The organism is Agromyces tardus, assembly GCF_003710805.1.
GTDB classification, from domain to species: domain Bacteria; phylum Actinomycetota; class Actinomycetes; order Actinomycetales; family Microbacteriaceae; genus Agromyces; species Agromyces tardus.
Genome location: NZ_RHHB01000002.1, coordinates 115,344 through 170,674 on the forward strand (window position 1 = coordinate 115,344; position 55,331 = coordinate 170,674).

The 55,331-nt window shown below is 72.3% G+C and carries 54 protein-coding genes (1 of these 54 only partly in view); 28 read left to right on the forward strand and 26 right to left on the reverse strand.

The window, feature by feature from the left end; translation table 11 throughout:
* Both EDM22_RS02480 and EDM22_RS02485 read right to left on the reverse strand, forming a co-directional pair.
* Positions 1 to 763 carry the 5' portion of an isocitrate lyase/PEP mutase family protein gene (locus tag EDM22_RS02480; protein ID WP_122935471.1) on the reverse strand. It extends 11 nt beyond the left edge of the window, so 763 of the gene's 774 nt are visible here — the first part of the coding sequence; the start codon lies at positions 761 to 763; the stop codon falls past the left edge of the window.
* A 29-nt stretch (positions 764 to 792) separates the two neighbouring features.
* Positions 793 to 2,004: a cysteine desulfurase-like protein gene (locus tag EDM22_RS02485; RefSeq protein ID WP_122935472.1), complete on the reverse strand. Its 1,212-nt coding sequence runs from the start codon at positions 2,002 to 2,004 to the stop codon at positions 793 to 795.
* A gap of 57 nt (positions 2,005 to 2,061) precedes the next feature.
* Here EDM22_RS02485 and EDM22_RS02490 point away from each other — a divergent pair, with 57 nt between their 5' ends.
* Together EDM22_RS02490 and EDM22_RS02495 are read left to right on the forward strand one after the other, a co-directional pair.
* Positions 2,062 to 3,108, forward strand: coding sequence for an LssY C-terminal domain-containing protein (locus EDM22_RS02490; protein ID WP_122935473.1), 1,047 nt, complete (start codon positions 2,062 to 2,064; stop codon positions 3,106 to 3,108).
* Positions 3,105 to 3,656 (forward strand): hypothetical protein, encoded by a 552-nt coding sequence (locus tag EDM22_RS02495; protein WP_122935474.1) that lies wholly within the window; start codon positions 3,105 to 3,107, stop codon positions 3,654 to 3,656. The genes EDM22_RS02490 and EDM22_RS02495 overlap by 4 nt, the downstream gene beginning before the upstream one ends.
* A 232-nt stretch (positions 3,657 to 3,888) precedes the next feature.
* Here the strand turns inward: EDM22_RS02495 and EDM22_RS02500 are convergent, their stop codons facing one another.
* Both EDM22_RS02500 and EDM22_RS02505 read right to left on the reverse strand, forming a co-directional pair.
* Positions 3,889 to 4,875 (reverse strand): SIS domain-containing protein, encoded by a 987-nt coding sequence (locus EDM22_RS02500; protein ID WP_122935475.1) that lies wholly within the window; start codon positions 4,873 to 4,875, stop codon positions 3,889 to 3,891.
* Positions 4,839 to 6,017 (reverse strand): hypothetical protein, encoded by a 1,179-nt coding sequence (locus EDM22_RS02505; protein WP_122935476.1) that lies wholly within the window; start codon positions 6,015 to 6,017, stop codon positions 4,839 to 4,841. The genes EDM22_RS02500 and EDM22_RS02505 overlap by 37 nt, the downstream gene beginning before the upstream one ends.
* A gap of 119 nt (positions 6,018 to 6,136) precedes the next feature.
* Between EDM22_RS02505 and EDM22_RS02510 the strand changes: the two genes are divergently transcribed.
* From EDM22_RS02510 to EDM22_RS02525, 4 genes are read left to right on the forward strand one after another with little or no spacing between them, the layout of a single operon-like run.
* A complete protein-coding gene (locus EDM22_RS02510; RefSeq protein WP_170963982.1) occupies positions 6,137 to 7,237 on the forward strand; it encodes a polyamine ABC transporter substrate-binding protein in 1,101 nt (366 codons plus the stop codon).
* Between the two features lie 4 nt (positions 7,238 to 7,241).
* The gene (locus EDM22_RS02515; protein ID WP_212591873.1) at positions 7,242 to 8,105 is read left to right on the forward strand and encodes an ABC transporter permease; all 864 of its coding nucleotides are present in this window, start codon (positions 7,242 to 7,244) and stop codon (positions 8,103 to 8,105) included.
* Entirely contained in the window at positions 8,098 to 8,949 is an 852-nt protein-coding gene (locus tag EDM22_RS02520) for an ABC transporter permease (RefSeq protein ID WP_212591874.1), read from the forward strand. Before EDM22_RS02515 ends, EDM22_RS02520 begins: the two co-directional genes overlap by 8 nt.
* Entirely contained in the window at positions 8,946 to 10,061 is a 1,116-nt protein-coding gene (locus tag EDM22_RS02525) for an ABC transporter ATP-binding protein (RefSeq protein WP_122935477.1), read from the forward strand. The genes EDM22_RS02520 and EDM22_RS02525 overlap by 4 nt, the downstream gene beginning before the upstream one ends.
* Here the strand turns inward: EDM22_RS02525 and EDM22_RS02530 are convergent.
* Positions 10,043 to 10,651 carry a TetR/AcrR family transcriptional regulator gene (locus EDM22_RS02530; protein WP_122935478.1) on the reverse strand — a complete coding sequence of 203 codons (609 nt, stop codon included), beginning with the start codon at positions 10,649 to 10,651 and terminating at the stop codon, positions 10,043 to 10,045. The two genes, EDM22_RS02525 and EDM22_RS02530, sit on opposite strands and share 19 nt — an antisense overlap.
* A 134-nt stretch (positions 10,652 to 10,785) precedes the next feature.
* Between EDM22_RS02530 and EDM22_RS02535 the strand changes: the two genes are divergently transcribed.
* The 3 genes from EDM22_RS02535 to EDM22_RS02545 all read left to right on the forward strand — a co-directional run bounded on the left by EDM22_RS02535 (position 10,786) and on the right by EDM22_RS02545 (position 15,026).
* A complete protein-coding gene (locus EDM22_RS02535) occupies positions 10,786 to 12,099 on the forward strand; it encodes a glycosyltransferase (protein ID WP_122935479.1) in 1,314 nt (437 codons plus the stop codon).
* Positions 12,096 to 13,508 carry an NAD(P)/FAD-dependent oxidoreductase gene (locus EDM22_RS02540; protein WP_245989134.1) on the forward strand — a complete coding sequence of 471 codons (1,413 nt, stop codon included), beginning with the start codon at positions 12,096 to 12,098 and terminating at the stop codon, positions 13,506 to 13,508. Before EDM22_RS02535 ends, EDM22_RS02540 begins: the two co-directional genes overlap by 4 nt.
* Positions 13,509 to 13,571: 63 nt before the next feature.
* Complete coding sequence (locus EDM22_RS02545; protein WP_122935480.1) at positions 13,572 to 15,026, forward strand: aminobutyraldehyde dehydrogenase; 1,455 nt, start codon at positions 13,572 to 13,574, stop codon at positions 15,024 to 15,026.
* Positions 15,027 to 15,222: 196 nt separating this feature from the next.
* Here EDM22_RS02545 and EDM22_RS02550 read toward each other — a convergent pair whose 3' ends face one another.
* Complete coding sequence (locus EDM22_RS02550; protein WP_122935481.1) at positions 15,223 to 16,338, reverse strand: DNA glycosylase AlkZ-like family protein; 1,116 nt, start codon at positions 16,336 to 16,338, stop codon at positions 15,223 to 15,225.
* A gap of 134 nt (positions 16,339 to 16,472) precedes the next feature.
* The gene (gene trhO / locus EDM22_RS02555) at positions 16,473 to 17,426 is read right to left on the reverse strand and encodes an oxygen-dependent tRNA uridine(34) hydroxylase TrhO (protein ID WP_122935482.1); all 954 of its coding nucleotides are present in this window, start codon (positions 17,424 to 17,426) and stop codon (positions 16,473 to 16,475) included.
* A 145-nt stretch (positions 17,427 to 17,571) separates the two neighbouring features.
* On the opposite strand from trhO, the gene EDM22_RS02560 reads away from it, so the two are divergent.
* Positions 17,572 to 18,108 carry a YbhB/YbcL family Raf kinase inhibitor-like protein gene (locus EDM22_RS02560; protein WP_122935483.1) on the forward strand — a complete coding sequence of 179 codons (537 nt, stop codon included), beginning with the start codon at positions 17,572 to 17,574 and terminating at the stop codon, positions 18,106 to 18,108.
* Positions 18,109 to 18,197: 89 nt separating this feature from the next.
* On the opposite strand, the gene EDM22_RS02565 is transcribed toward EDM22_RS02560, so the two are convergent.
* The gene (locus EDM22_RS02565) at positions 18,198 to 18,671 is read right to left on the reverse strand and encodes a MarR family winged helix-turn-helix transcriptional regulator (protein WP_122935484.1); all 474 of its coding nucleotides are present in this window, start codon (positions 18,669 to 18,671) and stop codon (positions 18,198 to 18,200) included.
* Between the two features lie 59 nt (positions 18,672 to 18,730).
* Here EDM22_RS02565 and EDM22_RS02570 point away from each other — a divergent pair, with 59 nt between their 5' ends.
* The 3 genes from EDM22_RS02570 (at position 18,731) to EDM22_RS02580 (ending at position 20,802) form a co-directional block, all read left to right on the forward strand.
* Positions 18,731 to 19,108 (forward strand): cupin domain-containing protein, encoded by a 378-nt coding sequence (locus EDM22_RS02570; protein ID WP_122935485.1) that lies wholly within the window; start codon positions 18,731 to 18,733, stop codon positions 19,106 to 19,108.
* A 450-nt stretch (positions 19,109 to 19,558) separates the two neighbouring features.
* Complete coding sequence (locus EDM22_RS02575; protein ID WP_122935486.1) at positions 19,559 to 20,113, forward strand: MarR family winged helix-turn-helix transcriptional regulator; 555 nt, start codon at positions 19,559 to 19,561, stop codon at positions 20,111 to 20,113.
* A complete protein-coding gene (locus tag EDM22_RS02580) occupies positions 20,110 to 20,802 on the forward strand; it encodes a GNAT family N-acetyltransferase (protein ID WP_122935487.1) in 693 nt (230 codons plus the stop codon). Before EDM22_RS02575 ends, EDM22_RS02580 begins: the two co-directional genes overlap by 4 nt.
* A gap of 57 nt (positions 20,803 to 20,859) precedes the next feature.
* On the opposite strand, the gene EDM22_RS02585 is transcribed toward EDM22_RS02580, so the two are convergent.
* Genes EDM22_RS02585 through EDM22_RS02595 form a run of 3 tightly spaced genes read right to left on the reverse strand, consistent with a single transcriptional unit; the run spans position 20,860 to position 22,205 of the window.
* Entirely contained in the window at positions 20,860 to 21,087 is a 228-nt protein-coding gene (locus EDM22_RS02585; RefSeq protein ID WP_122935488.1) for a PLD nuclease N-terminal domain-containing protein, read from the reverse strand.
* A 32-nt stretch (positions 21,088 to 21,119) separates the two neighbouring features.
* The gene (locus EDM22_RS02590) at positions 21,120 to 21,758 is read right to left on the reverse strand and encodes a LysE family translocator (protein ID WP_122935489.1); all 639 of its coding nucleotides are present in this window, start codon (positions 21,756 to 21,758) and stop codon (positions 21,120 to 21,122) included.
* A 57-nt stretch (positions 21,759 to 21,815) separates the two neighbouring features.
* Positions 21,816 to 22,205 (reverse strand): VOC family protein, encoded by a 390-nt coding sequence (locus EDM22_RS02595; RefSeq protein ID WP_122935490.1) that lies wholly within the window; start codon positions 22,203 to 22,205, stop codon positions 21,816 to 21,818.
* 59 nt (positions 22,206 to 22,264) lie between these two features.
* On the opposite strand from EDM22_RS02595, the gene EDM22_RS02600 reads away from it, so the two are divergent.
* Positions 22,265 to 23,371, forward strand: coding sequence for an enoyl-CoA hydratase/isomerase family protein (locus tag EDM22_RS02600; protein WP_122935491.1), 1,107 nt, complete (start codon positions 22,265 to 22,267; stop codon positions 23,369 to 23,371).
* A 91-nt stretch (positions 23,372 to 23,462) separates the two neighbouring features.
* Here the strand turns inward: EDM22_RS02600 and sufU are convergent, their stop codons facing one another.
* Positions 23,463 to 23,918 (reverse strand): Fe-S cluster assembly sulfur transfer protein SufU, encoded by a 456-nt coding sequence (gene sufU / locus EDM22_RS02605; RefSeq protein ID WP_122935492.1) that lies wholly within the window; start codon positions 23,916 to 23,918, stop codon positions 23,463 to 23,465.
* The gene (locus EDM22_RS02610; protein ID WP_122935493.1) at positions 23,915 to 25,222 is read right to left on the reverse strand and encodes an aminotransferase class V-fold PLP-dependent enzyme; all 1,308 of its coding nucleotides are present in this window, start codon (positions 25,220 to 25,222) and stop codon (positions 23,915 to 23,917) included. The genes sufU and EDM22_RS02610 overlap by 4 nt, the downstream gene beginning before the upstream one ends.
* Before the next feature lie 156 nt (positions 25,223 to 25,378).
* Between EDM22_RS02610 and EDM22_RS02615 the strand changes: the two genes are divergently transcribed.
* The gene (locus EDM22_RS02615; RefSeq protein WP_122935494.1) at positions 25,379 to 26,917 is read left to right on the forward strand and encodes an MmgE/PrpD family protein; all 1,539 of its coding nucleotides are present in this window, start codon (positions 25,379 to 25,381) and stop codon (positions 26,915 to 26,917) included.
* 74 nt (positions 26,918 to 26,991) lie between these two features.
* Here the strand turns inward: EDM22_RS02615 and EDM22_RS02620 are convergent, their stop codons facing one another.
* On the reverse strand, positions 26,992 to 27,486 hold the full coding sequence (locus EDM22_RS02620; protein WP_138708007.1) for a PDDEXK family nuclease: 495 nt from the start codon (positions 27,484 to 27,486) through the stop codon (positions 26,992 to 26,994).
* A 682-nt stretch (positions 27,487 to 28,168) separates the two neighbouring features.
* Between EDM22_RS02620 and EDM22_RS02625 the strand changes: the two genes are divergently transcribed.
* A complete protein-coding gene (locus EDM22_RS02625; protein ID WP_122935496.1) occupies positions 28,169 to 29,323 on the forward strand; it encodes a bifunctional 2-methylcitrate synthase/citrate synthase in 1,155 nt (384 codons plus the stop codon).
* 151 nt (positions 29,324 to 29,474) lie between these two features.
* Positions 29,475 to 30,038 (forward strand): acyl-CoA thioesterase, encoded by a 564-nt coding sequence (locus EDM22_RS02630; RefSeq protein WP_122935497.1) that lies wholly within the window; start codon positions 29,475 to 29,477, stop codon positions 30,036 to 30,038.
* Positions 30,039 to 30,167: 129 nt separating this feature from the next.
* Here the strand turns inward: EDM22_RS02630 and EDM22_RS02635 are convergent, their stop codons facing one another.
* Both EDM22_RS02635 and EDM22_RS02640 read right to left on the reverse strand, forming a co-directional pair.
* Entirely contained in the window at positions 30,168 to 31,277 is a 1,110-nt protein-coding gene (locus EDM22_RS02635; protein ID WP_122935498.1) for an AI-2E family transporter, read from the reverse strand.
* Positions 31,278 to 31,394: 117 nt separating this feature from the next.
* Entirely contained in the window at positions 31,395 to 31,913 is a 519-nt protein-coding gene (locus EDM22_RS02640; protein WP_122935499.1) for an SRPBCC domain-containing protein, read from the reverse strand.
* Positions 31,914 to 31,984: 71 nt separating this feature from the next.
* Between EDM22_RS02640 and EDM22_RS02645 the strand changes: the two genes are divergently transcribed.
* Positions 31,985 to 32,353: a hypothetical protein gene (locus EDM22_RS02645; RefSeq protein ID WP_122935592.1), complete on the forward strand. Its 369-nt coding sequence runs from the start codon at positions 31,985 to 31,987 to the stop codon at positions 32,351 to 32,353.
* 58 nt (positions 32,354 to 32,411) lie between these two features.
* On the opposite strand, the gene EDM22_RS02650 is transcribed toward EDM22_RS02645, so the two are convergent.
* A complete protein-coding gene (locus EDM22_RS02650) occupies positions 32,412 to 34,142 on the reverse strand; it encodes a phytoene desaturase family protein (RefSeq protein WP_122935593.1) in 1,731 nt (576 codons plus the stop codon).
* Between the two features lie 230 nt (positions 34,143 to 34,372).
* Here EDM22_RS02650 and EDM22_RS02655 point away from each other — a divergent pair, with 230 nt between their 5' ends.
* Positions 34,373 to 35,341: a helix-turn-helix transcriptional regulator gene (locus tag EDM22_RS02655; RefSeq protein ID WP_122935500.1), complete on the forward strand. Its 969-nt coding sequence runs from the start codon at positions 34,373 to 34,375 to the stop codon at positions 35,339 to 35,341.
* Between the two features lie 89 nt (positions 35,342 to 35,430).
* Here EDM22_RS02655 and EDM22_RS02660 read toward each other — a convergent pair whose 3' ends face one another.
* Positions 35,431 to 36,189, reverse strand: coding sequence for an SDR family NAD(P)-dependent oxidoreductase (locus tag EDM22_RS02660; protein WP_170963983.1), 759 nt, complete (start codon positions 36,187 to 36,189; stop codon positions 35,431 to 35,433).
* Between the two features lie 82 nt (positions 36,190 to 36,271).
* Between EDM22_RS02660 and EDM22_RS02665 the strand changes: the two genes are divergently transcribed.
* Complete coding sequence (locus tag EDM22_RS02665; RefSeq protein WP_122935594.1) at positions 36,272 to 36,691, forward strand: VOC family protein; 420 nt, start codon at positions 36,272 to 36,274, stop codon at positions 36,689 to 36,691.
* Positions 36,692 to 36,742: 51 nt separating this feature from the next.
* Here EDM22_RS02665 and EDM22_RS02670 read toward each other — a convergent pair whose 3' ends face one another.
* On the reverse strand, positions 36,743 to 37,132 hold the full coding sequence (locus EDM22_RS02670) for an META domain-containing protein (RefSeq protein WP_122935502.1): 390 nt from the start codon (positions 37,130 to 37,132) through the stop codon (positions 36,743 to 36,745).
* A gap of 65 nt (positions 37,133 to 37,197) precedes the next feature.
* Positions 37,198 to 38,214 carry a LysR family transcriptional regulator gene (locus EDM22_RS02675; protein WP_122935503.1) on the reverse strand — a complete coding sequence of 339 codons (1,017 nt, stop codon included), beginning with the start codon at positions 38,212 to 38,214 and terminating at the stop codon, positions 37,198 to 37,200.
* Positions 38,215 to 38,399: 185 nt separating this feature from the next.
* Between EDM22_RS02675 and EDM22_RS02680 the strand changes: the two genes are divergently transcribed.
* The 3 genes from EDM22_RS02680 (at position 38,400) to EDM22_RS02690 (ending at position 44,392) form a co-directional block, all read left to right on the forward strand.
* Positions 38,400 to 42,029 (forward strand): proline dehydrogenase family protein, encoded by a 3,630-nt coding sequence (locus EDM22_RS02680; protein ID WP_245989136.1) that lies wholly within the window; start codon positions 38,400 to 38,402, stop codon positions 42,027 to 42,029.
* A 178-nt stretch (positions 42,030 to 42,207) separates the two neighbouring features.
* Positions 42,208 to 43,374, forward strand: a complete 1,167-nt coding sequence (locus EDM22_RS02685; protein ID WP_122935504.1) for an SLC13 family permease — start codon at positions 42,208 to 42,210, stop codon at positions 43,372 to 43,374.
* Between the two features lie 79 nt (positions 43,375 to 43,453).
* A complete protein-coding gene (locus EDM22_RS02690) occupies positions 43,454 to 44,392 on the forward strand; it encodes a 1-phosphofructokinase family hexose kinase (protein ID WP_245989137.1) in 939 nt (312 codons plus the stop codon).
* 192 nt (positions 44,393 to 44,584) lie between these two features.
* Here the strand turns inward: EDM22_RS02690 and EDM22_RS02695 are convergent, their stop codons facing one another.
* Positions 44,585 to 45,061: an ATP-dependent zinc protease family protein gene (locus tag EDM22_RS02695; RefSeq protein WP_122935505.1), complete on the reverse strand. Its 477-nt coding sequence runs from the start codon at positions 45,059 to 45,061 to the stop codon at positions 44,585 to 44,587.
* A gap of 26 nt (positions 45,062 to 45,087) precedes the next feature.
* Here EDM22_RS02695 and rimK point away from each other — a divergent pair, with 26 nt between their 5' ends.
* The gene (rimK, locus tag EDM22_RS02700; protein WP_122935506.1) at positions 45,088 to 46,290 is read left to right on the forward strand and encodes a 30S ribosomal protein S6--L-glutamate ligase; all 1,203 of its coding nucleotides are present in this window, start codon (positions 45,088 to 45,090) and stop codon (positions 46,288 to 46,290) included.
* 309 nt (positions 46,291 to 46,599) lie between these two features.
* Here rimK and EDM22_RS02705 read toward each other — a convergent pair whose 3' ends face one another.
* The 3 genes from EDM22_RS02705 to EDM22_RS02715 all read right to left on the reverse strand — a co-directional run bounded on the left by EDM22_RS02705 (position 46,600) and on the right by EDM22_RS02715 (position 48,172).
* On the reverse strand, positions 46,600 to 46,974 hold the full coding sequence (locus tag EDM22_RS02705) for a GntR family transcriptional regulator (RefSeq protein ID WP_122935507.1): 375 nt from the start codon (positions 46,972 to 46,974) through the stop codon (positions 46,600 to 46,602).
* 3 nt (positions 46,975 to 46,977) lie between these two features.
* Positions 46,978 to 47,415: an Lrp/AsnC family transcriptional regulator gene (locus EDM22_RS02710; RefSeq protein WP_122935508.1), complete on the reverse strand. Its 438-nt coding sequence runs from the start codon at positions 47,413 to 47,415 to the stop codon at positions 46,978 to 46,980.
* An 88-nt stretch (positions 47,416 to 47,503) separates the two neighbouring features.
* Positions 47,504 to 48,172 (reverse strand): TetR/AcrR family transcriptional regulator C-terminal domain-containing protein, encoded by a 669-nt coding sequence (locus EDM22_RS02715; RefSeq protein ID WP_245989138.1) that lies wholly within the window; start codon positions 48,170 to 48,172, stop codon positions 47,504 to 47,506.
* Between the two features lie 128 nt (positions 48,173 to 48,300).
* Between EDM22_RS02715 and EDM22_RS02720 the strand changes: the two genes are divergently transcribed.
* From EDM22_RS02720 to EDM22_RS02735, 4 genes are all read left to right on the forward strand, one after another.
* Positions 48,301 to 49,986 carry an amidohydrolase gene (locus EDM22_RS02720; protein ID WP_122935597.1) on the forward strand — a complete coding sequence of 562 codons (1,686 nt, stop codon included), beginning with the start codon at positions 48,301 to 48,303 and terminating at the stop codon, positions 49,984 to 49,986.
* Positions 49,987 to 49,999: 13 nt separating this feature from the next.
* Complete coding sequence (locus EDM22_RS02725; RefSeq protein ID WP_122935509.1) at positions 50,000 to 51,481, forward strand: APC family permease; 1,482 nt, start codon at positions 50,000 to 50,002, stop codon at positions 51,479 to 51,481.
* An 86-nt stretch (positions 51,482 to 51,567) separates the two neighbouring features.
* The gene (locus tag EDM22_RS02730) at positions 51,568 to 52,530 is read left to right on the forward strand and encodes an alpha/beta fold hydrolase (protein WP_122935510.1); all 963 of its coding nucleotides are present in this window, start codon (positions 51,568 to 51,570) and stop codon (positions 52,528 to 52,530) included.
* A gap of 59 nt (positions 52,531 to 52,589) precedes the next feature.
* Positions 52,590 to 53,393 carry an LLM class F420-dependent oxidoreductase gene (locus tag EDM22_RS02735; protein ID WP_122935511.1) on the forward strand — a complete coding sequence of 268 codons (804 nt, stop codon included), beginning with the start codon at positions 52,590 to 52,592 and terminating at the stop codon, positions 53,391 to 53,393.
* 81 nt (positions 53,394 to 53,474) lie between these two features.
* Here the strand turns inward: EDM22_RS02735 and EDM22_RS02740 are convergent, their stop codons facing one another.
* Entirely contained in the window at positions 53,475 to 54,224 is a 750-nt protein-coding gene (locus EDM22_RS02740) for a hypothetical protein (protein ID WP_122935512.1), read from the reverse strand.
* 84 nt (positions 54,225 to 54,308) lie between these two features.
* Entirely contained in the window at positions 54,309 to 55,136 is an 828-nt protein-coding gene (locus EDM22_RS02745; RefSeq protein WP_122935513.1) for a hypothetical protein, read from the reverse strand.
* Between the last annotated feature and the right edge of the window lie 195 nt (positions 55,137 to 55,331).

Here is a 55,331-nt window from a genome sequence, read left to right on the forward strand (position 1 = left end):
GGCGCAGACCCGCGGGCAGCACGCCGCCCGCATAGAGGTCGCTCGCGAGGTCCTGCAGCGCGCCGAGCACGACCCGCTGCGAGTACGGGCCGTACGAGAGCCGTGCCACGCCCAGCTCGCCGAGGCGTGCGGGCGCGGGGATGTGGGGCAGGCCGATGAGGCTCACGCGCCGCTCGCCGATCCCCGAGACGAGCTCGGCCACGACGTCCTCGCCGAAGTCGCCGGGCACGAAGACGCAGGTGGCGCCGGCGTCGAGGTAGGCGCGGCCGCGCTCGATCGCGTCGGCGACCCAGACGTCGCGAGGCCGGTCCCTGCCGCGCAGGAACGCGTCGGTGCGGGCGTTGAGCGCGAACGGCACGCCCTCGGCCTCGGCGGCGGCGACCGCCGCGGCCACCGCCGCGACGGACTCGTCGAGCGGCTTCAGCTCGTCCTCGAGGTTGGCGCCGACGATGCCCTCTCCGACGGCCCGACGGATCGTCTCGCCCGGGTCGCCGTAGCCGGCCTCGAGGTCGGCGGAGACCGGCACCTCGACGGCGCGGGCGATGCGGCCGGCCATGTCGAGCATGAGGTCGACCGGGATCCGCTCGCCGTCGGGGTAGCCGAAGGCCGCCGCGATCGACTGGCTCGCGGTGGCGATCGCGCGGGTGCCCGGCAGGGCGGCGACGGCGCGGGCGCTCACGACGTCCCACACGTTCACGACCTGCAGCAGCTCGGGATCGGTGTGCAGGCGACGGAGTTCGGCGGCGGTGTCGGCGAGGGTCATGCGGTCCACGCTATGCGACACGACGACGCTCAGGCGAGGGCGCCGGCCAGCCCGTCGAGCAGCCGCTGCACATCGTCGGCGTCGGTGTAGGGGGCGAGGCCGATGCGCAGTCCGCCGCCGTCACCCAGGCCGAGGTGCCGCGACGCCTCGAGCGCGTAGAAGTTGCCCGAGGGCGCGAGCACGCGGCCCTCGGCGAGGGCGTGGGTCACCTCGGATGCCGCGCGGCCGGCGAACGTCGTGAGGAGCGTGGGGGTGCGCCGGCCCGCCCGCGACCACTGGGTGACGCCGGGCAGCTCGGCGAGTCCCTGCTCGAGCCGCGCCTGCAGCTCGGATTCGTGCTCGTGCAGGGCGGCGTACGACGCGGCGAGGTGCGCGCGGCGGGAGCTCGCGGCATCCGTCGTCTCGGGGTCGAGGGAGGCGAGCACGTCGACCGCCGCGGTGACCCCCGCGAGCAGCTCGTACGGCAGCGTGCCGAACTCGAACCGTTCGGGCACGACGTTCGTCGCGGGCAGGAGCTTGTCTGGCGTGATCGTCTCGAGCACCTCGGGCCGCGCGACGAGCACACCGCAGTGCGGGCCGAGGAACTTGTACGGCGAGCATGTGAAGAAGTCCGCGCCGAGCGCGGCGACATCCGGCAGCGCATGGGCCGTGTAGTGCACGCCGTCGACGAACAGCAGGGCGCCCGCGGCGTGCACCGCGGCCGAGATCGCCGGCAGGTCGGGCATCGTGCCGATGAGGTTGGATGCCGCGGTCACCGCCACGAGCCGGGTGCGACCCGTGAGTGCGGCGGTGACGGCCTCGGTCGCGAGCTCCCCCGTCTCGCGATCGAAGTCGACCCAGCGCACCGAGGCCCCGACCCGCTCAGCGGCCTGCACCCACGGGCGCACGTTCGAGTCGTGGTCGAGGCGGGTCACGACGACCTCGTCGCCCGGCCCCCACTCACGGGAGAGGTGCCGGGAGAAGTCGTACACGAGCTGCGTCGTGCTGCGACCGTGCACGATGCCGCGCGGGTGGCCGTTCACGAGATCGGCCATCGCGAGCCGGAACGCGTGCACCGCCTGCTCGGCGTTCACCTCGGACGCGCCGATCGTGCCGCGGTTCGACAGCGGGCCGGTGAGCACGGATGCCACGGCGTCGCCCACCTGGCGGGGAGTCTGCGTGCCGCCCGGGGCGTCGAACTGCGCCCAACCGGACTCGAGCGCGGGAAACCACGAGCGGACTCGTGCGACGTCGTAGGCCATGAGCGAGAGCCTAGCCAGAAGCGCCCACGCGTCGGCAGGGCGGACTAGCATGCAGACATGTCCGACGGGAGCGTGGCCGAGCGGGAGCCGGGCCCGGAAGCGGGTGCCGAGCCGGTCCCGGACGCGGCCGCCGAGGCGGGCGCCGAACCCGGCGTCGAACCCGGCCCGGAAGCGAACGCCGGATCGGAGGCGGAATCCGCCCGTGCCCGCCGGTTCTCCGTCGCGAGCATGCTCGACGGGTTCTTCTTCGTGTTCGCCGGCGTCGCGGCGGTGTGGCTCGCGTGGCTCGTGTTCACCCAGTCGTTCGAGTTCGGCTGGTTCGGCATCGCGTTCTTCCTCGGCTTCTGGCTCGTGCTGGCCTACCTCGTCCTCCCGCGGCTCCACCGCATCCTCACCACGATCTACGTGCCCGACTACTTCATCGGGCGGGCGCGCACGAGTGACGGACTGCTCGGCGACCCGGTGAACCTCGCGTTCGAGGGGAGCGAGGCATCCCTGCACGCGGCCATGGCCCTCGCGGGCTGGACCCGGGCCGACGACGTCACCCTGGCCACGAGCTGGCGCATCGTGACGTCGACGATCACGCGTCGCAGCTACGACGAGGCGCCGGTGAGCCCGCTGTTCCTGTTCGGTCGCCAGCAGGACTTCGCATACCAGCAGGAGGTCGAGGGCAACCCCGCGCGCCGCCACCACGTGCGCTTCTGGCGCACCCCCGACGGGTGGCTGCTGCCCGGCGGCCGACGCGTCGAGTGGCTCGCGGCCGGCACCTTCGACCGCGCCGTCGGATTCTCGATCTTCACGCTGCAGATCACCCACAAGATCGACGCCGACATCGACGTCGAGCGCGACCACATCGTGGCGACGGTGCTCACCGCGAATCCCAACGCGTACGTCGAGGTGCTGCGCGACTTCTCGACGGGGTACCACTCGCGCAACGGCGGCGGCGACACGATCCGCACCGACGGCGACCTGCCCGTCGTGGTCGTGAGCGAGGTGCCGATCGGGGCGATCGAGGCCGGGCCGGCGGATGCCGCGGGCGACTCGGTTCCCGTCAGGGGCGCCGACGCCGCGGCATCCGCCACGGGCAGGGGGGCCGACGGATGAGCGCACCGTTCGAGCGCGTGAACGTCGAGAAGCGGCCCGCCTACGAGTCGCCCGCGTCGCTCGCGCGGCCCGTGACGCCCCCGACCAGCATGCGGCGGCCCGCGGCGACGGCGGTCGGGTCGGTGCTCGTCGTGTTGCGCGTCATCGCGGGCATCGTCTGGCTCGTCTCGCTCTGGGCGTTCTGGGACGAGCTGCTGCGCGAACAGCTCGACATCACCGTCGACCCGGGCACCGACGAGCAGGCGGCCACCGATGCCGTGCTCGCCATCATCCTCGTGTTCGGCGCGATCGTGCTCGTCGTCGAGCTCGGTCTCGCGGTGCTCGTCTGGTTCGGCAGCAACTGGGCCCGCATCGCCGTGATGCTGTTCGCGACGATCAGCATCACCAGTTCGTGGGTCGAGTCGGTCGCCGGGAACGCGGAGATCACGCTCCGCACGACGCTCGTCACGCTGGCACTCGACATCCTCGTGCTGCTCGCCCTCTCGAGCCGCAACGCGCGGGCCTACGCCCGGCGGCCCCGGCAGCGGGTGATCCTGCACCGCAAGTGACCCGGCGGGGCGCCGTCGGTCGAGTGGCGCAGCGTATCGAGACCACGCGACGGGGTCTCGATACGGCGCTGCGCGCCTACTCGATCGGCGGGTGCGGGAGGGTCTCGATACGGCGCTGCGCGCCTACTCGACCGGCGGGTGGTGCGCTGCGCGCCTACTCGATCGGCGGGTGCGGGAGGGTCTCGATACGGCGCTGCGCGCCTACTCGACCGGCGGGTGGTGCGCTGCGCGCCTACTCGACCGGCGAGGAGCCGGAGCGCAGCCAGCGGTCGGCGACGAGCTCGCCGACGAGCACCTCGGCGAGGGCGGCGACCGACTCGTCGTCGTCGTGAGCGAACCGCACCGTCAGCTCGGCACCGGGGAGGTCGCGGGAGACCGCCGCGTACCGGGAGCCGCGCGCCTGCATCCACTCGAGCGCCTGCGCGTCCCACGCCGATCCGGCGAAGACGAGCGCGCGGTAGTCCTGCGTCTTCGTGAGGTAGACGTCGACGTGCGACCAGTCGCCCGTCTCCGACGCGTACGCGGCGCGGCGCGGCACCTCGCGCAGCATGAGGGCGGCCTGCTGGGCGCTCGATGCGCGCTCGGCCGGCGCGAGGGCCCACGTGCCCATCGGTCCGGCGAGCAGGCCGCCGAGCGGCGCCAGCCACTCGGCCGCGGAGGTGAGGAGTGCGTCGGATGCGGCGGCGGCGCGTCGCACGACCCCGGCGTCGAAGCGTTCGGCCGGGGCCGTGCCGAGCAGTTCCCCGAGCACCGCATCGAGCACCGGGAACGTCGCCCGGAACGTGCGGCACGCGACGCCCGACGCCTCGACGCCCGCGAGCAGGGGGACCACGACGTCGGCGACCCGGCCGAGCTCCGAGTCGGGCCGGTTCGTCACAGCCACGAGCCGTCCGGTGCCGCGGTAGCGGTCGACCGCCCGCAGCACCTCGGCACTCCCTCCGGTCGCCGAGACGGCGACGACCGCGAGGTCGGCGGCGGGTTCCGGCAGCAGCACCGCGCTCGCGAGCTCGACGACGACGTTCGCGCCGTGGGCGCGGAAGCGGCGCGCCACCACGTCGGCCGCGTAACGGCTCGACCCCATGCCGACCACGAGCACACGTGCGGCGCCGAGCGACCCGAGCTGTTCGAGCTCCGGCAGTCCCCGCTCGAGCGAGTCGGCGAGCGATGCGAGCGTCGAGGGGATCAGGTCGAGGTCGGCGCGGAAGGCGGCGGTGTCCACGGTTCCTCCGGGAGTTCGTGCGTTGACGGGTGACGGTGGGTGATCGCCGCGTCGGGGGCGTAGCGCCACCCCGGGAGGAAGCGGTCGGCGTAGTGCAGCTCCGCGACGAGCTGCTCGGCCTCGAAGCCCGGCAGCAGCGTGTCGTCGAAGAGTTCCGGATGCCGCAGCGCGTCGCGGTACGCGTCGAGGAACGCCGCGCGTGCGCGGTCCGCCCACGCGAAGGCCGCGGGGTCCGCACGCCGCACGCGCTTCTGCGCGACGGCGGCGACGAGGTCGAACGACACGAGCAGGTGCGCGACGTCCCGGGCCGCGGCATCCGCCCGCTCGCGATCGGACGCCTCGAGCTGCGGGTCGCCGTCGAAGTCGATGATCGTGTAGCGGCGCCCGTCGGCATCGTCGCCCGGGGATGCGAGCACCTGGCCGAGGTGCAGGTCGCCGTGGATCGGGAACTCGAGTCCCGGTGCGCTGCCGGCGAGCGAGCGGATCGCGCGCGCGAGCGTGGCGCGGCGGTTGTGCAGCCGCGCGCGTACACGACCGGATGCCGCCGCGAGCGCGCGGTCGAGCGATGCGGATGCCCGTGCCACGCGGAGTTCTGCGGCATCCGCGCCGGTGGGCACGGCGCCGGCGCCGAGCACGTCGTGGATGCGCGCGACACGACGGCCGAGGAGCGCGGGCCAGGCCGGGTCGGGCCCACGGCCGTCGAGCACGGCGACGACGTCGTCGACCGCCCACGTCCAGCCGTCCTCGGCGCCCGGAAGGTACTCGGTGACGAGCGCGAGGGTCGAGGTGCCGAGCTCCGGATGCCGCCACTCGACGCGCCCGTGCAGCGCCGCGATGTCGTCGGAGCCCGCCGCGGCGAGGCGTTCGAGCAGGTCGCCCGCGCGGTCCGCGGCCGCCCACCTTCCCACGATCTTCACGACCACGCGGTCGTCGACGATGACGGAGGTGTTGGTCTGGTCGACGGAGATCGCGCGCTCCACGGCATCGTCGCGGATGCCGTGGACGACGAGCCGGGCGAGCGCCCGGGCGACACCGTCGCCGGCCGTCGGGGGCCGCCCCCCGACGAGCACACGGCCATCGCCGTCGACGGAGAGCAGGCTGCCGCCGACGGTCGGTGCGCTGCCACTGACTGTCGAGTTCATTGAATTTGGATTGTAACTATTGGGAAAACACCACGCCAGTAGTTCCGGGAATCCATTGCGGTTCCTTCAGTCGCGATGCAACAATCACTCAACCTTTCCCACCCCAGGAGGTACCGCTCATGCCCACCATGCGACGCATCGCCACCGCAGCGGCCGGATCGCTGGCGCTCGCCCTCGCCGCGACCTCGTGCTCCACCGGCGGCGACGCCACGGAGACGCTCGATCCGAACGCCGACCTCAGCGAGCAGACGCTCACCGTCTCGATCTGGGCGGACTACTACCCCGAGGACCTCGCCGAGCAGTTCGAGGCCGCCACCGGTGTGAAGACCACGATCGTCAACCACACCACCAACGAGGACATCGTCGCGAAGCTCACGGCGAGCTCCGACCCCGGCATCGACGTCGCGTTCGTCTCCGGCCAGTACGCACAGGCCCTCGGCGAGCAGGGCATCCTCGCGAAGCTCGACAAGTCGCTCATCCCGAATGAGGAGAACCTCTACCCTGAGGCGCTCGAGCTCGCCTACGACGAGGGCAACGTCTACTCCGAGCCCTACGCCTGGGGCACCACGGGCCTCTGCTACCGCCCCGACCTCACGGGCTACGACCCCACATCGTGGAACGACCTGCTCGACCCGAAGCCCGAGCTCGTCGGCAAGACCACGATGCTCTCGACCGACCGCTGGCTCTCGATGCCGGCGCTGAAGGCGGCCGGACACTCGCTCAACACCACCGATGACGCCGAGCTCGAGGAGGCGAAGGCGCAGCTCATCGAAACCAAGCCGACGCTGCTCGCCTACGACGACACCACGTTCTACTCGAAGCTCGTCTCGGGTGAGGCGGCCATGGTCGAGGCGTGGGACGGCTGGTGCAACTACGGCATCGCCGAGGACCCGTCGATCAAGTTCGTCGTGCCCGAGGAGGGCGCCGACCTCTGGGTCGACACGATGACCGTGCTCGAGAGCTCGAAGAACAAGGAGGCCGCGATGGCCTTCATCGACTACATCCTCGACCCCGAGGTGCAGACCTGGGTCGCCGAGAACATCCTCTACAAGGTGCCGAACAAGGCGGCGATGGAGGCGCTCGACCCCGCCCTGATCGACTCCTACCCGACCCTCGGCATCACGGTCGACGAGCTCACCCAGCAGGAGACCATCGTCGACCTCGGCGAGGACACCGTGAAGTACGTCGACCTCAACGCCGAAGTGCTCGCGACGAACTAGCACGGTGACTTCGACGCTCCAGCGGGAGGCCCCCGTTCCGTTCCTCGCCCCGGGCGTGCTGTTCCTCATCGTCTTCATGGCGATCCCGGTCGGCCTGCTCGCCTTCTACACCTTCTTCACCCGCGGCCGCTTCGGCGGCATCGTCTTCGATTTCACGCTCGACAACTGGGCCAAGCTCTTCGAGCCGCTCTACCTGGGCGTCATCATGCAGTCGATCGGCATGGCGCTCGTCGTCACCGTGCTCGCGCTGCTGCTCGGCTACCCGATGGCGTACGGGATCGCCGGGCTGTCGCCGAAGTGGCGCACGGTCGCCCTCGTGGCCATCGTGCTCCCCTTCTGGACGAACTTCCTCATCCGCACGTACGCGTGGATCCTGCTGCTCAACAACGCCGGCTGGGTGAACCAGTGGCTGCAGGGGCTCGGGCTCGTCGACGAGCCCATCAGCATGCTCTACACGCCGCAGGCGATCATCGTGGGCCTGCTCTACATGTACCTTCCGCTCATGGTGCTGCCGCTGTACGCCTCGCTGCAGCAGCTCGACCCGTCGCTCCGCGAGGCGGCGACGAACCTCGGCGCGACGCCCTGGCGCGCCTTCCGCACCGTCACGCTGCCCCTCTCGATCCCGGGGGCGCTCACGGGATGCATCTTCGTGTTCGTCCCCGCGATGTCGAACTTCGTGATCCCCGAGCTGATCGGCGGCGGCAAGACGATCATGGTCGGCAACCTCGTGCGCGACCAGTTCTTCGAGGCGCGGGACTGGCCGTTCGGCGCGACCCTCGCCCTCGTGCTCACGATCCTGCTCGTGATCGTGATCCTCGTGCAGAACGCCGTCTCGCGGCGCCTCACGGAAGGGCCGCGCCGTGGCTGACACGACCGAGACGACCGCTCCCACGACCACCGCGATGCGCGAGCTCGACCCCGATGCGCGCCCGCGCGCGGTACGCAGGCCGCGCGGCATCCTCGTGCCCCTCTGGCTCGGTTACGTCTTCCTGTACCTGCCGATCCTCGTCGTCGTGATCATGAGCTTCAACGACTCCGAGAACCTGTTCGTGTGGCGCGGCTTCTCGCTGCGCTGGTATCCCGAGCTGTTCGCCGACGAGAAGATCATGCAGGGCCTCGTGAACACGCTCATCGTGGCCACGGGCGCCACGGCGATCGCCACCGTGCTCGGCACGCTGCTCGCCTACGGCATCCATCACTTCACGCGCGGCGGCCTCATCCGGGCGTTCGCGATCGCACCGGCCATCCTGCCCGACCTGCTGCTGGGCATCGGGCTGCTGACGTTCTTCTCGCTGCTCTCGTTCTCGCTGGGGCTGCAGTCGGTGATCCTCGCGCACGCGGTGTTCGCCACGGCCTTCGTGACCGCGATCGTGCTCGCCCGCATGGCGAACCTCGACCCGAGCCTCGAGGAGGCGTCGCGCGACCTCGGCGCGGGCCCCGTGCGCACCTTCGTGCGGATCACGCTCCCGCAGCTCGCGCCCGGCATCGTGGCGGGTGCGCTGCTCGCGTTCACGCTGTCGATCGACGAGTTCGTGATCGCGTTCTTCACGACCGCACCGACCCAGCCGACGCTGCCGATCGTCATCTACTCGATGGTGCGCTTCGGGGTGACCCCCGAGGTGAACGCCCTCGCCACCCTCCTTCTCCTCGTGAGCATCGTGACCGTCATCGCGGCACAGCGCCTCACCCGACTGACAGGATCCGACCGATGAGCCCCGCCCCCCTGCTCCGCGTCGAAGGCGTCCGCGCCGTCTACGGCGACACCGTCGCGCTGCATGGCGTCTCCCTCGACATCGCCGACAACGAGTTCTTCGCCCTGCTCGGCCCCTCCGGGTGCGGCAAGACGACGCTGCTGCGCTCGATAGCGGGGTTCGAGACGCCCGCGTCGGGCCGCATCGAGGTCGACGGCGAGGACCTGCTGCGGATGCCGCCGCACAAGCGTCCCGTCAACATGATGTTCCAGAGCTACGCGCTCTTCCCGCACCTCTCGGTCGAGCGCAACATCGCCTACGGGCTCGAGGCCGACGGCGTCGCGAAGGCCGAGGTGCGCCGGCGCGTCGGCGAGGTGATGGACATCGTGGGCCTCGGCCCGCTCGCCAAGCGCCGCCCCGCGCAGCTCTCGGGCGGCCAGCGACAGCGGGTGGCGCTGGCGCGCGCGATCGTGAAGCGGCCGCGGCTGCTGCTGCTCGACGAGCCGCTCTCGGCGCTGGACCGCCAGGTGCGCTCGTCGATGCAGCTCGAGCTGAAGCGCCTGCAGCACGAGGTCGGGCTCACGTTCGTCGTCGTGACGCACGACCAGGAGGAGGCCATGTCGATGGCCGATCGCATCGCCGTGCTGCGCGAAGGTCGTCTCGAGCAGCTCGCGACCCCGCAGGAGCTCTATGCGAACCCCGCCTCGCGGTTCGTGGCGTCGTTCATCGGCACGGCCAATCTCCTCGACGGGGTGGCGACGGCCGACGGCGTCGAGGTGCGCGGTGTCGGCAGCGTCGCGGCGACCCACGCGCTGGCCCCCGGATTGCCCGCCACTGCGGTCGTGCGCCCCGAGGACGTGCAGCTGTCGACGGATGCCGCGACCGCTGGCCTGCGCGGCACGGTCGTCGACACGTACTTCCTCGGTGGCGCGTCCACGATCTCGGTCGAGGTGCCCGGCATCCTCGCGCCGATCCTCGCGAGCGTGCACGGGGCGAGCCGCATCGCGCGCGGCGACGAGGTCGGCGTGGGCTTCGGGCGTGCGGCGGTCGTGGCCGCGGAGCCCGCCGCGGCATCCGTCACCGACCCGGCGGAGCCCCTCGCCGAGCCCGCGGCTCAGGGAGCGAGCGCGTGACCGGTCGCGAGGCGGGCGTACGCGACGATGAGCTCGAGGGCTGCGTCGTGGTCGATCGTGGGGTGCTGGGCGATGATGCGGTAGCCGTAGGCGTCCTCGAGGGCGACGAGGTTGCGGGCGATCGTGAGCGATGGCTGCCCGAGCGTGAAGATGCCGCGGGCGGCGCCCTGCTCGAGCACCACCTGGTACATGCCGACCTTGCGGTCGTACAGCGTCGTGAGCAGCGAGGCCATGAGGGGATTGCGGCCCGCAGATCCGCCGAGCTCGCACAGCAGCCGCACCTCGGTGTCGTCGGGGCCGCTCGGCAGGCCGGACTCGGCGAGCGCGAGGAGCCGAGCGACCGGATCGTCGTCGAGCTGCTCGAGCATGCGCACGCGGCCCTCGTAGAACCGCTCCATGCCGGCGCGGTTCGCCTCGAACATCAGTTCGTCGATGTCGGGGTAGTAGTAGAGCACCGCGCCCGAGGTGAGGCCGGCCTCCTCGGCGACGCGGTTCAGGCGCGCGCCGTCGGGTCCGTGTGCCGCGATCGCTCGCTGCGCCGCCGCGACGAGTTGGCTGCGCCGCTCCTCCTGCCGCTTGGGCCTCGCCATCGCCGTTCCCTCCCCGCCAGACAGATTGTCTGCATCGCTGGTCAATATTAGGCCGTTCTGACCATATTTCCAGCACATCTTGACGTGACACATTCTTTCCATCAGCATTCAAGAAAACCACGAACGGAGTCGCCATGACCGAGGAGCGCCGCACCTTCCTGTTCATGCCCGAGAGCGCCTACGGCCCCACGAACAACTGCATCGGCATCGGCAACGAGTTGCTGCGGCGCGGGCACCGCGTGGTGTTCGCCGCCGAGCGCTCCTGGGAGGGCAAGCTCGCCGCGCTCGGGTTCGAGGAGGACCTCGTCGACCTCGCGCCCGCGCCCGTCGCCGAGGACGGGGCGGAGGTGGAGCAGGACGCCGGGCAGTTCTGGAAGGACTACATCAAGGAGATCTCGCCCGAGTTCCGCAAGACCACGGCCGAGCAGCTCGAGACGGTCACGCTCCCCATCTGGGAGGAGCTCGTGAACGGCGCGAAGTACTGCGAGCCGCAGCTGCAGGCCATCATCGAGCGCGTCCGGCCCGACGTCATCATCGAGGACAACGTGCTCGCCTTCCCGGCGCTCGTGACCGCGGGCGTGCCGTTCGTGCGCATCGTCTCATGCAACCCGCTCGAGGTCCCCGGCGACGACATCGCCCCCGCGTTCTCCGGCCTCGGCAAGGACGACCGCGAGGGGTGGGCCGCGTTCCGCGCAGAATACGAGCGCACGCACCGTCCGCTGTGGGAGGCGTTCGACGCGTGGGTGCAGGAGCAGGGCGCGCCGCCGCTGCCCGACCTCCAGTTCATCCACGAGGGCGACGAGAACCTCTACGTCTACCCCGAGGTGCTCGACTACACCGACGAGCGTCCCCTCGGCGAGCACTGGCACCGGCTCGACTCCTCGGTGCGCGAGACCGAGCAGGCGCCCGCCGACCTGCCCGCCTCGTTCACCGACGGCAGCCGTCCGCTCGTCTACTTCAGCCTCGGCTCGCTCGGCTCGGCCGACGTCGAGCTCATGCAGCGCGTCATCGGCGCGCTCGCCGACGAACCCGTCAACGTCATCGTCTCGAAGGGGCCGCTGCACGACGAGTTCGAACTCGCCGACAACATGTGGGGCGCCGAGTTCCTGCCGCAGACGAGGATCCTGCCCCTCGTCGACCTCGTCATCACCCACGGCGGCAACAACACCACCACCGAGGCGCTGCACTTCGGCAAGCCGATGGTGCTGCTGCCCCTCTTCTGGGACCAGTACGACAACGCGCAACGTGTCGACGAGCTGGGCTTCGGCATCCGCCTCGACCCGTATCGCTTCACCCCCGAGGAACTGCAGGGCGCCGTGCGCCGCCTGCTCGCCGACACCGCCCTGCGCGAGCGCATCGCCGCCGTCGGCGCCGACATCCGCTCGCGTGCCGGCGTGGCCGCCGCGGCCGACGTGATCGAGCGCGCCGCCGTGCGGGAGCGAGTGTGAGCGACGTGATGGCGGATGCCGCGGTCGACGCGTTGCGCGACGCGGCACCCCGCGCGTACTGGCTCGACCGCGCGGAGGCGCCCGCCGCCCGGCCGGCGCTCGAGGGCGGCGACGAGGCCGACCTCGTGGTCGTCGGCGCCGGGTTCACGGGCCTCTGGACCGCGTGGCGCGCCCTCGAGCGCGAGCCCGGCCGATCGGTCGTCGTGCTCGAGGCCGAGCACGTCGCCCACGGCGCGACCGGCCGCAACGGCGGCTTCGTCGCGAGCTCGCTCACCCATGGGCTCACGCACGGTACCGCGATCTGGCCCGACCAGGTGGGCGCGCTGCACGAGGAGGGCGACCGCAACCTCGCCGAGCTCGTCGCGACGATCGGGGCGGCGGGTATCGACTGCGACCTCGCGCCGTCGGGCAAGACCACCCTGGCCGTCGAGGAATGGCAGCTCGCCGGACTCGTCGAGGCGCAGCGGCTCGGCGAGCGGCACGGCGTCGACCTCGAGCTGCAGAGCCGCGACGAGGTGCAGGCCGACGTGCACTCTCCCACGTATCTCGGCGGGCTTCGCGACCGCACGGGCACGGTGCTCGTCGATCCGGCGCGGCTCGCGTGGGGGATGGCCGCCGAGCTCGAGCGTCGCGGGGTGCGCATCTTCGAGGCATCCGCCGCGACCGGGCTCGCACGGCAGGGCGCCGTCGTGCGGGTCACGACCGCCCGAGGCCACGTCGACGCGCGCCACGCCGTGATCGCGACGGCGGCGTACCCGGCCCCGCTCAAGCGGCTCGGGAACTACATCATGCCGCTCTACGACCACGTGCTCATGACCGAGCCGTTGAGCGAGGCGCAGCGCGCGTCGATCGGGTGGGGCGAGGGGCAGGGCCTCACCGATGCGGGCAACCAGTTCCACTACTACCGGCCGACCGCCGACGGCCGCATCCTCTTCGGCGGCTGGGACGCGGTCTACTACCCGGGCGGTCGGGTCGACGCGAGCCTCGAGCAGCGCGACAGCTCGCACGAACTGCTCGCCCGGCACTTCCTCGACACGTTCCCGCAGCTCGCGGGGCTGCGCTTCACGCACCGGTGGGCCGGTCCCATCGACTCGACCACGCGCTTCACGGCGGCCTACGGCACGGCGTTCGGCGGTCGCATCGCCTACGCGGTGGGACACACGGGGCTCGGCGTGGGTGCGTCGCGGTTCTCGGCGGATGTCGCACTCGACCTGCTGTCGGGCGAGCCCACGTCGCGGCTCCGCTACGACATCGTGCGCCGCCGGCCGTTCCCCATCCCCCCCGAGCCGTTGCGCAACCCGATCGTGCAGTTCACCCGGCGCTCGATCCTCGCCGCCGACGCCCACGAGGGGCGGCGCAACCTCTGGCTGCGGACCCTGGACCGCTTCGGCCTGGGCTTCAACTCCTAGACCCGTCACCGGACGAACCACCCCGGCTCGCGGCATCCGTCGCCCGCCCGAAAGGAACCTCACATGACCACCGGCACCTTCATCGGCGGCTACCGCCCCGGTTCGGGCGGCGACGCCGTCATCACCAACCCGGCGACCGAGGAGCAGGTGGCGGCCTTCCGCTCGTCGGGCGTGGCGGAGGTCGAGGAGGCCGCGGCGGCCGCCCGCGCCGCGCAGCCCCAGTGGGCCGCGAAGACGCCGGGGGAGCGCTCGCTCGCCCTGCTGCGCCTCGCCGACGCGCTCGAGGCCGACGCCGAGCACCTCGCGAAGCTCGAGGTCGAGGACTCCGGCAAGCCGTGGACCACCGCGTTCGACGGCGAGCTGCCCTTCGGGATCGACAACCTGCGCTTCTTCGCGGGCGCGGCCCGGTCGCTCGACGGCACGGGCGCGGGTTCCTTCTCGAGCGGGTACACGTCGATCCTCACGCGCCGCCCCGTCGGTGTGGTCGCGGGGATCACCCCGTGGAACTTCCCGCTCATCATGGCGATCTGGAAGGCCGGGCCGGCGCTCGCCGCGGGCAACGCCGTGATCGTGAAACCCGCGCCGGCCACGCCGCGCACGACCCTGCGCTTCGCCGAGCTCGCCGTGCAGGCGGGGCTGCCCGAGGGGCTCTTCAACGTGGTCACGGGCGACGCCGAGGTCGGCCAGGCGCTCGTGACGCACCGGGAGGTCGACATGGTGAGCGTCACGGGGTCGACGCAGACCGGCAAGGCCGTGATGCGCGGCGCCGTCGAAGGCGTGAAGCGCGTGCACCTCGAACTCGGCGGCAAGGCGCCCGTCATCGTGTTCCGCGATGCGGACCTCGGCGCGATGGCGCACGCGGTGGCGCTCGGCGCCACCTACAACACCGGCCAGGACTGCACCGCCGCGACGCGCGTCTACCTCGAGCGCTCGGTGTACGACGACGGGGTGGCCGCGCTGCGCGCCGCGCTGTCGGGCGTCGTGGCCGGCGACCCGATGGACCCCGCGACCCACATCGGCCCGCTCGTCTCGCGCGCGCACCGCGAGCGTGTCGAGGGCTTCGTGTCGCGGGCCGTCGGCGAGGGCGCCGAGGCGCTCATCGGCGGGCACGCGATCGACCGGGTCGGCTCGTACTTCGCGCCCACGCTGCTCGTCGGCGCCGCGCAGTCCTCGGAGATCGTGCAGGGCGAGGTCTTCGGGCCCGTGCTCGTGGCGCTCCCGTTCGACGGCGAGGCCGAGGGCATCGCGCTCGCGAACGACAGCGCCTACGGCCTGGCGTCGTCGGTGTGGACCTCGGACGTCTCCCGCGCGCTGCGCGTGAGCCAGTCGCTCGACGTCGGGGTCACGTGGGTGAACGACCACCTCCCGATCGCCTCGGAGGCGCCGCACGGCGGTGTGAAGGGCTCCGGCTTCGGCAAGGACATGTCGATGGAGCCGCTGCTCGACTACTCGGTGACGCGGCACCTGATGATCCGGCACGCGGCGCCGCCGGAGACGACGGGGTTCCGGCCGGCCTGAGCCTCGTCGCCGGTCGAGTAGCGCAGCGTATCGAGACCTGCCAGGTGCGTCGGTCGAGTGGAGCAGCGTCTCGAGACCTTCGGGGGGCGGGGTCTCGATACGGCGCTGCGCGCCTACTCGACCGGCGGCGCCTCTACTCGACCGGCGGCTGGCCTGCTCGACCGGCGGCGCCTCTGCTCGACCGGCGGCTGCTGGCCTACTCGGCAGAGGGGAGGCCGACCGCGCGCCCGCCGATCTCGAGTCCGAGCCAGCCCGCGAGCGAGTCGAGTTCGCCGAACACCGCTTCGACGAGGTCGCCCGTGAACGGCTCGTCCTCGTGGATGGCGTCGACGCGCAGCACGCCGTTCGTGCGATCGGCGGTCGCGTCGACCTTGCCGACGAGCCGGTCGCCGTGCAGGATCGGCATCGCCCAGTATCCCCACCGCCGCTGGTCCCGCGGCTTGTACATCTCGAGCACGTACTCGAAGTCGAAGAGCTCGGCGAGGCGCGGGCGGTCGAACACGAGCCGGTCGAGCGGCGACAGGAGTGCCGTCCGTTCCTCGATCGGTTCGTCGGCGCGTTCGAGCGCCGCGGGGTCGACGCGCCACGCGCCGCGCAGTCCCGCCACGGTCGCCGGCTCGCCGATTCCGCGTGTGTCGATCGGCTCGCCGGGCGAACCGGCCGCCTTGCGCTGGCGCAGGATGCCGAGCGACGCGAGCCGGCGTTCGTTGCGCATGCGGTAGGCCACCTCCTCGTCGAGGTCGGGGACGTCGGGGTAGACCCGCTCGGCGAGGTCCCACAGTCGTTCGCCGTTGCGCCGCCCGGCGACGGCGAGGTCGCCGCGCATCATGAGGCACTCGAGGAGGATCATCACATTTCGATCGTTCGTCCATCCGCTCGACGACCACGGCACGACCGCCGTGTCGGGGATCTCCGACGCCGGCAGCGGACCCTGGCCGCTCACTCGGATCATGACGTCGCGCCGGAACGGCTCGTTCACCGCGAGCCAGTTCCGTGTGCGCTCGTGCGGCGGCCAGTGCCGCATCGCCGGACGGAAGAGGGCGAGATCGTCCATCGGCCGGATCATGAGGTCGAGCTCGAAGAGTGTGCGGTCGACCTCGAGCCCGCGCGCGACCTCTGCCGGGTCGTACCGCTCGCCGAGCCGGCTCCAGAACACGACGTCGGCACTCGGCGCCACCGCCGAGACGGGGTCGACCTTCACGAACGTGAGCCGTCGCACGGTGTCGAGCACGTCGTCGGGGCCGCTCGTCTCGAGTGCCTGGGCACGTACGGCGATGCGTCGCGCCTGCTCCCGCGTCAGTTCGACGGTCATGCGGCAACGGTACCCGTCGAGGCTGGTCTCGATACGGCGCTGCGCGCCTACTCGACCGGCGGCAGTCTCGTCGGTCGAGTAGCGGGGGCGTATCGAGACGATCTGAGCTGGGGTCTCGATACGGCGCTGCGCGCCTACTCGACCGGCGGGGCGCTGCGCGCCTGCTCGACCTGCGGGGCGCTACGCGCCTGCTCGACCGGCGCCGCGTGGCGCCCGCACGGCGCGGCGCCGCACGACTCGCAGCGCACGAGCTGGGTGCGGCACGCGGCATCCGTGCAGTTCACCGTGCGGTTCGTGGCCGCGCCGCAGCCCTCGCACTCGCCGATGACGGCGGCGTGGTCGCTGAAGTCGACCGACCCGCGCCCGTCGAACACGTACAGCGAGCCCTGCCACAGGCCGTCGTCGCCGAAGCGCTCGCCGTAGCGCACGATGCCGCCGTCGAGTTGGTAGACCTCGCCGAAGCCGCGGCTCGCCATGAGGCTCGACAGGACCTCGCAGCGGATGCCGCCCGTGCAGTACGTGACCACCGGGCGCCCCTTCAGCTCGTCGTACTCGCCCGAGTCGAGCAGCTCGACGAAATCGCGCGTCGTCTCGACGTCGGGCACCACGGCGTCGCGGAACCGGCCGATCGCCGCCTCGAGCGCGTTGCGCCCGTCGAAGAAGACCACGTCGTCGCCGCGCTCGGCCACGAGCTCGTGCAGCCCCTCGGGGGTGAGCTTCGTGCCGCCGCCGAGTACGCCGTGCGCATCGACGCGCAGTTCGCCGGGCGCGCCGAACGACACGATCTCGTCGCGCACCTTCACGCTGAGCTTCGGGAAGTCGAGGCTCGCACCGGACTCGTCGAGCCCGGTGCCCTCGCTCCACTTGAAGTCGATGTGCTTGAACGGCGGGTAGTCGCGGGTCTTGCGCACGTACCGCTTGAGCGCGCCCATCTCGCCGCCGAGCGTGCCGTTGAGCCCGTGCTCGGAGATCAGGATGCGCCCGCGCAGTCCGAGCGACTCGGCGAGGTCGCGCTGCCACAGTCGCACCGCATCGGGATCGGCGAGCGGCGTGAACACGTAGTAGAGCAGGATCTTCGCGAGCGGCACCGAGCGATCCTACGGCGCTTCGCTGGGCGGATGCCACGGCCGTCCACTGCCGTTCCGAACCGCCGCGCGAGCTCTGCCGTGCGCCGCGGCGCCGACGTAGGCTGGCCGCGACAGCGGGACGCTCACCCTACCGAGGAGGATCGCCATGCTCGACGTCGACCCCTATGCGGCACTCCAGCGGTTGCGGCCGGTCGGAAGCTTCACAGTGACGAGCGCCGACTTCGCCGACGGCGGCCCGCTCGCCCGCCCGCAGTGGAGCACGGGCGCCGGCGGCGTCGACCGCTCGCCCCAGCTCTCGTGGTCGGGCTTCCCCGACCGCACGCGCAGCTTCGTCGTGACGTGCCTCGACCCCGACGCGCCCACCGGCTCGGGCTGGTGGCACTGGGCCGTGGTGAACCTGCCGCTCTCGGTGACGAGCCTCGAGGCCGGCGTGGGCGGTCCGGGCGGGCCCGCGCTCCCGGCCGGCACCATCGTGCTGCGCAACGACGACGGCGAGCGCGGCTATGCCGGCGGGGGGCCACCGCGAGGCACGGGCGTGCACCGCTACGTCTTCGTCGTGCACGCGCTCGACGTGCCGAGCCTCGACCTCGATCCGGATGCCACGCCCGCCGTGCTCGGCATCCGGTGCTTCTTCCACGCGCTCGCCCGCGGCATCCTCGTGGGCACCGTCTCGCGGGACTGAGCGGGTAGTCGACTCCTCCGCGTTCATGTCGCTGGACGCAGGCATCGCGGTGGGCATAGGCCCGGCGGCGGAGCGGCCGGCGGCCTGGATCAGCGTTCGGACCCCAACCAGCCCGGTGCGTCGAGGCGGAAGAGCTCGCCCGGCGCGAAGCGGCGCAGGTCGGAGCGGAGCTCGGTGAGTCGCTGTTCGCCGATGGCCTCAGCCCACTCGGTCTGGATCTCGTCGAACGCGCGAGCCGAGAGTTCCAGGAACTCGACGCCCCTGACCGTGAGGCGCACGATCTTGGCGCGGGCATCGGTCGGTGAGGCGGTTCTCTCGACGTAGCCCTGCTTCTCGAGATTGGCGATCGTCTTTCCGGCAGCCTGCTTCGAAACAGCGAGGCGTGCGGCCAGTTCGACCGCAGTGGTCCCCCGGACGCCGATGGCTTGGAAGACGAAGCCGTGAATGGGTCGCAAGTCGGGGTGCCCGCGCTCCGCGAGGTCCGCGTGCGTCGCATCGACGATGGAGCGGAAGGCTCCGAACAGGAGCAGTGGCAACTCGTATCCGGGGGGACGCTCAGCCATATAAGTCAATCTGGTTTACTATATGGGTAACCATGTTGACTATCTTAGGAGAACCGCTCGTGTCGATCATCCGCAGCACCGAATCCCGACGCATTGAGACCCCGGCCGCTGTCATGCACACCCTGGCGTCGCCGACGCAGGGTGCGGCCGTGAACCCGATCTGGAAGGTCGAAGCCGCCGCGGGGGTGGCAGGCCCTGTGCATCACATCGACGCCGAACAGGTCTGGACCCTCCTCGAGGGAACCGCCGTGGTGACGATCGACGGTGAACGCGTCGCTCTGGCCGCTGGAGACACCGCGGTCGTCCCGGCGGAGGCGGAACGGCAGTTCACGTCCGGAGCGAACGGCTTCACGGCCGTCGTCACCGGCCCGGCGGGCATGAGCGCCTATCTCCCCGGCAGGCCGCACGAGAAGGTCGCGCCCCCGTGGACCGTGTAGCCGCCGACGTTGCACCTCGCACACCGCGTCTGCCCCTGCTCGAAAGCGACCCGCGATCGTCGTCGACGGCGGATCCGTCGCTCCCGCAGTCATCACCGCCGGCCCCGTGCTGCAGCGGACGCGCAACATCGGCCGCAACGCGGGTGACGATCCGTGACTGCGAACTGGCGCTTCGCACCTCACCGCCTACCTTCCGGACGCCGCCGACGAACCCAGCTGTTGACACCCGAGCCCGCCCGGTAGCCGGTCGGTTCGCGTACGGCGATCGTCGTCGACCTTGCGGCGCACGGCCTTCCTCATCGAGGTGCCCGGATGACCCGCCCGGTGATTCCGCCCGCGCAGCCGCCTCATCTACGACAGCTGGCGAGGCCGGGAGCCCTCGCCACCGACGCGCTGATCATGAACCGCCTGAGGCTTGCGATTAGATAACAGGTTATATAACCTGTTGGCATGACGAACGTCGACAGCACCAGCGGCGACATCGTCGCGAGCCTCGGTCACCTCACGCTGGGGTCGCGACTGAAGCGGCTCGGCGAGCGCCTCCAGGGCGAGACGACCCGGTTCATCCAGGCGCAGGGGATCGACCTGCCCTCGAGCTGGTTCCCGCTGCTCGCGGCGCTCGACCGCGGGGAGGCGACCGTCGGCGAGCTGGCCGAGGCGCTCGGCGTCAGCCAGCCCGGCGTCACCCGCAGCGTCGCCAACCTCGCCGGGATCGGACTCGTCCAAGTCGCGACCGGCGACGCCGACCGCCGACGCCGCACGGTGCGGCTCACCGGCGAGGGCGCCGCACTCGTCGAACGCGCCCGTCGCGAGCTCTGGCCCCGCATCGACGCGGCCGTCGCCGAGGCGTGCGCCGGCCTCGAGGGATCACTCCTCGAGCAGGTCGGGGTGCTCGAGCGCCGGCTCGACGAGGTCCCGATCGACCGGCGTGCCGCCGCAGTGGCGACCGTGCCGCCCGTGCCGCCCGCGCCCATGGCGCCCGTGACCGCCGGGAGCCGGCCGTGACGCGACATCCGCTCGACCGCCCCGCCTGGAGCGCGCTCACCGGGGCGCAGCGCCGATTCGCAGTCGGAGGCGACCTCGCCCTCCGGTTCGACCCCGAGATCGGTCCGTTCGCCGCCGCCGTGGATGACGACGCCGAGAGCGCCGAGGCGCTCGCCGCGCTCGCCCACGAGCACGGCCCGATCGCGCTGCTGCAGGTCGGTCCGGCGCCTGTGCCGCCCGGCACGGTCGAACGGCTGCGCGGCCCCGGCGTGCAGCTCGTGCTCGAGCGACCCGCTCCGGTGCCGGCGCCCGAGGGCGTCGAGCTCATCGAGCTGGGCGCGAACGATGCCCCAGAGATGCTCGCACTCGCTCGGCTCGCCGAACCCGGCCCGTTCGAGGTGCGCACGGTCGAGCTCGGCGGGTTCCTCGGTGTCCGCGACCTCGAGACCGGCGCCCTCGTCGCGATGGCGGGCGAGCGTATGCGACCCGAGGGCCACGCCGAGGTGAGCGGCGTGAGCACGCATCCCGATCATCGCGGTCGCGGGCTCGCCGCAGCCCTGTCGAGCGCCGTCGCGCAGCGGATCCTCGATCGCGGCGAGCGGCCGTTCCTGCACGTCTACGCCCGCAACGCCGTCGCGATCCGGCTCTACGAGCGGCTCGGCTTCGAGCACCGCACCGGGGTCGAGTTCGTGCTGCTCGAGGCGGCCTGACGCACGTCGGCGCGGCCGCGGGCGTTCAGCGTCGTCGCACCGACCTCGGGCGGGCCGTCACCGCAGGGCGTCGCGCCGTCGACCGAAGACGAGGTACGCGATCGGCCCGACGAAGTTCACGGCGATGACGACGGCCCACACGCCCTTCGGCCCGTTCACCTGCTCGGCGGGGCGCCTCGCGAGGTCGGTCCACGCTGCGGCCGCGAGCGCGAGCTGAACGGCGCCCGCGACGATCATCCCCGTGCGCTGCTGCGGCGAGAGATCGCTCCAGTTTCGATTCGGCATCTGCTTCCCCCTCTGCGGATCGTGCCCGGTGCCTAGTGCTTGCTACCGCTCAGCGCGAGCACTCCGCCGAGCCCGATCATCATGACGCCGCCCGTGGCGGCCAGGTGCGCCGCACGCCGCGGCGACCTGCCGAACCAGTCGCGGGCCGCGCTCGCCGCGAGCGCCCACACCGAATCGCAGAGCAGCGCGAGCACGACGAACACCGCGCCGAGCTCGAACAGCTGCAGCGGGATGGACCCGGCCGAGTAGTCCACGAACTGGGGCAGCACCGCGACGAAGAACGCGATCGTCTTGGGGTTCGTGACGCCCACGACGAAGCCCTCGCCGAGCTGTCGCCAGTGCGAGCGCGGTGCGGCCCCGCCGTTGACGGCGGCCGCGGCATCCGCCCGATGCCGGATCGCCTGGATGCCGAGGTAGACGAGGTAGAGCGCGCCCGCGAACTTGATGACGGTGAACAGCACCACCGACTGGGCCACGAGTGCGCCGACGCCGAGCGCGACCGCGGCGAGCAGCGGGATCATGCCGATCGCGTTGCCCAGCACGCTGAGGAGACCCCCGATGCGCCCGAGCGCGAGCGATCGCCCGATGACGAACAGCACGCTCGGCCCCGGGATGACGATGAGCACCACTGAGGTGAGCACGAACGCCCAGAGGTTCGATGCGGGGACCATTCGAGCATAGTACTCCGCGTGTCGCGCGGCGATCCGGGCCGGACGTCCCGGGCTCGCCTACTCCTCGTCGGGCTGCGGCGACAGGGGCTGCCCGAGCCGGACGCGCGTGCCGAAGGGGTCGGCCACGAGCGAGACCCGCTCGCCCCACTCGGTGTCGCTCGGCTCCTCGATCACCGTGACACCGGATGCCGCGAGCGCCGCCGTGGTCTCGTCGACGTCCTCGACGTAGAACCACAGCAGGATCCCCGCGCCCGCGCCCGCGCCGGCGGTGGCGCCCTCGGCGAGCCCGAGGCCGAGCTGCGAGGTGCCGGTCTGCAGGGTGACGTAGACCGGATCGCCCGTGGGCGGGAACCGGTAGACGACGTTCGCCCCGAGCCCGTCGCGATAGAACCGCAGCGCGGCCTCGAGGTCGGGCACCTCGACGATGGGGTACGCGGAATCGATCATGGGCCCCTCCCTCGAACGCGAGGCTACGCCGCCCCGACCGATGGCGCTAGCGTGGCACCGTGAGCGAGCACATCTCCGCGAGCGTCGCCGACGGAGTCGGCCGCGTGACGCTCGACCGTCCGCAGGCGCTGAACGCGCTCAGCTACGAGATGATCCGCTCGCTCACGGCCGTGTTCGACGCGTGGCGGTACGACCCCGAGGTGTCGCTCGTGGTGATCGACGGCGCGGGCGAGCGCGGGTTCTCGGCCGGGGGCGACATCCGGGAGCTCTACGACTACGCCACGAACGGCGGCATGGCCGAGGCGCTGCGCTTCTTCCGCGACGAGTACCGGCTCGACGCCGCGATCGCGCGCTACCCGAAGCCCGTCGTCGCGATCATGGACGGCATCACGATGGGCGGCGGCATCGGGCTCGCCGGGCACGCGTCGATCCGCATCGTCACCGAGCGCTCGCGCGTCGCGATGCCCGAGACCCGCATCGGCTTCACGCCCGACGTCGGCGGGTCCTGGCTGCTGGCGCGGGCCCCGGGCGAACTCGGCGTGCACCTCGCGCTCAACTCGCGCACGATGGATGCCGCCGACGCCCTGCACGCGGGGTTCGCCGACGCGTTCGTGCCGTCCGAGCACCTCCCGCACCTGCTGCAGGCGCTCGCCGAACGCGCCGACCCCGGCACGCCCTGGGAGATCGTCATGCTCTTCGACGAGACCCCGGGCCCGTCGACCCTCGCGCAGGCCCGCGACTGGGTCGACGCGTGCTACTCGGCGCCCACCGTCGCGGGCATCATCGAGCGCCTGCGGGCCTTCTCCGAGGGGCGATCGGATGCCGGCGTGGCACGCCACGCCTCCGATCCAGCGGCGGCGGCGTACGCGGCTGCCGCCGCCGACGAGCTCGAGACGCTCTCGCCCACGGCCCTCACGGTGACGCTGGAGTCGGTGCGCCGCGCCCGACTGCTCCCGCGGCTCGAGGACGCGCTCGAGCAGGAGTTCCGCGCGGTGTCGTGGTTCCTCGGGCAGCACGACCTCCGCGAGGGCATCCGGGCGCAGGTCATCGACAAGGACCGCGACCCGAAGTGGGATCCGCCGACCCTCGACGGCATCCCGCCGGGGCTCGCGGCGCGGGTGCTCGACGAGCAGCTCTACGATCCCGTCTGGCCCGACGAGGACTGACGCCCGGCTGTGCGGCTCGAGGAGGTCGCACAGCGACCCGGTCGTGCGGATCGAGGAGGTCGCGCAGCGACCGTCTCGAGACCCCCCGACCTCAGAGCGCGTCGTGCGAGCGCGACTTGGCGATCGCCGCTTCGAGCGCGACCCACGAGAGCATCGCGCACTTCACCCGCATGACGTACTTCGAGACGCCGTGGAAGGCGATCGCGTCGCCGAGGCGCTCCTCGTCGGGTTCGCCCTCGCCGCGCGACCGGAGCATCATGCGGAACTCCTCGGCGAGCGCGAGCGCATCGTCGACGCGAGTGCCGCGCACGAGGTCGACGAGCACCGACGCCGAGGCCATCGAGATGCTGCATCCGTTGCCCTGCCACGCCACCTCGTCGATGCGCTCATGGGTGGGATCGAGTCGGATGCGCATCGTGAGCTCGTCGCCGCACGTGGGGTTGAGCTCGTGGTGCTCTGCTTGTGCATGCTCGAGCGGGCCCTCGCCGTGCCGCGCCTTCGAGTGGTCGAGGATGATCTGCTGGTACAGCCCGTCGAGCCCGCTCACGCCGTGACCCCCTGCTCGACGCCGAAGAAGCGGCGCACGCCCGCGAGCGCCTCGACGAAGCGATCGGCCTCCTCGGCGGTCGTGTAGACGTGGGCGCTCGCTCGCGTCGTGGCCGTGAGCCCGAGTGCCCGGTGCAGTGGCTGCGCGCAGTGGTGGCCGACGCGCACGACGACACCCGCCTCGTCGAGGAACTGGCCCACGTCGTGCGCGTGCACGCCGTCGACGCCGACGCTCACGAGCCCCGCCCGCGGTGCGCCGGGCTGCGGACCCACGATGCGCACTCCGGGGATCGCGGCGACACCCTCGACGACGCGCTCGGCGAACGCGGCCTCGTGGCGGGCGACCTCCTGCATGCCGATCGCGTCGAGATAGCGCACCGCCTCGGCGAGGGCGACCACCTGGGAGACGGGCTGCGTGCCGGCCTCGAAGCGGTGCGGTGCGGGGAGGAACTCGGCGGTCCCCATGGTGACCTTCGTGATGGTCGAGCCGCCGGTTCGCGCGGGCGGCAGCGCGTCGAGCAGCTCGGCGCGGCCGTAGAGCACCCCGATCCCGTTGGGTCCCAGCATCTTGTGACCCGAGAACGCGGCGAAGTCCACGCCCATCGCTCCGAAGTCGACGGGGCGGTGCGGCACCGACTGGCAGGCGTCGAGCAGCACCAGGGCGCCGTGGCGGTGGGCGAGCTCGACCATGTCCGCGACGGGCGCGAGGTACCCGGTGACGTTCGACACCTCCGCGAACGCGACGATGCGGGTGCGCTCCGAGACGGCCGCCGCGGCGTCGTCGATCGACCACAGACCGTGCTCGTCGACGGGGATGGGGCGCAGGCGGGCGCCCGTCTTCGCGGCGAGCCGTTGCCACGGAATGAGGTTCGCGTGGTGCTCGGCCTCGGTGAGCACGATCTCGTCGTCGGGGCCGAGGGCGAACCGTGCGGCATCCGCGCCACCGAGGCCGGCGTTCGCGTCGGCGATGCCGAGTGTGACCATGTTGATGGCGTCGGTGGCGTTCTCGGTCCAGACGACCTCGCGGTCGCCGGCGCCCACGAAACGTGCGACCTCCGCGCGGGCGTCCTCGAAGAGGGTGGTCGAGAGGCCGACCGCCGCGCTCGCGCCCCGGTGCACGGGTGCGAGGTGATGTTCGAGGTACTCGCGTTCGGCGTCGAGCACGGCTCGCGGCCGCTGCGAGGTCGCGGCGGAGTCGAGGTAGGCGGGCGCGAGGCCGCCACTCGTCTGCGTGAAGGCGGGGAAGTCCAGTCGGATGTCGGCGACCGTGCGGCTGCCGACGGAGTCCGCGTCGGTGTGGGTCATCCCCTCCATCGTCCCACGCCGAGGGCGGGTGGTCGCCGTGAGCGGCCCTCGAGGTCGGGCGCCGCCGGTGGCGGCTGATGGCGAACCGACGGGCGGGACGAGGCATCCGGCGCCCGCGTCCCGGACTTCCCGGGTGCCATTCGATAGCGTGGTGGAGTGAAGACACATCACCTGCGCACCCACCGGAGTGACGAGAACCTCGCGCGAGAGGGCCAGCTCGCGTGGCAGCTCGCCGGAGTCGCGATCGACCCCGTCGAGGTCGAGCCGGACGTCGTCGACATGGTCGTCAACCGGGTGATCGACAACGCCGCGGTCGCCGCCGCGGCACTCGCCCGCAAGCCCGTGGTCTCCGCGCGCAGCCAGGCGCTCTCGCACCCGGTCTCGATCGGCGGCGACGGCGCCACCGTGTTCGGCGCGGACGCCGCGCGGCGCACGAGTCCCGAGTGGGCGGCGTGGGCGAACGGGGTCGCGGTGCGCGAGCTCGACTTCCACGACACGTTCCTCGCCGCCGAGTACTCGCACCCGGGTGACAACATCCCGCCGATCGTCGCCGTCGCGCAGCACCTCGCCGCGGCCCGCGGGCTCACGGGGCGGGAGCTCGTGCGCGGCATCGCGACCGGATACGAGATCCAGATCGACCTGGCCAAGGCGATCTCGCTGCACGAGCACAAGATCGACCACGTCGCGCACCTCGGTCCGTCGGCGGCGGCCGGCATCGGCACGCTCCTCGGACTCGACCGGGAGACGATCTTCCAGGCCATCGGCCAGGCGCTGCACACCACGACGGCCACCCGGCAGTCGCGCAAGGGCGAGATCTCGAGCTGGAAGGCGCACGCGCCCGCGTTCGCGGGCAAGATGGCCGTCGAAGCGGTCGACCGCGCGATGCGCGGCGAGACCAGCCCGGTTCCCATCTACGAGGGCGAAGACGGCGTGATCGCGTGGCTCCTCGGTGGTCCGGATGCCACCTACGAGGTCCCGCTTCCCGAGACCGGCGAGGCCAAGCGCGCCATCCTCGACTCGTACACGAAAGAGCATTCCGCCGAGTACCAGGCGCAGGCGTGGATCGACCTCGCCCGCAAGCTCCACGACGAATACCCGCTCATCCTCGACGATCCCGACCGCATCGAGTCGATCACGCTGCACACCTCCCACCACACGCACTACGTGATCGGGTCGGGCGCGAACGATCCGCAGAAGTACGACCCCGAGGCATCCCGCGAGACGCTCGACCACTCGATCCCGTACATCTTCACGGTCGCGCTCCAGGACGGCACGTGGGATCACGTCGAGTCGTACGCACCCGAGCGCGCGCAGCGCCCGGAGACGATCGCGCTGTGGAAGAAGGTCATGACGGTCGAGGACCCGGAGTGGACGCGCCGCTACCACTCGCTCGACATGGATGAGAAGGCGTTCGGCGGCCGCGTCGTGATCAAGCTCGCCGACGGCGGGGAGATCGTCGACGAGATCGCCGTGGCCGACGCGCACCCCCTCGGCGCGCGACCCTTCGGACGCGAGCAGTACGTGCACAAGTTCCGCACCCTCGCGGAGTGGGTGCTCGAGGAGGCGGAGATCGAGCGCTTCCTGGACGTCGCACAACGCCTGCCCGAGCTCGGTCCCGACGAGCTCGGCGGACTCACGATCACCGCGGCGCCGGGCGCGCTCGTCGGCGCGGAGATCCCCACGGGCCTGTTCTGACCCGAGATCCACGGCGGGCCGGCTGACGACGAGTTCGGCGGCTGAACGGGTCGCCGAACGCCCGGAATGCGTCGTCAACCCGCGGGGAACCAGCGGGAGACGGCCAGCTCACTGCGCCAACCACGTCTCTGCAGGTTCCGCGCGATGCGCGCGACGAGCAGACGCGGAGTCGCGAGATCGGCGTTGGTGACCTCCATCACGTGCAGGCCCAGGGACTCGAGTTCCGCTTCCCTGGTGCGATCATGCCGCCACTGTCGGAGGTCCGTCCGGTGATGATCTCCGTGATACTCGAGTACTTCGCCGTACGCCCGGAACAGCAGATCGACCCGGGCGACGAAGCGACCCCGGCCGTCGAAGACCTCGACATTGCCCTCCACCGCCGGAAGCCCCGCCAGCGCGACGAGCGCCCGCAGCTCCGACTCCTTCGTTGACTCCGAGCTCGCATCCACGAGTTCGGCCGCCGCGTGGAGCTTCGCGCGCTGCCGATGGTCGGGGTGTGCTGAGATCGCCGCCCTCAGCCGCTCGGGGTCGACGAGCCGGCCGCGCACCGCCCAGTCCGCCGCGGCCACGAGTTCGGGAACAGAACAGTACGGCGCCAGGTCGCACCAGGTGCGCGCCGGCGAGCTGAGACGGATGCCGCTTCGCTCGACGACATCGGTCGCCGTGATCCGGAGGCACCGCCCGGCGACGCCGGCGCGTCGCACGGCCCGACCGGGCGCCGGCACTGCGAGATCGATCCGAATGTGCTCCCGGAACCGCGTGGGGGTGGGCATCCCGTGCAGGCTGCTGCCGTGGGCCCGCAGATGAACGCGCCTCGTGGCGCGACGAGCAGCGCGGCGCGGCAGCGTTCGAGGAGCGATGCGCCACGCGGCATCCGCACGCCCCACAACGCGCGATCGAGATCCCGCGCACGGAGGCGGTCGACGCTGACCCCGGCGGCGACCGCTTCGGCGACGGTGAACGCGCGGCCATCCAACGCGGCCGGGAGTGGTCGAGCAGATCGCATGACGCGAGCCTGGCTCCCGAACATGCGGGCGGACGCCGGGCACCCGCACCCCGTGGCCGTCGGCTCGACGGTTCCCCTGCGGAGGACCACTCCGTCAGGGTGGCGACGCGTTCGAGGGTTCCGGGCACGGGTGAGCGCCCCGAACTCGTCCTCGACTCGAGCGGCCGCGATGTGGCGCCCGGGCTCTAGGCTGGGGGAGCGGTCGCATGGCGGCGCCCGCGGGCCCACATCCCACGAGGAGCACGATGAGCGACACGACGAGCCAGCAGCAGCCCGAGATCTACAAGGGCCTCGCCGGAGTGCCGGTGGACTACACCGCCATCTCCAAGGTCAACTCCGACACGAACTCGCTCCTGTACCGGGGCTACCCGGTGCAGCAGCTCGCGGCATCCGTCACCTTCGAGGAGGTCGCCTACCTGCTCTGGAACGGCGACCTGCCCAACGCGCAGCAGCTCGGCGCATTCGAGGACCTCGAGCGCTCGCACCGCGGCCTCGACCACGAGGTCAAGCGCATCATCGACGAGCTGCCGCTCACCGCGCACCCGATGGACGTCGTGCGCACGGCGGTCAGCGTGATCGGCGCGAGCGACCCCAAGACCCCCGACGACTCGCGCGAGGCGAACCTCGACAAGGCCGTGCGCCTGTTCGCCAAGCTCCCGTCGATCGTCACCTACGACCAGCGCCGCCGCCACGAGCTCGAGTTCGTCGAGCCGCGCGACGACCTCGGCTACTCGGCCAACTTCCTCTGGCAGGCGTTCGGCGAGACGCCCGAGCTCGAGGTCGTCAACGCCTTCGACGTGTCGATGATCCTCTACGCCGAGCACTCGTTCAACGCCTCGACGTTCACGGCGCGCGTCATCGCATCAACGCTCTCCGACCTGTACTCGGCCGTCACCGGCGCCGTGGGCGCGCTCAAGGGCGCCCTGCACGGCGGCGCGAACGAGGCCGTGATGCATGCGTTCGACGAGATCGGCCCCGGCCCGGGCAGCGCCGAGCGCGCCGCCGCGTGGCTCGACACCGCGCTCGCCGAGAAGCGCAAGATCATGGGCTTCGGGCACCGCGTGTACAAGCACGGAGACTCTCGCGTGCCCACCATGCGCGACGCCCTCGAGCGCATGGTCGAGCACTACGACCGCCCCGACCTGCTCGAGCTCTACGTGGCCCTCGAGCAGGGCATGGAGGAGCGCAAGGGCATCAAGCCCAACCTCGACTACCCGGCCGGCCCCACCTACCACCTCATGGGCTTCGACACCGAGACGTTCACCCCGCTCTTCGTCGCGAGCCGGGTCACCGGCTGGACCGCGCACATCATGGAGCAGCTCGCGTCGAACGCGCTCATCCGCCCCCTGTCGGTGTACAACGGGCCCGACGAGCGGCCCGTGCCGGCGCGCGGGGCGTAGCGGCGGTCACTGGCGAACGGATGCCGCGTGGCGGGCCGCCGCGCGGCCCTGCGCGTTGCGCACAACGTCGCCCCGCGGCATCCGGCGGCTGACTGTGCGCACCCGCCAATGATGGACGATCGACCACGGATCGGGCATACAGTCGTGCACTATGCACATGCTGTTCCGCACCCTGCTGCACCTGCTGTTCTTCTCGCGGCGCCGGCCCGACCTCGACCATCGCGCGGTCGCGCGCACGCGGTTCATCACGCTGCCGACCGACCTCGACATCAACCGGCACATGAACAACGGCGTCTACTTCTCGATCATGGATGTCGCGCGCTTCGACATGCTCGTGCGCAACGGCGTCTTCGGCATGATGCGCGACAAGGGCTGGTACCCCGTGGTCGCGAGCGAGACCATCACGTTCCGCAAGTCGCTCAGCCTCTGGGACCGCTTCACGATCGAGTCGAAGCTCGTCGGGCACGACGACAAGGCCGTCTACATGGAGCAGCGATTCGTGCGACCCGGCGCCGACGGCACCCCCGAGATCTACGCGGCCGGGTTCATCCGTGCCCGCTTCCTGCGCAAGGAGGGCGGCACGGTGCCGATGTCGGAGATCATCGAGGCGCTCGGCATCACCGACGCGCACGGCATCCCCGAGTGGATCGAGCGGTGGGGCACGGATGTCGCGCTGCCGGCGACGCGCGCGGCGGCACCGTCGGTCTGGGGCTGACGCGGGTCTCGATACGGCGCTGCGCGCCTACTCGACCTGCGGGAGTGCCGTCGGTCGAGTAGCGAAGCGTATCGAGACCAGTGCGGGGTCTCGATACGGCGCTGCGCGCCTACTCGACCGGCGGGCGAGTCAGGAGCGCGCCTTCCAGGGCACGACGACCTCCTTGATGATGAGCAGGATGCCGGCCGCCACCGGGATCGCCACGAGGGCACCCGGCAGGCCGGCGAGCGTGCCGCCCGCGAGCGCCGCGATGAGCACGATCGATCCGGGCACCTGCACCGCCTTGCTCATCACCTTGGGCGTGAGGATGTAGGCCTCGACCTGCATGTAGACGAGCATCGCGAGGAGCACGATGAGCGCCGCCGTGGGGGAGACGAAGAGCGACAGCACGGTCATGACCGCCGTCGTGAGCACCGTGCCGATGAGCGGGATGAGCGTGATGAAGAACGCCGCGACCGAGATGACGAGGGCGAACGGCACGCCCACGAGCGTCAGCAGGATGAGGCTGTAGACCGCGTTGAAGAACGCGAGCACGACCATGCCGCTCAGGTACCGACCGACGTTCTGCATGATCCGCTCGGCGTAGCCGACCACCTGCTCGCGGTGCGACGCCGAGACCAGGGTGTAGATGGCCGCCTTGGAGGAGTCGAGTGTCGCGATGAAGTAGATCGTCAGGATGAAGACGAAGAACCCCGTCGAGAGTCCGCCGAAGATGGCGATGCCGACGTTGAGCGCACCGCCGCCGATCGTCGCCCAGGTGGCCGGATCGCTGATGACGCCGACGACCCACGCGTAGACGGTGCTGAGCACGCCGCCCGAGCCGGACGACGCATCCTGGAACCACTGCTCCTGCTGGAGGTTGGCATACGCCGCCGGGAGCGTCTTCACGAAGGCGACCGACTGTTCGATGACGATCGGCAGCACGAGCCAGAGCATCCCGGCGATGACGACGACGAACAGGATGATCACCGTGAGGATCGCGACCCCGCGCTTCATGCCGCGTCGCTCGAACCAGCGCACGAGGGGGTCGAGGCCGAGCGTGACGAAGGCCGCCGCGAACACCGAGAACACGACACCCGAGATGCTGACCACCGCGCCGGCGATGCCGAGTGCCGTGACGACGCCGAGGGTGGCGACGAACGCCCACACGAACGGCCGCTGCGCCATCAGGTTCACGCCGTGCGCCCGTCGGGCGTCGTTGAGGTCCGCCTCGCGGGCACGTCGCTCGATGCTCTTCACGGCGTCAGTCTAGGGGCGGGGAGGCCTCGGACCCGTGGTCCACGACGCACCGCGCCGACCCCAGTCCGGGTCGCAGCGACGGCCCGGAGGTGCCGCATCGAGCGGAGGCGTGCCGCCTCAGATCTTGGGTGCGGCCGCGGGCGCCGGCACATGCAGTGCGCGGTATGTGTCGACGAGACCCGGGTCGTAGTCCGACCATTCGGGCATGGGCCGGTGCGCGCGGATGGCGGCGAAGCGGTCGAGGTAGTAGTCCCAGCCCGGCCCGACGCTCGACGCGTCGTCGGCGTTCGCGAGGCGCTGCGAGAGCGTGAGGGTCGTCATGCCGCCGGCCTCGCGCAGGTGGCAGTGCACGCGCACGGCCGTGGGCCCCTCGCCCACGTCGGCGTGGAAGCGGTACGGCGCCTGGCACTCGAGGATCGTGGTGTTCTGCCACTCGGCGTCGTCGCCCGACATCCGGAAGCGCACGCCCCCCGTCGACGGGTTGCCCGTGTACGTGCCGATCCACGCCTGCATGGCGGTGGGGTTCGTGAGCGTGAACCACACCTCCTCGATCGGGGAGTGGAACAGCCGGTCGAACTGCAGGTACAGGCCGTCGGCCTTGTGTACGTAGTGGCCCGTCGCTCGAGTGATGGTCATCTTCGCCCCCCACGCGTGTCGTGTTGCTTCAGGCTAATCCCGGGTGCGGGCGCAGGGCTAGAGTGGGCGCCATGAGTTCGAAGAGCGCCGGGGGCGCGCACGACGAGACCGCACTGAACGTCAGCGACAACAAGGCCGGACTGTGGGGCTGGTTCTCCGGCATCATCGTCTTCGCGCTCATCGCCGTGCCGCTCTCGGCGTCGTTCGCGTTCGCCACGAACCCCGGCACGCAGCAGTTGTTCGCGGGCCGCCTCGAGGATGCCACCAAGGGCGGCTATCAGGCCTTCTGGTGGGTCGTCACCCTCCTCCTGCTCGCGCTGCCCGTGCTCGTGGGCTACGGCGTCGCCAAGATGTCGGGTCGCGCACTCGCGATCGTGGGCGCGATCGTCGCCCTGTTCGTGATCGCGATCATGGTGCTCGGCCAGGTCTTCATCTTCTAGGTCGCCTCCGCGACCAGCGGATGCCGCGGGCCGGGTCGGCGCCGCGGCATCCGTCGCGCTACGCCGTCTCGCCCTCGAGCAGGGCCATCGCGGCGTTGTGGCCGCCGATGCCGCTCACCGCGCCGCCGCGCACCGCGCCCGAGCCGCACAGGAGCACGCGCGGATGCCGCGTGGCGACGCCCCAGCGCTCGGCCGGCGTCGTGAGCGGCGCACCGGGCTCCGCCCACGGCCACGACAGCGACCCGTGGAAGATGTTGCCGCCGGGCATGCGCAGCGCCTCCTCGAGATCGAGGGTGGTCTTCGTCTCGATGCACGGGCGGCCTGCGGCATCCGTGGCGATCACGCCCTCGATGGGCTCGGCGAGCACCGAGTCCAGCGACGCGAGCACCGCCGCCTGCAGGCGCTCGCGCAGCTCGTCGTTGCGGTAGCGCTCGAGCAGCCGGTGCGGCACGTGCAGGCCGAACACGGTGAGCGTCTGGGCGCCGGATGCCGCGAGCTCGGGCCCGAGGATCGAGCGATCGCTCAGCGTATGGCAGTAGATCTCGCACGGCAGCGGCGACGGGATCTCGCCGCGGGCGGCGACCCGGTAGGCGGCGTCGAGCTGCGACTGGAGCTCGTTGATGTGGAAGGTGCCCGCGAAGGCGGCCTCGGGCGCGACCTCGGTGTCGCGCAGGCGCGGGAGCCGGGTGAGCAGGAGGTTGACCTTCACCTGGGCCCCCTCTGGGGCGGCGAGCCGGCGGAGGCGCTCGCGCACGACCGGGGGGATGCCGACCGGCGCGTCGGTGACGGAGGGGCGCTCGTCGCGGGGGGCGATGGGCGTGGAGCCCTCGGCGCCGGCGGCGCGGGCAGCCTCCGCCGCCGTGACGAGCTGGTCGAGCACCGCCGGCGCGACGTTCGCGAGCACCGCCTGCGCCGTGACCTCGTGCTCCGCGCCGTCGTGGCGGTAGCGCACGCGTCCCGACGGGTCGACGGCGAGCACCTCGGCCTCCGTGAGGAGCTCGGCGCCGGCCCCGCGCGCGGCGCGCGTGAGCTCGCCCGTGACGGCGCCCATGCCGCCGACGGGCACGTCCCAGTCGCCCGTGCCGCCGCCGATCACGTGGTAGAGGAAGCAGCGGTTCGCGTCGAGCGCGGGGTCGTCGAGGTCGGTGAACGTGCCGATGAGTCCGTCGGTCGCGACGACGCCGCGCACGAGGTCGTCGCCCAAGCGTGCGTCGATCGTCTCGCCGAGCGGGCGCTCGACGAGCCGGGTCCACACGCGGTCGTCGCCGACGAGGTCGCGCGCCTCGTCGCGGGTCGGCAGGGGCTCGATGAGGGTCGGGAAGAGCGCCTGCGCGACGCGTGCGGTCTCGGCGTGGAAGGCGTGCCACGCGTCGGCGTCGTCGGCCGCGCCGACCCGGGCGAACGCGTCGCGTGCGGCCGCGGCATCCGCCTCGACGTCGACGAGGAGCCCGCGCGACGGGTCGCGGGGGTCGGGGGTGTACGACGAGAAGCGGCGGCGCACGAGCCGGATGTCGAGGCCGAGGTCGTCGATGATGCGCTGGGGGAGGAGGCTCACGAGGTACGAGTAGCGGCTGAGACGCGCGTCGACGCCGTCGAACGCCTGCGCCGACACGGCGGCGCCGCCGAGGTGGTCGTCGCGCTCGAGCAGCAGCACGCGCCTGCCGGCGCGCGCGAGGTACGCGGCGGCGGTGAGTCCGTTGTGTCCGCCGCCCACGATGACGACGTCGTGGTCGGCGGCGGGGTGCTGATCGGGGCCGTGGTCGGGTGCGGCGTGCGCGTCGGTGGGCATCCATCGAGGGTAGACGAGCGGATGCGGCATCCGCTCGCCGAGCCCCTGCCTGGCCTCGTCGCGAGAACAGGAGCCGGTGCGGCGGAGACCGCGTGTCGTGCCTGCTTCGGTGAGCGGCGCGGCGTTTCCTCCTGTTCTCATGACCCGAGGCGGAGGCAGAGAGGGTGGTCGAACGGCACTCGGCTCGAGTTCCGGACACATTCCGACCGCATCGGCACGAGAATCGGAGCATGGCCGCGACCACTACGAGGACCCTCGAACTGCTCTCGCTGCTGCAGAGCCACCGGCACTGGACCGCGCGCGAGCTCGTCGAGCGGCTCGGCGTGAGCGATCGCACGCTGCGCCGCGACGTCGAGCGGCTGCGCGAGCTGGGCTACGGCATCGAGTCGATCCGCGGCGTCGCGGGCGGCTACCGGCTCGAGGCGGGCACCGGGCTGCCGCCCCTGCTGCTCACCGACGACGAGGGCGTGGCGATCGCGGTGGGCCTGCGCTCGCAGGCGGCGGCCGGCCTGCGCGGTGCCGAGCACACGACGCTCAGCGCGCTCGGCAAGATCGAGCAGGTGCTGCCGCCCGCGCTGCGCCGGCGCATCGAGGCCCTGCAGTCGCACTCGGCTCCCGCACCCGGCGAGGGACCGGCGGTCGACAGCGAACTGCTCGGCCTGCTCGCGCTCTGCTGCCGCGACGCCGAGCGCATCCGCATGCGCTACACGGATGCCGCGGGCATGCCGTCGGCGCGATCGGTCGAGCCGCACCGGCTCGTGCCCCTCGGCCGTCGCTGGTACCTGCTCGCGTGGGACCGCGACCGCGACGACTGGCGAACGTTCCGCCTCGACCGCATCGCCGACGTGTTCCAGACGCGCGTGCGGTTCGAGCCCAAGCCGCTGAGCGAGGAGGACGCCGTGGCGCACGTGCGGTCGGCGGTGCGCTGGCGCGACCGGTCGGTCCGCGCGGCGGTGCACCTCGACGCGCCCCTCGCCGAGGTGCAGGCGGCGCTCGGCTCCTGGGGGCGCGACGCCTACGCCTCGACCGACGGCGTGGGCACGGTGTGGCCCGTCGAGGGCGAGTCCCTGCAGGCCGTCGCGGCCGCGTTGCTGTGGGTTCCGCCGGGCATCGGATGCCGCGTGGCGGGCCCGCCCGAGCTCACCGAGTACCTGCGGGCGCAGGCCGAGCGGTTCGCCGCGGCATCCGCTCATGACTGAACGCGGGCGGCACCGGAAGGCGGGGAGGGACGGGGATCACCGGGGAGTCGCGCGTGGCTCTGCCGGATCATGCAGCAGCCGCGTTCGGGTCACGCGCGCTCGATCGGCGGCCGCCCGCCGCGAAGCTCGACCACCGCACCGGCGTGGCCGCTGCGGGCGAGCGTCAGTGCGAGTTCGGCCACGTCGGCCGGCGGGATGAGCGGCGGCACGGCCGCGCGCTCGTCGGCCGAGAGGCTGCTCCATTCGGCGACCGCGCGATCGAGGCCGATCCAGCCGGGCACGATGCACATCACGCGCACCCCGTGGGCCGTGCCGAGACCGCGGGACGCGGTCGTGAAGCGGATGAGCCCCGCCTTCGCGGCGGCGTACTCGGGCGACCCGTAGGCCGAATCGCCGAGCGCGGCACTCGAGGCGATGTTGATCACGGCACCCGCGCCCCGCCGCCGCATCGACGGCAGCGCGAGCTGCGTCAGGAGCATCGGGGCATGCAGGTCGAGGTCCAGGGTCGCCGCCCACTCGTCGGGCGGCGCCTCGGGGTACTGGGCGTCCGGACTCCAACCGCCGGCGTTGTTCACCAGCACGAGGGGCCCGCCGTCGGCGTCGGGGGAGTCGCCGGCCTCGGCGGCCGTGATGATACGCGCGGCATCCGACGGGCGGCGCACGTCGCCCACGACCGTGCGCGCGGAAACGCCCGAGGCACGGACGAGCCGTGCGGTCGCGCGTGCCCCCTCGGCATCGACGTCGGCGATCACGATGTCAAGACCGGCCCGCGCGAACCCCTCGGCGAGCGCCCGGCCGAGCCCGCCGCCGGCTCCCGTGACGATCGCCGTGCCGCCCTGCAGTTCCATGTGGACACCTCCCGGCACACGGTAACGTCCGCCGCCCACACGGGCACTGGCGGATGTCGGCGGCCCGCGGTTGGCTGGGGCGATGGACATCGCATTCGTCGCGGGCTTCGGCCCGATCGGCACCGCCGACTCGGCCTCGCACGACTTCTGGGCGGGTGCGTTCGGCATCCCGTTCCACGAGAACGCGCCGGGCTACTTCCACACCGAGGAGCTGCCCGGGGTGCGGGCCTTCGCGATCTGGCCGCTCAGCCAGGCAGCCGAGGCCACGTTCGGCACGACCGAGTGGCCCGTCGACCGGCGCGTGCCGCAGGCGTGGATCGAGTTCGACGTCGCCTCGCCCGAGGCCGTGGCACCCGCCGTCGAGGAGCTCCGGGCGGCCGGGCACGAGATCCTCGTCGACGCACACCTCGAACCGTGGGGGCAGACGACCTCGCGGCTCATGAGCCCCGAGGGCCTGCTCGTCGGCGTGAGCTACACGCCGTGGATGCATCCGGCCGAGTGAGCCCGGCGGGGTGGGCCCCTGCGTGAGCCCGCAGTGCCGGGCGGCTCGGCGCTACTCCGTGGCGCGCTCGAGCGTGCCGATCTCGGCGCCCGACGCATCGGAGACCGTGAGCGTGTCGCCCGAGACCACGGCCGTCGCGAGTCCGGAGAGCCAGTCGTCGACCCCCTCGCAGGCCATGCGCGTCGACGCCACCTGGCTGAACGTCACGTTCGCCCCGTCGGCGGTCCACGACCCGACGAGGCGGTTGCAGCCGTCGGTGCCCGTGAGGCCGCCGTCGTCGGCGAGCACGAGGGAGGGCTCGGTGCGCGTCGCGGTGTCGCCCCACGTGCCGACCGGGTCGGCAGCGTCGCCCCCGCCGGGGTTGGCGGCGCAGGCGGTGAGCGCGCCGGCGGCCAGGAGGATCGATCCCGCGAGGGTCCAGCGTCGAAGCGTCGATGACATGCGGTCACCGTAACCCGGCGGGGGGCGCGGCGTCAGCCCCAGTGGGAGGGCAGCGCCGTGTCGTCTCAGCCCTCCGAGGCGGGCGGCGACGAGAGTGCCGCGGCCCGGGCGAGCGCGTCGCGCGCGGCGACGACGGCGGGACGCCGGGCGGCGGCACGACGGGTCGACGAGAACACGGCGCGCTGGGGGTCGCCCGGCAGGGGTGAGAGACGGACGCTCGGGCGCTCGCCCGCCCAGACGAGGTCGGGGAGGAGCCCGGCGGCGTTGCCCGAGCGGATGAGGCGGATGTGCGCCATGAGGTCGGCCGTCTCGAAGCGCACGTCGGGCTCGAAGCCCGCCTGCCGGCACAGCTGCTCCGCCCACTCGCGCGAGGCGGTGCCCCGCGGCTCCATGACCCAGGGCATGGATGCCGCCGCGGCGAGGCCGGCGAGGTCGGCGGCGGGGGTCTCGATACGCGCCTGCGGCGCTACTCGACCGGCGGAGGGGGTCTCGATACGCGCCTGCGGCGCTCCTCGACCGGCGGGGGCGCCTCGACCCGCAGGGGCGTGCGCGGGCGGGAGGGCGAGGCGGATCGCGTCCTGGGCGAGGGGGACCCGGTCGAGCTCCGGATGCAGCGGCCGCGTGTAGCCCGGGTACTGCTCCGCCACGACGAGGTCGAAGTCGCGGGCGGCCACGTCGAAGAGTGCGAGCTCGGGCTCGCGCTCGGTGACCTCGACACGCAGTGCCGGGTGCTCCGCGGCGAGCAGTGTGAGCGCCTGCGGCACCACCGCGTGGGCGGCCGACTGGAACACGGCGATGCGCACCGTGCCGCCGACGGTCGTGAGGGAGCGCGCGACATCCGCCTCGGCCTCTTCGAGCCGTTCGAGCACGACCTGCGCATGCCCGACGAGCAGTTCGGCCTGCGGGGTGAGCTGCACGCGCCGGCCGACCTGCACGAGCAGGGGAACGCCGACCTCCTTCTCGAGCTGGCTGAGCTGCTGGGACACCGACGAGGGGCTGTACGAGAGGGCGTCGGCGACCGCCGAGAGCGTGCCGCGCTGGCTGAGTTCGACCAGCAGGCGCAGGCGTCGCACGTCGAGCATGGGCGGCCTCCGGCATCCGTGGGTCTCGGTCGCGGCGTGCCGGTCGGGGCGCCGCGGGATCATTCGGGAATCATGAACAGTATGCATCGGATTCATTCGCTGTACTGAACGGATGCAACGGCGCACACTGGAAGGGCCGGCGCGCACCACCCCCACGCGCCCTCGAGACGAAGGACATCGCAGTCGTGACCACATCGAAGCTGCTCGCGGACGCCGTTCCCACCACCGACAACGTCGTCGCACTCGTCGAGCGCTGGCTCGCCGAAGCGAAGCACCACCCCGTCGACCCCGCGGCGCAGCGCCTCGCCGGCGTGCTCAAGGACCCGAACGGCCTCGCCTTCACGGTGGGCTTCGTCGACGGCGTCATGCGCCCCGAAGACCTCGGCGTCGCCGGCCGCAACCTCGCCGAGGTCGCGAAGCTCACGCCGAAGTTCCTGCCTGCGTACCTCAAGGGCGCGATCCGACTGGGCGGCGCGATGGCGCCGGCCTTCCCGTGGCTCGTGATCCCGATCGCTCGCCGTGTGCTGCGCGCCATGGTCGGCCACCTCGTGCTCGACGCCACCCCCGCGAAGCTCGGCCCCGCGATCGCGAAGCTGCGCGAGTCGGGCAACCGCCTGAACCTCAACCTGCTCGGCGAGGCCGTGCTCGGCGAGCAGGAGGCCGACCGCCGCCTGCAGGGCACCTACGATTTCCTCGCCCGCGACGACGTCGACTACGTGTCGATCAAGGTGTCGAGCGTGGTCAGCCAGCTCTCGATGTGGTCGTTCGACGAGGCCGTCGAGAAGGTCGTCGCCAAGCTCACGCCGCTGTACGAGCTCGCGGCGAAGGGGTCGGCCCAGGGCAAGGCGAAGTTCATCAACCTCGACATGGAGGAGTACCGCGACCTCGACCTCACGATCGCGGTCTTCAAGAAGGTGCTCGACCAGCCGCAGCTGCACGGCCTCGAGGCCGGCATCGTGCTGCAGACCTACCTCCCCGACGCGCTCGGTGCGATGCAGGACCTCACCGCGTGGGCGCAGGCTCGCCGCGCCGCTGGCGGTGCGCCCATCAAGGTGCGCATCGTCAAGGGCGCCAACCTCGCCATGGAGCACGTCGACGCCGCCATCCACGACTGGCCGCTCGCGACGTACGGCACCAAGCAGGACTCCGACACGAACTACAAGCGCGTCCTGCACTGGTCGATGGCGCCCGAGCGCATCGACGCCGTGAAGCTCGGCGTCGCCGGCCACAACCTCTTCGACGTCGCCCACGCCTTCCTCACCGCCAAGGAGCGCGGGATCGAGCAGGGCGTCGAGTTCGAGATGCTGCTCGGCATGGCCACCGGGCAGGCCGCCGCCGTGCGCGGCGACGTCGGCCGCCTGCTGCTCTACACGCCCGTCGTGAACCCCACCGAGTTCGACGTGGCGATCGCCTACCTGATCCGCCGCCTCGAGGAGAACGCGAGCCAGGACAACTTCATGTCGGCCGTGTTCGAGCTCGGCGACGACCGCGGCCTGTTCGATCGCGAGCGGCAGCGCTACGAGCGTTCGCTCGCGGCCCTCGAGGCCGACGCGGATGTCGCGCCCGCGCCGAACCGCAGCCAGGACCGCCGCACCGAGCGTGCCGCCGCCGCATCCGTCATCGCCGCCGCCGAGGCGTCGACCGCGGAGCCGCTCGCGCCCGCCGCGGCCCCCGGCGAGGAGCACGAGGGATCGCTCACGAGTGTCGTGCTCGGCCTCACCCGCGGCTCGACCGGCGATCTCGAGCTCGCGGATGCCGCCGCATCCGGCTCCGCCGCCACCCCCGGATTCCACAACGAGCCCGACACCGACCCGGCGCTCGCCGCGAACCGCGAATGGGGCCGCAGCATCCTCGCCCGCGTTCCCGGATCGACCGCCGGCGTCGACGCCGTGCGGGCCGCTCGCATCGACGACGCCGCGACCCTCGCACAGCTGATGGCCGCGGTGACCGAGCGCGGCGCCGAGTGGGGGCGTCGCTCGGGCGACGAGCGCGCCGCCGTGCTGCACCGCGCGGGCCTCGCGCTCGCCGCGAACCGCGACCGGCTCATCGAGGTCATGGCCGCCGAGACCGGCAAGACCATCGCCGAGGCCGACCCCGAGATCAGCGAGGCGATCGACTTCGCGCACTACTACGCCGAGCGCGCCCGCGAGCTCGATCGGGTGCAGGGCGCCACGTTCGTGCCGTCGAAGCTCACCGTGGTGACACCGCCGTGGAACTTCCCCGTCGCGATCCCCGCGGGCGGCGTGCTCGCGGCGCTCGCCGCGGGCTCGGGCGTCATCATCAAGCCCGCGAAGCTCGCCCAACGATCCGGCGCGGTCATGGTCGAGGCGCTGTGGGAGGCGGGCATCCCCAAGGACCTCCTGGCGCTCGTCGACCTCGGCAACCGCGACCTCGGCACCCAGCTCGTCTCCGACGAGCGGGTCGACCGCGTCATCCTCACGGGGGCCTACGAGACGGCGGAGCTGTTCCGCTCGTTCCGCAAGGACCTGCCCCTGCTCGCCGAGACGAGCGGCAAGAACGCGATCATCGTGACGCCGTCGGCCGACCTCGACCTCGCGGCATCCGACGTCGCGAAGAGCGCCTTCGGGCACGCCGGCCAGAAGTGCTCGGCCGCGTCGCTCGTGATCCTCGTGGGCTCGGTCGCGAAGTCCGAGCGCTTCCAGCGCCAGCTCGTCGACGCCGTCACCTCGATGCGCGTCGGCTGGCCCGAGCACGCGACGAGCCAGATCGGCCCGATCGTCGAGCCCGCGAACGGCAAGCTCCTGCACGCCCTCACGACCCTCGGCATCGGCGAGGAGTGGCTCGTCGAGCCGCGTCGACTCGACGGCACGAACCGGCTCTGGTCGCCCGGCATCCGCACGGGCGTGAAGGCCGGGTCCTACTTCCACCTCACCGAGTTCTTCGGCCCCGTGCTCGGCATCATGCACGCGAAGGACCTCGACGAGGCGATCCGCATGCAGAACGCCGTCGATTACGGCCTCACCGCGGGCCTGCACTCGCTCGACGCCGGCGAGCTCGCGACGTGGCTCGACCGCGTCGAGGCGGGCAACCTCTACGTGAACCGCGGCATCACCGGCGCGATCGTGCAGCGCCAGCCCTTCGGCGGCTGGAAGCGCTCCTCGGTCGGCGCGGGCGCGAAGGCCGGCGGCCCGAACTACCTGTTCGGCCTCGGCGACTGGGTGCCCGACCACGGCGAGCAGAGCCGGTCGCTGCACCTGCGCGGCCTCGAGCAGCGCGTCTCCGAGCTCATCGAGGCGTCGCAGTCGTCGCTCGACTACGAGTCGTTCGAGGTGCTGCGCCGGTCGGCGCTCAGCGACGAGGTCGCCTGGGCCGAGGAGTACGGCACGGTCAAGGACGTCTCGGGCGTCGGCGTCGAGCGCAACCTCTTCCGCTACCTGCCGCTGCCCGTCACGATCCGCCTGAGCGAGGACGCGACCCTCGCCGACGGCCTCCGCGTGATCGCGGCCGGCCTCCTCGCGAAGTCGCGCTTCAGCGTGTCGACCGCGCACGAGCTGCCCAAGGGCGTGCGCTCGATCCTCGCGGCCCGCGACATCCGGGTCGTGCGCGAAGGCGACAGCGGCTGGCTCGAGCGCGCGGCCGCGGGCGGCATCACGACCTCGCGCGTGCGTCTCGTCGGCGGCTCGGCCTCGGCGCTCGCCGAGGCGACCAACGGCACGCCCGACCTCGCGGTGTGGTCGCACCCCGTCACCCCGTCGGGCCGCGTCGAGCTGCTCCCCTTCCTGCACGAGCAGGCCGTCTCGATCACCAACCACCGCTTCGGCAACCCGACGACGATCTCCGAGGGTGTCATCTAGCGAGCGGATGCCGCGTGGGGCCTGTGAGTCCCCACGAGCGGAGGGGGCGGCGCAACCCGCCGTCCCCCTCCGTCTTCGGCCGGCTCGACGCCGGCGCGTCCCCGACGCCCACAGGGTTCCCGCGTGGCGCACCCCCGGGTGGTCGGCGCCCGGCTGGCGCAGGAGGTAGCGTCATCCGGTGCGGATCGCGATCGTGGGGGCGGTGCTGCTGCTCGCGGGCGCCGCGGCGGCGATCGCCGGCGTGCTTCCGGCCGAGGACATCGTCGCGCTCGTCGGGCGCGTCGCCCCGATCCTCGCGTTCGTCGTGGCGGTGACGATCGTCGCCGAGCTCGCGGCCGAGGCCGCCGTGTTCCGGGTGATCGCCGAGCGGCTCGCGGGCGTCGCGCGCGGCCGGGCCTTCGTGCTGTGGCTGCTCGTGCTCGCGCTCGCGGCGGCCTCCACGATCTTCCTCTCCCTCGACACCACGGCGGTGCTGCTGACGCCGATCGTCGTGTCGCTCGCCGCGCACGCGCGCATCTCGCCGATCCCGTTCGCGCTCACGACCGTGTGGATCGCGAACACCGGGTCGCTGCTGCTCCCGGTCTCGAACCTGACGAACCTGCTCGCGGCGGAGCACTTCGGGCTGCACCCGCTCGAGTTCGCGGCGCTCACGTTCGCGCCGGCCGTCGTGGCGATCGTGGTGCCCGCGATCATCATCTTCGTGACGAGGCCGCGCCAACTCCTCGTGCGGTTCGAGCCGGAGCGCGGCACGCCCCCCGAGGATCGGGTGCTGTTCGGGATCGCGGCGACGACGCTCGCGCTCCTCGTCCCGGCCCTCGTCTCCGGGATCGAGGTCTGGATCCCCGCGGCCATCGCGGCGGCCGTGCTGGCGATAGCGTTCGCGGTGCGTCGCCCGGCGGTCCTGCGCCCGTCCCTCGTGCCGTGGCCGCTCGTGGTCTTCGCCTCGGGGCTCTTCCTCGCGGTGGAGGCGCTGCACGCGGCCGGCACGACCGGCGTGCTCGGCACGCTCGCGGGAACGGGCGACGGGCCGCTCGAGCTGCTCCGGCTGGCGGGGCTCGGCGCGGCATCCGCCAATGCCGTGAACAACCTGCCCGCGTACCTGGCGCTCGAGCCGTTCGCGGACGACCCGGTGCGGATCGTCGCCCTCCTGATCGGCGTGAACGCAGGTGCGATCATCACCCCGTGGGGGTCGCTCGCGACCCTGCTCTGGCACTCCCGCCTCGTGTCGATGGAGGTCGAGATCTCCTGGCGCCGCTTCATGCTGCTCGGCCTGCTGGCGGCTCCGCTCACCGTCGTGGCCGCGACGCTCGCACTGTCGTTCGCCCAGGGCACGGCGACGGGCTGACCTGCGCGCAGCCCGGGTGGCGTGCCGCGCAGGACGATCGTCACGTCACCGGCATCCGGAGCGCACCTAGGCTCGGGGTGTGGCTGCACACGCACCGATCGTCACGCTCACGATGAACCCCGCCGTCGACGTGAGCAGCTCGACGGACGTGGTCGAGCCCGAGCACAAGCTCCGCTGCGGACCGAGCCGGTTCGACCCGGGCGGTGGCGGCGTCAACGTCACGCGGGCGATCCGCAACCTCGGCGGCAACTCGATCGCGATCTACCCGCTGGGCGGACCGAGCGGACAGGCCTACCGCGGCTTCCTCGAGGCGGAGGGGATCGTGGGACGGGTCATCACGATCGCGGGCAACACGCGTGAGAGCTTCACGATCGACGAGCTCTCGACGGGGCGTCAGTTCCGGTTCGTGCTGCAGGGCCCCACGTTGCGGGAGCCCGAGTGGCGCGCATGCCTCTCGGTGGTGGGCGACATGCTGCCCGTCGGCGGCTACCTCGTCGCGAGCGGCAGCCTGCCGCCGGGCGTGCCCGACGGGTTCTACGCGCTGCTCGCGCGCATCTCCGCCAGGAACGGCGTGCGGCTCGTCGTCGACACGTCGGGGCCGGCGCTCGCAGCGGCGCTCGAGGCCGGCGTGTTCCTCGTGAAGCCGAGCCTGCGGGAGTTGGGCGAGCTCGTCGGCGCCGACGGCACCCTCGACGCCGACGAGCAGGTCGAGGCCGCGCAGGAGATCGTCGCCGAGGGGCGCGCCGAGATCGTGGCGCTCACCCTCGGCGGCGCGGGCGCGCTGCTCGTGACGGCCGACGAGGTGCTCCGGCTGCCGACGCCCCGGGCCCAGGTGAAGAGCGTCGTCGGCGCGGGCGACTCGTTCCTCGCCGCACTGGTGCTGCGGCTGGCCCAGGGCAGGTCCCTGGCCGAGGCGTTCCGTTCCGCGGTCGCCGCGGGCACGGCGGCGGCGATGGCGCCGGCGACGGAGCTCTGCCGCGCGGCCGACGTCGCGCGGCTCGAGGCCGAGCTGGCGTAGCCGGGGTCGTCGGTCGAGGAGCGAAGCGTATCGAGGCCCTCGCCGGTCGAGTAGCGAAGCGTATCGAGGCCCTCGCCGGTCGAGTAGCGAAGCGTATCGAGGCCCTCGCCGGTCGAGTGGCGAAGCGTATCGAGGCCCGGCGGGAGTGGTCTCGATACGGCGCTGCGCGCCTACTCGACCGGCGGAATCGGGTCAGCGACCGCGGTTCGCCCGCCGCGTTCGGCGCGGGGCGCGCCCGCCGAGGAACGACTCGCCCGCGTCCACGATGAAGCCCTGCCGCAGGGCCTCGCGGCCGATCAGCATCCGGAACCCCATCTCGTCGCGATTGCTGAGGTTCATCTCCGCGGTGACCGTGCGCCCGAGCAGCACGAGGTCCATGAGCACCACGATGCGCTCGTCGACGTGGCCCGAGGAACTGCGCACGTGGCGCCGATCGTGCACCGGGCACTCCACGACCACGGCGTCGTCGTTGGAGTTCTGCCAGGGGCGCACGCCGAAGCGCACGAGGTCGAGTCCGTCGCGCTGGATCTCCTCGACGTCGAACGCGTGCAGTGACGAGGTACGGGCCCCGGTGTCGAGCTTCGCCTTGATCCACGGGACGCCGATGCCGGGCAGGCTCACCCACTCGCGCCACCCCGCGATGGTGCTTGAATGGATGGGCTCTGTCACACGCTTATCTTCTCAGGGGCTCAACGATGAAACTTGCGATCCTCTCGCGCGCCCCTCAGGCGTACTCCACGCAGCGCCTTCGCACTGCGGCGCAGCAGCGAGGACACACCGTGCGGGTGCTCAACACGCTGCGGTTCGCGATCGACCTCTCGGGCGCCGAGCCCGACCTGCAGTACCGCGGACGCCCGCTCTCGGACTACGACGCGATCCTGCCCCGCATCGGCAACTCGATCACCTACTTCGGCACCGCGGTGGTGCGCCAGTTCGAGCAGATGGACGTGTACACGCCCAACACCGCGAACGGCATCACGAACGCGCGCGACAAGCTCCGCGCGAACCAGATCCTCTCGCGGCACAACATCGGCATGCCCGCCACGACGTTCGTGCGCAACCGCGCCGACGTGCGCCCCGCGATCGAGCGCGTCGGCGGCGCGCCCGTGGTGATCAAGCTGCTCGAGGGCACGCAGGGCATCGGCGTGATCCTCGCGCCGCAGGCGAAGGTCGCCGAGGCGATCATCGAGACGCTGCACTCGACGAAGCAGAACGTGCTCATCCAGCGGTTCATCGCCGAGAGCCGCGGTCGCGACATCCGTGCGCTCGTCGTGGGCGACCGCGTGGTCGCGGCCATGCGGCGCGTCGCGAGCGGCGACGAGTTCCGCTCGAACGTGCACCGCGGCGGCACAGTCGAGCCCGTCGAGCTCACGCCCGAATACGAGGAGGCGGCGGTGCGCTCGGCCCAGATCATGGGCCTCAAGGTCGCCGGCGTCGACATGCTCGAGGGCAACGAGGGCCCGCTCGTGATGGAGGTCAACTCGTCGCCGGGCCTGCAGGGCATCGAGACGGCGACGAACCTCGACGTCGCGGGCGCGATCATCGACTACATCGCCAACCAGGTGGCGTTCCCCGAGATCGACGTGCGGCAGCGGCTCACGATCTCGACCGGGTACGGGGTCGCCGAGCTGCTCGTGCACGGCAGCGCCGACCTCGTGGGCAAGACGCTCGGCGAGTCCGGGCTGTGGGAGCGCGACATCACGGTGCTCACCCTGCACCGCGGCGCCACCGTGATCCCCAATCCGCGCAAGGGCGTGCAGCTCGAGGCCGAGGACCGACTGCTCTGCTTCGGCAAGCTCGAGGAGATGCGGTCGATGATCCCCGAGCGGCGTCGCCGCCGCGCGAAGGTGCGCAGGCTCCCGAAGGAGCCCATCCCGGTTCCGGCTGAGCCCGCCTGATCGGTCGCGATGCCGGCGCCGGCCGGGTCGGCGCGCCGGAGTGAGGTCTCCGTGGGCGAGGCCGGTTGCCGAGGGCACTCCGCCGCAGAAACGGCACTCTGGTGCGAGCATCGGGCGAGCGGATGCCGCGGGGCGGCGTGAGACCGCTCGTCGGTCGAGTAGCCGCGGAGCGGCCTATCGAGACCCTCGGGTGCGGACCCGGGTCTCGATACGCGCCTGCGGCGCTACTCGACCGGCGGAGGGGTCTCGATACCCGCCTGCGGCGCTACTCGACCGGCGGCCTTCGGCGCTCCTCGACCGGCGGGTGTGTCAGGGGCGGGCGCGCAGCGCGCGCTCCGCGGCGGTCAGCGCGGCATCCGTCGGCACCCCGAGCCGGCCGGCCACCTCGGCGAATGCGGATGCCGCGGCCTGCAGCGCCTGCTCGGCGGGGTCGCCGGTGGCCCGCACGAACGTGCCATTGCGGCCCCGGCCCTCGACGATGCCGTCGGCCTCGAGCTCCTTGTAGGCGCGGGCCACGGTGTTCACCGCGAGGCCGAGCTCGTCGGCGAGCGCCCGCACGGTGGGGAGCTTCGCGCCGGCGGGGAGCTCACCCGAGCGCACAGCGTCGACGACCTGGCTGCGCAGCTGTTCGTAGGGCGGGGTGGTGCGCGACGCGGCGTCGACGACGAGGCGCAGTCGCGGCATCCGCTAGTCCCGGTTGCGGTTGACCAGCCGCGAGAGCACGATCGCGCTGCGCGTGTGGTCGACGTTGGGGGCGATGCGCACGCGCTCGAGCGCATCCTCGAGCGAGGCGATGTCGCGCGCGCGCATGTGCACGATGGCGTCGGCGCTGCCGGTGACGGTGCCCGCGTAGACGACCTCGGGCACGCCCTGCAGGATGCGCTGCAGCTCGTCGGGCGCGACCGTGCCGCGGCAGAAGAGCTCGACGTAGGCCTCGGTGCTCATGCCGTCGACCGCGGGGTCGACCTGGATCGTGAACGAGCGGATGACGCCGTCGGCGACCAGGCGGTCGACACGCCGCTTCACGGCCGACGCCGACAACCCGACCGACGAACCGATATCGCCGTAGCCGGCCCGGGAGTTCTGCCGCAGCAGGTCGAGGATCGCTCGGTCCAGGTTGTCCATGCGCCGAGTGTACGTCGGTGTGTTGCGTCTCCACAGGCCGTGACGCCGGTTTCGTGCGCGGATCGTGACAATCCGCGAGCGGGCGGGTTCAGGATGCCGCGGTCGGGTCGCCGGCGATCGCCGGCTGTCCCGCGGCCGACGAGGTCTCCGCGATCGCCGCGTGCCGTTCGCGCAGCCCGTGCATCAGGGCGCCGAGCCCGAGCCGGAACGCACGATCGGCGCCGTATGCGTCGGCGTGGTCGGGGTCGAGGGCGGAGCGCAGCGCGCCGAGGTCGGCGGCGACCGTCGCCTGCACGAGCAGGTCGCCCGGCGCGACGATGTCGAGTGCGGAGCCGAGCACGTGCGCCTCGACGGTGCGCATCACGGCCACGGCGTCCCGCGTCGGCCAGCCGCCGTCGAGCAGCGCTGCGACGACGATCTCGTACATCTCGAGGGTCGAGGGGTCGCGGATCGGCGTCGTGGCGAGCAGGGGGATCACGTTGGGGTGCGCCGCGAACGCGGTCAGGTACGACCGTGCCCACGCCTGCAGCGCGGCATCCCACGGCTGCACGGCGAACGCCGACGTGTCGATCTCGGCGACGATGCGCGCGCGCACGAGCTCGATGAGCTCGGAGCGGCTCCCGACGTGGTTGTAGAGCGAGGAGACCTGGCGGTCGACGCGGCTCGCGACGGAGCGCATGGTCAGCGCCTCGCCGCCCTCCTCGTCGATGAGGTCGAGCGCGGCGCTCACGAGCTCCTCGCGCTTCAGTCGGGCCACGATTTCACCTCCGGGGTCTTCCGTCGCCGTGTTCGGGAGTGTAACGTGCACTCCACGCAAATACGAACAGTGTTCGTATACGGATGCCGCCGAGGGGCATCCCCGAGGACGGCGACAGGCGAGATGCGATGACCACGATGTTCTTCCATGGCGGCACGGTGTGGACCGGCGGCGACGCGGGCGCGGGTCCCGGCGTGGCAACCGGCGCGGATCCCGCGGCCCCGAGCGAGCGCGCGCTGCTGGTGCGCGACGGCGTGATCGTGGCGGTGGGCACCGACGCGGAGCACGCGGCATCCGGAGCCGACCTCGTCGTCGACCTCGGGGGCGGGTTCCTGATGCCGTCGTTCGGCGACGGGCACGCGCACCCGCTCTTCGGCGGCATGGAGGACGAGGGTCCCGACATCCGCTCGGCCGACTCGGTCGCCGGGATCGTCGCGGCCGTGCGCCGGTACGCCGACGAGCATCCCGACGAGGAGTGGATCACCGGTGCCTCGTACGACGGCAGCCTCGCCGAAGACGGCCTGTTCGACGCGCGCTGGCTCGACGATGCCGTCGCCGACCGGCCGGTGGTGCTGCGGGCGTGGGACTACCACACCGTGTGGTGCAACTCGCGGGCGCTCGAGCTCGCGGGCATCGACGCCGGCACGCCGGAACCCGAGCTCGGGGAGATCCCGCGCCGAGCCGACGGGACCCCGCTCGGCACGCTGCGCGAGTGGGGCGCCGTCGACCTCGTGTCGGCCGTCATGCCGCCCCGCTCCCTCGAGCAGGGGCTCCGCGCGCTCGAGCGCGCCGGCCGCTACTACCTCGATCGCGGCGTAACCTGGGTGCAGGACGCGTGGGTCGAACCGGCCGACGTCGACGTCTACGTCGCCGCGGCCGAGTCGGGCCGCCTGCCACTGCGCTGCAACCTCGCCCTCTACGCCGACCCGCGACGCTTCGCCGCCCAGCTGCCGGGCATGGTCGCCGCGCGCGACCGCGTCGTCGCGACCGGCTCGCCGCTCCTCACCGCGAACACCGTGAAGTTCTTCGCCGACGGCGTCGTCGAGAACGAGACGGGCGCCCTGCTCGAGCCCTACTGCTCGGGCCTCCACTCGCACGGCATGTCGGTGTGGGGCGCCGAGCGCCTCGCCGAGGCGGTGCGGGCAGCGGATGCCGCGGGCTTCCAGGTGCACATCCACGCCATCGGCGACGCGGCCGTTCGCCAGGCGCTCGACGCGATCGAGCAGGCCGTCGCGGCGAACGGACCGCGCGACCGCCGCCCGGTGATCGCCCACGCGCAGCTCGTCGACGACGCCGACCTCGATCGCTTCGCCGCGCTCGGTGTCATCGCGAACATGCAGCCGCTCTGGGCGCAGCTCGACGCGCTCATGAACGTGCTCACCGTTCCCCGCCTCGGGCAGGAGCGCAGCGATCGCCAGTACCGCATGCAGTCGATCGCCCGCTCCGGCGCGACGCTGGCTTTCGGATCGGACTGGCCGGTCTCCTCGGGCGACCCCCGGGACGGCCTCGCGGTCGCGGCCTCGCGGCGCAACGACGACGGCGAGCCCGCGGGCGGCTGGACGCCGCACGAGATCGTGCCGATGCACGCAGCGCTCGCGGCCTACACCACGGCGGTCGCCCACCAGGCGTTCGCCGAGCAGGGCACAGCGCCGTGGGGGCGGATCGTCCCCGGCGCGAGCGCCGACCTCGTGCACCTCGCGCGCGACCCGCGCGAGGTGGACCCCCACGACCTCCCCGTGATCGAGATTCGCCAGACCTACCTCCGCGGCATCCCCCGTCGCAGCTCCGAGCGCAGTGTCGCGCTCCACCCTTGAAAGGATCACCTCGATGTCCCGACTCGATGCCGCCGGCGCGACCGCCGCCGACACGCCCGGCAGCCCGGCCGCGCCCGGCACGCCCGGCACGCCCGGCACCACGAAGGCCACCCCGAAGGCCACCCCGAACCACGACGGCGCCCACCTGCGGCGCGTGCTCGGCGTGCCCTCGCTCGTGCTCTTCGGACTCGTGTACATGGTGCCGCTCACCGTCTTCACGACCTACGGCATCGTGACGCAGCTCACCGGCGGGCGCGTGCCGCTCGCCTACGTCATCACGCTCGTCGCGATGGCGTTCACCGCCCGGTCGTACGCGCGGATGGCCGTCGCCTACCCGTTCGCGGGGTCGGCGTACGTGTACGCGCAGCGCAGCTTCGGACCCGGCATCGGCTTCCTCGCCGGCTGGTCGCTCATGCTCGACTACCTGTTCCTGCCGATGATCAACTACCTCGTCATCGGCATCTACCTGAACGCGGCCTTCCCCGACGTGCCCCAGTGGGTGTTCATCGTCGCGACGATCGCGCTCGTCACCGTGCTCAACGTGATCGGCATCGTCTCGGTGGCCCGCGCGAACTTCGTCATCATCGCCGTGCAGACGCTCTTCATCGTCGCGTTCGTCGCACTCAGCGCCACCGTGCTCGGCGGTACCGGCGAGGTCGACCTCGCGGCGCCGTTCACAGGCGACGGATCGGTCGACGGAGTGGGCGTGCTGTTCGCGGGCGCGGCAGTGCTGTGCCTCTCGTTCCTCGGGTTCGACTCGGTGTCGACCCTCGCCGAGGAGGCGAAGGAGCCGACCCGCTCGGTGCCCCGCGCGATCATGATCACCACGGTCGCCGCGGGCGTGATCTTCGTGCTGCTGTCGTACCTCTCCCAGCTCGTCTACCCGTCGAACGCGTTCACGTCCGTCGACTCCGCGGCCCTCGACGTCATGGCAGCCGCCGGCGGGCAGTTCCTCGTCGTGTTCTTCACCGCGGCGTACATCGCGGGAGCGGCGGGGTCGGCGCTCACCTCGCAGGCGTCCGTGGCGCGCATCCTGTTCGCGATGGGCCGCGACGGCGTGCTGCCGCGTGCGGTCTTCGGACGCCTGTCAGCTCGGTTCGGCACTCCGGTGCTCTCGATCCTCATCGTGTCGGCGGTCTCGCTCCTCGCCGTCGTCATCGACCTGGGCCTGCTCGTCGAGATGATCAGCTTCGGCGCCCTCATCGCGTTCTCGGTCGTCAACCTCAGCGTCATCAAGCACTTCTTCGTCGACCGCCGCGAGCGCTCGGGCCGCGCGGTCGTCGGCAACCTCGTGCTGCCCCTCATCGGCTTCGGGCTCACGCTGTGGCTCTGGACGAGCCTCTCGCCGCGCACGTTCGTCGTGGGCCTCGCCTGGCTCGCGCTCGGCGTCGTGATCCTCGCGGTGGTCACGCGCGGGTTCCGTCGTCCGACGCCCATGCTCGACCTGCGCGAGGAGGCGCCACTCGACGAGGTCGCCGCGCTCGGCCGCAAGTGAGATGATCGGCGCGGGGGCCGTTCGCGCGCAGGCCCTCGTGCGGGTCGTCGCGACGAGCGGGCAGTTCGGGAAGGCGGTGCGGCGGCATGAGGCGCTCACGGCAGTTCCGGTACTGGTTCCCCTTCCTCGCGTCGGTCACGGTGCTGCTGAGCGCGTGCTCGTCGGGCGGCGGCATCCGTTCGACCGATGAGCCGTCGATGAGCAGTGCGGCGACGGGTCGGGCGAGCGCGCAGCACGATCGTGCCGGAGTGGTCGACATCGGCGCCGGGCGGCAGATGTACCTGGCGTGCAGCGGCACCGGTTCGCCGACGGTGGTCCTCGTGTCCGGGCTCGGCGACAACGCCGAGATCTGGAGCACGCCGTCGGCGGTCGCGGACCCCGAACCGCCGACCGTCTTCGCCGGCGTCGCCGGATTCACCCGGGTGTGCGCCTACGACCGCCCGGGCACCGCCGACAGCCGGTCCACCGTGGTGGCCCAGCCCACCAGTGCGCAGACCTCGGCGGACGACCTCGAGGCGCTGCTCGTCGCAGCCGGCGAAGCGCCGCCCTTCGTCCTCGTCGGGCACTCCTACGGCGGCCCGATCATCCGGCTGTTCGCCGCGGAGCACCCCGCCGGCGTGAGCGGCCTCGTGCTCGTCGACGCGCTCTCGGAGGACCTCGTGGCCGGCCTGAGTCCGGAACAGGCGGCGCTGTTCGAGGAGCTGAACGCACCACCGCCCCGGTCGGGTGCGGAGACCTTCGACGCCGCCACCGTCTTCGCCGAGCTGCGCGGGTCGGCCCCGGTGCCCGATGTCCCGGTCACGATCCTGACCGCCGACATCCCGCAGCTCACCCCGGAGGTGGTGGCGTCGGGGCAGCTGCCGCCCGGAGTGGACCAGGGGTTCGCCGATGCGCTGTGGGCCGCGCAGATGGCCGCCCAGAACGCGCTCCCTGCGAAGTTCGCGCGTTCCGTGCACATCACCCGCACCGGGAGCGACCACTACATCCAGCTCGGCAACCCGCAGCTCGTGATCGACGCGATCCGCACGACCGTCGACAGCGCCGGCTGACCTCCGCCATCGCCTCGGGGCCCGGCCCGCTCCCCAGCGCCGTCTCCTAGGCTCGAGGAATGACCCTTGACGCACCCGTTCGGCTGGGCGTGCAGCTCCAGCCCCAGCACGCCACCTACCCCCAGATCCGCGACGCCGTGCTCCGCATGGAGGACCTCGGCGTCGACATCGTCTTCAACTGGGACCACTTCTTCCCGCTCTCGGGCGACCGCGACGGTCTGCACTTCGAGGCGTGGACGATGCTCGGCGCGTGGGCCGAGCAGACCGAGCGCGTCGAGTTCGGCACGCTCGTGAACTGCAACTCGTATCGCAACGCCGACCTGCAGGCCGACATGGCCCGCACGCTCGACCACATCAGCGCGAAGGGCGGCGGGGCCGGCCGGTTCATCTTCGGCACCGGCTCGGGCTGGTTCGAACGCGACTACGACGAGTACGGCTACGAGTTCGGCACGGTCGGCTCGCGGCTGAACGACCTGGCCGACGCCCTGCCGCGCGTGCGGGCGCGGTGGGCGAAGCTCAACCCGGCGCCCACACGCGACATCCCGATCATGATCGGCGGCAAGGGCGAGCAGAAGACGCTGCGCATCGTGGCCGAGCACGCCGACATCTGGCACTCGTTCGTGCCCCCGGCCGAGATCGCGCACAAGCTCGACGTGCTGCGGGGCTGGGGCGAGCGGGTCGGCCGGGATGTCTCCCAGATCACGATCTCGAACGAGCTCGCCCGCCACCGCCTCGACGACGACCACGCCGACGCGCTCCACGACGCCGGCGTGCGCCTCTTCACGCTCGGCATCTCCGGGCCGGCCTACGACGACGCGCCGGTGAAGCACTGGCTCGAGTGGCGCGACCGCAAGAACGGCTGAGCGGGCGGATGCCGCGGCGCCGCCCCGTTCGCGGCCCCGCGACCGGTCGCCGCGCGTCGGCACTCGGCGGCCCGATCGGGTTCAGAACGAGACGATGAGACCGAGCTCGACCGTGCCCGCCGCGTCGAGGTGCGCCACGGCCAGCCCGTACCCCTGGGCGTAGTACTCGATCCGCAGGCCGTCCGCGGGCAGGCGGCCGTCGATGGTGCAGGAGATCGACGACGGTCCGGCGGGCAGCAGCAGGACGAGGCACACCTCGCCGCCCGTCGTGCGCGCGAGGAAGGCGGCCGGCCCGTCGGTGCGGATCGCGAGCAGCCGGACCGACATCGGGTCGATCGTCGCGTCGACGGTCGCGACCCGCTGCGCCTCGTTGGCCTGCGGGAGGCGCTCGAAGAGCGGGAGCAGGTCGGTGGCGTCGAGCGGCGTGCCCGGTGCGCGCGAGGCGGACGGCCCGGTGCCCTCCGATGCGCCGGAGTCCGCGGGCACCTGCCGCCCGATGCCCAGTCCCACGCCGACGCCGATGACGAGGGCGGCCGCGCCGACCGCGAGCGTCCAGCGGAGGAGGCGGGACGACCGGGGTGCCGCCGCCGCGGGGGCGCCGCCGTCGGACGCCGTCGGTGCGCCGGCATCCGACGACCGTGTCGCATCGCCCGCATCGGGGGAGTCCGGCGAGGCGACGGCCGCCTCGACCTGCGGCGCCCGCTCGAGTTCGGCCCCGCGCGAGGCGAGCTGCGCGAGCTCGGCGACGGCCCGGGCGCGTTCGTCGTCGCTCGCGTCCGCGCCGTAGGCGATCCGCTGCAACTCGCGGATGCGGCCCTCGCTGGCGTCCACGCGGCCCCCTTCGGTCACGTCGCTCCGGCCAGCATGCATCCGCATGCGGCGGGCTGCAAGCGGCTCCCAGCCCGTTGTCAGGCGTCAGCCGGTTGCGCCGGGGAGGTTGACGGTCACCTCACCCGACGGATGCCACGTGGCGGCGTATGCGGTTCGGCCCGTGCCCCTGGCCTCGATCGAGAGGCCGTCACCGGGGAACCGGCGGTCGCTGGTGCACGCGCTCGCGGTGACGGTGTCGGGAACGGCGACGATCACGCACACGTCGTCGCCTCCGGCAGCGCGCGCCGCGTGCACGGTGACCCCGTCGACTCGCGACGCGAGGAGCCGGAAGGTGGTCGGGTCGTACGTCGGGTCGCCCGCCACCGACGCCGGAACGTCCTCGGGTACCTGCGGCCGGTCGAAGACCACGAGCGCTGGGATGTCGCTGACGGGGATCATCGACGGACCCCCGGCTTCGGGCCCGACGGGCACGACGCGCGCGCCGAACGACCAGCCCGCGATGACGCCGACGGCGAGCGAGACGGCCGCCGTCGTCACGATCCAGCGCACGAGCGATCCGACCGCGGGCGATGGGGTGGCGCCGGCCGCCGAGTCCGTCGCCGGTGCGGGCAGCCGAGGCGCGGGCTCTGCGGCCGGGCCGTCGCCGACTCGTGGGCGGTGTGCCTCGGGGCCGGGCCGGAAGAGCAGCGCGAACGGGTCGTCGCCTCCGGCGGCGGTCGTGGTCGTCGCCGCCGGGTTCGCGGAGGCGCCCATCGCCGATGGGCGGTGGAACATCGCCGGGGCGGACGCGGTGGCGCCGTCGCGCAGCAGGGCGAGCTCCGCCGCGGCCGACGCGCGCTCCACGTCGCTCGTGCCCGCCCCGTACGCGAGGCGCTGCAGCAGGGCGATGCGCTCGTCGTCGCGGTGCGGCATCCGTGGCACTCCGTCGGATTCGTTCGGGCAAGGGGCAGGGGCTGTGGTCAGGATGCCCCACCCTCGCGGTCACCGCAAGCAGCAACCGGGCGCTGCGGCATCCGCCACTTGGCGCCCGTCATACGGCGATACCGTGCAACGACGGGTTCGCGTGCGGCGGATGCGTGCGTATTCGGGCGAAACGCGCACGAATCG

What these genes read in the sequence shown, in the direction of transcription:
- EDM22_RS02530 (WP_122935478.1), bottom strand. Translation starts at nt 10,651, where the DNA reads ATGGCGAGGCCCAAGCGGCAGGAGGAGCGGCGCAGCCAACTCGTCGCG.
- EDM22_RS02720 (WP_122935597.1), top strand. Translation starts at nt 48,301, where the DNA reads ATGACCACGATGTTCTTCCATGGCGGCACGGTGTGGACCGGCGGCGAC.
- EDM22_RS02630 (WP_122935497.1), top strand. Translation starts at nt 29,475, where the DNA reads ATGCACATGCTGTTCCGCACCCTGCTGCACCTGCTGTTCTTCTCGCGG.
- EDM22_RS02495 (WP_122935474.1), top strand. Translation starts at nt 3,105, where the DNA reads ATGAGCGCACCGTTCGAGCGCGTGAACGTCGAGAAGCGGCCCGCCTAC.
- EDM22_RS02590 (WP_122935489.1), bottom strand. Translation starts at nt 21,758, where the DNA reads ATGGTCCCCGCATCGAACCTCTGGGCGTTCGTGCTCACCTCAGTGGTG.
- EDM22_RS02610 (WP_122935493.1), bottom strand. Translation starts at nt 25,222, where the DNA reads ATGACCCACACCGACGCGGACTCCGTCGGCAGCCGCACGGTCGCCGAC.
- EDM22_RS02575 (WP_122935486.1), top strand. Translation starts at nt 19,559, where the DNA reads ATGACGAACGTCGACAGCACCAGCGGCGACATCGTCGCGAGCCTCGGT.
- EDM22_RS02585 (WP_122935488.1), bottom strand. Translation starts at nt 21,087, where the DNA reads ATGCCGAATCGAAACTGGAGCGATCTCTCGCCGCAGCAGCGCACGGGG.
- EDM22_RS02650 (WP_122935593.1), bottom strand. Translation starts at nt 34,142, where the DNA reads ATGCCCACCGACGCGCACGCCGCACCCGACCACGGCCCCGATCAGCAC.
- EDM22_RS02660 (WP_170963983.1), bottom strand. Translation starts at nt 36,189, where the DNA reads ATGGAACTGCAGGGCGGCACGGCGATCGTCACGGGAGCCGGCGGCGGG.
- EDM22_RS02730 (WP_122935510.1), top strand. Translation starts at nt 51,568, where the DNA reads ATGAGGCGCTCACGGCAGTTCCGGTACTGGTTCCCCTTCCTCGCGTCG.
- EDM22_RS02485 (WP_122935472.1), bottom strand. Translation starts at nt 2,004, where the DNA reads ATGGCCTACGACGTCGCACGAGTCCGCTCGTGGTTTCCCGCGCTCGAG.
- EDM22_RS02545 (WP_122935480.1), top strand. Translation starts at nt 13,572, where the DNA reads ATGACCACCGGCACCTTCATCGGCGGCTACCGCCCCGGTTCGGGCGGC.
- EDM22_RS02710 (WP_122935508.1), bottom strand. Translation starts at nt 47,415, where the DNA reads ATGGACAACCTGGACCGAGCGATCCTCGACCTGCTGCGGCAGAACTCC.
- EDM22_RS02675 (WP_122935503.1), bottom strand. Translation starts at nt 38,214, where the DNA reads ATGCTCGACGTGCGACGCCTGCGCCTGCTGGTCGAACTCAGCCAGCGC.
- EDM22_RS02725 (WP_122935509.1), top strand. Translation starts at nt 50,000, where the DNA reads ATGTCCCGACTCGATGCCGCCGGCGCGACCGCCGCCGACACGCCCGGC.
- EDM22_RS02640 (WP_122935499.1), bottom strand. Translation starts at nt 31,913, where the DNA reads ATGACCATCACTCGAGCGACGGGCCACTACGTACACAAGGCCGACGGC.
- EDM22_RS02510 (WP_170963982.1), top strand. Translation starts at nt 6,137, where the DNA reads ATGCCCACCATGCGACGCATCGCCACCGCAGCGGCCGGATCGCTGGCG.
- EDM22_RS02705 (WP_122935507.1), bottom strand. Translation starts at nt 46,974, where the DNA reads ATGCCGCGACTGCGCCTCGTCGTCGACGCCGCGTCGCGCACCACCCCG.
- EDM22_RS02565 (WP_122935484.1), bottom strand. Translation starts at nt 18,671, where the DNA reads ATGGCTGAGCGTCCCCCCGGATACGAGTTGCCACTGCTCCTGTTCGGA.
- EDM22_RS02625 (WP_122935496.1), top strand. Translation starts at nt 28,169, where the DNA reads ATGAGCGACACGACGAGCCAGCAGCAGCCCGAGATCTACAAGGGCCTC.
- EDM22_RS02745 (WP_122935513.1), bottom strand. Translation starts at nt 55,136, where the DNA reads ATGCCGCACCGCGACGACGAGCGCATCGCCCTGCTGCAGCGCCTCGCG.
- EDM22_RS02535 (WP_122935479.1), top strand. Translation starts at nt 10,786, where the DNA reads ATGACCGAGGAGCGCCGCACCTTCCTGTTCATGCCCGAGAGCGCCTAC.
- EDM22_RS02595 (WP_122935490.1), bottom strand. Translation starts at nt 22,205, where the DNA reads ATGATCGATTCCGCGTACCCCATCGTCGAGGTGCCCGACCTCGAGGCC.
- EDM22_RS02665 (WP_122935594.1), top strand. Translation starts at nt 36,272, where the DNA reads ATGGACATCGCATTCGTCGCGGGCTTCGGCCCGATCGGCACCGCCGAC.
- EDM22_RS02655 (WP_122935500.1), top strand. Translation starts at nt 34,373, where the DNA reads ATGGCCGCGACCACTACGAGGACCCTCGAACTGCTCTCGCTGCTGCAG.
- EDM22_RS02490 (WP_122935473.1), top strand. Translation starts at nt 2,062, where the DNA reads ATGTCCGACGGGAGCGTGGCCGAGCGGGAGCCGGGCCCGGAAGCGGGT.
- EDM22_RS02735 (WP_122935511.1), top strand. Translation starts at nt 52,590, where the DNA reads ATGACCCTTGACGCACCCGTTCGGCTGGGCGTGCAGCTCCAGCCCCAG.
- EDM22_RS02645 (WP_122935592.1), top strand. Translation starts at nt 31,985, where the DNA reads ATGAGTTCGAAGAGCGCCGGGGGCGCGCACGACGAGACCGCACTGAAC.
- rimK (WP_122935506.1), top strand. Translation starts at nt 45,088, where the DNA reads ATGAAACTTGCGATCCTCTCGCGCGCCCCTCAGGCGTACTCCACGCAG.
- EDM22_RS02670 (WP_122935502.1), bottom strand. Translation starts at nt 37,132, where the DNA reads ATGTCATCGACGCTTCGACGCTGGACCCTCGCGGGATCGATCCTCCTG.
- EDM22_RS02505 (WP_122935476.1), bottom strand. Translation starts at nt 6,017, where the DNA reads ATGAACTCGACAGTCAGTGGCAGCGCACCGACCGTCGGCGGCAGCCTG.
- EDM22_RS02550 (WP_122935481.1), bottom strand. Translation starts at nt 16,338, where the DNA reads ATGACCGTCGAACTGACGCGGGAGCAGGCGCGACGCATCGCCGTACGT.
- EDM22_RS02560 (WP_122935483.1), top strand. Translation starts at nt 17,572, where the DNA reads ATGCTCGACGTCGACCCCTATGCGGCACTCCAGCGGTTGCGGCCGGTC.
- EDM22_RS02525 (WP_122935477.1), top strand. Translation starts at nt 8,946, where the DNA reads ATGAGCCCCGCCCCCCTGCTCCGCGTCGAAGGCGTCCGCGCCGTCTAC.